A 42,752-nucleotide genomic window follows, 5' to 3' on the forward strand; every position below is an offset into this window, starting at 1 on the left:
ACTGATCTACCATTTTATTCAAGGTAGTCTTTAGTTCGAGAATTTCCCCTTGAGCATCCACAGTAATTTTCTGAGTCAAGTCTCCCTGAGCAACAGCAGTCGCCACCTCAGCAATATTTCTCACCTGCAAAGTTAGGTTCGCTGCCATTTGGTTAACATTATCAGTTAACTCTTTCCAAGTTCCAGCGACTCCCTCAACTTTCGCTTGACCTCCCAATGTTCCTTCCGTTCCGACTTCCTTAGCAACTCGCGTTACTTCTCCACTAAAAGCATTTAACTGATCTACCATTTTATTCAAGGTAGTTTTCAGTTCCAGAATTTCACCTTGAGCATCCACAGTAATTTTCTGAGTTAAATCTCCCTGAGCAACAGCAGTCGCCACCTCGGCAATATTTCTTACCTGCAAAGTTAGGTTTGCTGCCATACCATTCACATTATCAGTTAAATCTTTCCAAGTTCCGGCGACTCCCTCTACTTTTGCCTGACCTCCCAATGTTCCTTCCGTTCCGACTTCCTTAGCAACTCGTGTTACTTCTCCACTAAAAGCATTTAGCTGATCTACCATTTTATTCAAGGTAGTCTTGAGTTCCAAAATTTCCCCTTGAGCATCCACAGTAATTTTCTGAGTTAAATCTCCTTGCGCAACAGCAGTCGCAACTTCGGCAATATTTCTCACCTGTAAAGTTAGGTTTGCTGCCATACCATTGACATTATCAGTTAACTCTTTCCAAGTTCCGGCGACTCCCTCTACTTTTGCCTGACCTCCCAATGTTCCTTCCGTTCCGACTTCCTTAGCAACTCGCGTTACTTCTCCACTAAAAGCATTAAGTTGGTCTACCATTTTATTCAAGGTAGTTTTCAGTTCCAATATCTCCCCTTGAGCATCCACAGTAATTTTTTGAGTCAAGTCTCCCTGAGCAACCGCTGTTGCAACTTCAGCAATATTTCTCACCTGTAAAGTTAGGTTCGCTGCCATACCATTCACATTATCAGTTAACTCTTTCCAAGTTCCCGCGACTCCTTTTACTTTCGCCTGACCTCCCAATGTTCCTTCAGTTCCGACTTCTTTGGCAACCCGCGTTACCTCCGAAGCAAAAGTATTGAGACTATCCACCATCAAATTAATAGTATCTTTCAGTCGTTGCAGTTCCCCTTTGGTTTCTACCGTAATTTTCTGAGTCAAGTCTCCCACACTAATAGCAGTAGCAACTTTGGCAATATTCCTCACTTGGTTTGTCAAATTACTTGCCATCTCGTTAACATGATTAGTTAACTCTTTCCAAACACCAGATACTCCCTCAACCTTCGCCTGGACTCCCAATTTACCTTCTGTCCCCACTTCCTGAGCAACCCGCGTTACTTCTGAGGAAAAACTGTTAAGTTTGTCTACCATTTGATTCACAATGGTGCCTATGTGGTAAAATTCGCCTTTTAAGGATTTTCCTTGCAATTGTAAATTAATTTTTTTGGACAAATCTCCATTTGCTACTGCTTCTAAAACCCGCGAAACTTCCGTAGTGGGTCGTGCTAAATTATTAATTAGTCCATTTACCGCATCAATACTTGATTTCCATGACCCTTTAACTTCTGTTAAACTTGCTCTAGCGGTTAATTCTCCTTCTTCTCCAACTTCACGACTAATACGCCCCATTTCTTCGGCAAAATTTTGATTAATAACTATCATTTGATTAAAGACAATAGCAACTTCTCCTAAGCCATTATTTTCAGGAAGACGCACGGTAAAATCTCCATCTCTAGCAGCTTTAAGAGCAAGTAATAAAGAGTCAAGATTAGGATTATTATTCATATCAATATTAGTTGTTGTTTGAGAAATTGGAGTTGATAAAATTGCTTCAGATTCAGTTATATTTTCTTGGGGATTTTCTGTAGTTAGTTCGGTATCTTCAAAGAATACCTGACGACCAGGATTTCGTTTTTTAGGTATTGTCATTTTAGTTATAGCGCTAGGGAATAGGGAATAGGGAATAGTTGGAAAAAAATTTCCTAGTCTAAGATTCATCATTAGTCTATATCTTAACCAATGCTTTCTTAGCTATATTAGTTATCAGCAAGTCCAGGGATTAAATTCAGTTATCAGTTATCAGTTATCAGTTATCAGCAAGTCCAACGATTATACCAAATTCGTTTATGAAAAGCTAGTTTTTCAAATACTTCTAATTATTCTGCCTCCCCCCTTTCAAAGCTATGCTTTATCAACATTTTTCTTGACATAAAACTTGATAAAGGAAGATGTTTGTGTTTTTTCGCTGGAGAATAACGAGGCTTTTATATTTAATTTAATATTTTTTTTAATTAAGGATAAAAACCTAATTTTTTGAACTTTGAATTTTGAATTTTGAATTCAAAAAATAGTCAATTTACCTCTGATAAATAATTAGCTATTTCCATATAATTTTTCACAATTTGATTGGTGGATGAAATATGAGAAATTGGCATTCCCTCCTGTTGTGAACGATAAACTAAGAGGGATTCTGGAATTTTAAAGAGAGGATAAGACATTCTTTTAACTCCCTCCTCAATTTCTTCAGATATACTATTTTTTGACGACTTTTTTGATTGAGATGCACCAGTTCTAGATTTTATATAACGATTCAAAACAACCGTAAACCGATTAATTTTATGTCCGGTCATTTCCTGAATATCCTGACAATAAATTTGGAATTTTTCTAATGCTTCGATAGAAAAAACACTACTATCAATAGGAATAACAGCCTCATCTGTTGCTCGTAAACTATTGAGCATAAATAAGCCCGTATCTGATGGTACATCAATTAAAATATAATCATAATAGGATTTAATCGGGGTTAAAATTCGATTTAAAATTCCAACTTTATCTTTACATTGCTGCATTAAAATAGAAGCTGCTGCTAAATTTAATTCTGAGGGAACTAAATGAATATTTTCTATTTGTGTTTCTACAATTGCCTGAGTAATAGGAACTCCTTGATATTCCTGAAATTGATTTAAAACTACATCATAAATAGAATTTTCTAAACTATTCTCATCAATTCCTAACCCAGAAGTTGCATTAGCTTGAGGATCAAAATCTACTACTAATACCCGACTTGTTCGATTAATTAAAGTTAAACATCCAGCTATATTTATGCAAATAGTAGTTTTTCCCGTGCCACCTTTTAGGTTAGCAAAGGCAATGGTTTTAGCCATGATTTTTGACTTACGATATTTCTCAATATATTTTCTCTCAAAACAATAATTACTCAACTTATTCAACAATAAATGTCAGCATTTTTAAGTAATAAAACTTTGGATTGTTTGTTAATCTCAAATACTCCTATTTTTTTGTTTACATTATTATATAGCCGATCTTGTATAGATTTTCTATATAAATTTATCTATTTTAAAAAATATCAATAAATCTTGATTAATCTTTATTGTCCCTTTGCTTTTTCAGGATAGGTAATTATCCATATAACCGTATTTTCTATTAAACTTAGAAAAAAATTAACCGGATATAAACCGTACTATTCATCACAATGGGAAAACTTTTAAATTTTAACGAAGTTCTCCCCCAGGAGGCTAACTGATAACTGAAATTATTTTTTTGCCTTCCTCAAAGGGATTAACTTAAGCGGTAGTCTTGCATAGTAATGGCGAAGATACATAAGTTTTGTAATTTCTTCCCACGCTTCCCACACTTCCCACACCTCCCACCCTTCCCACACCTCTCACACCTCCCACCCTTCCCACACCTCCCACACCTCCCACACCTCCCACACTCTCTCTACCATTACTATGCACCACCACCACCACTTAAGCAAGATAATCCTGGTAATATCTAACACAATTTCGTCCCTCTTTTTTTGCTAAATAAAGAGCTTTATCCGCCTGACTAATTAATTCATCTGGATGTGAATTTACAGTCGGAATAATTGTGGCTAAACCCAAACTAATAGTAATGTACTTATCAACTTTTGAAGCCTCATGGATAATTTTCAAACTATTAACTTCAGTACGAAGACTTTCAGCAACAAACATTGCCCCAGATTTGTCTGTACTGGGTAATACTACCACAAATTCTTCTCCTCCATAACGAGCAACTAAGTCTGTCGATCTTTTCAAAGTTCTTTGAATTACCTGAGCTACTTTTTTTAAACAAATATCCCCTTGAGGATGACCATAATTATCATTAAATAATTTAAAAAAATCAATATCTATCATTATTAAAGACATAGACTGAGATTCGCGGATAGCTCTTTTCCAATCTCTTTCTAAGACTGTTTCCCAGTGATAGCGATTAGGAATACCTGTTAAAGCATCTGTATTTGATATTTTTAGTAGATATTGTAGCTTCTCATTTTGTTCCTTAAGCTCATAAGTTCTTTGTAGGACTTCATCAGTTAATTTTTGATTGAAATTACTTAATTGTTGTTCTCTATGCTGTAGTTTTTGCACTAACTGAATTCTTTCCAAGGAATAGCGAATCGAACGGATTAAAACTTCTGCTGAAATTTCACTTTTAACTAAATAATCCTGCGCTCCTTTTTGAACTACTTCAAGAGAAAAATCTTCATCATGTTTTCCAGTTAAAACAATAATCGGAATATTAGGAGCCATTTCTATCATCTGGGAAATCGTCTGAGAGCCTTGACTATCAGGTAGCCCTAAATCTAGTAATATTACATCAAAATTTTCTTCATTAAGTTGTTTAATTGCTAAGGATAATCTATGACAATGAGTTACATTAAAATTCAAGGACGATCTGAATTTCAATAATTGTTTGATAATAAAAGCATCTCCTCGGTTATCTTCTACTAATAAGGTTTTTAAAGAATATGTTTGATTAACATGATTTTTCCTAAACATGGTTTTAGTATCATTGGAGATATAACAAACATTATAGGTTGCCATTTGAGGATTTTTCTAATTTATAGGATAATAATTTCAGAATTTATTACGATTAAACCAAATAAAAACTAGGGTTAAATTAGGATTAAGTAATATAACTAATTTTATATAAAAACAGTTGAAGAAATTATCTAGTCTTTGGCTACCACACAGTTTATTAAGAGAAAATACTTGTGCCAGCTATAATTTCCAGTTTTCCTGTGGAGGATGTTTATACATATTATACTGCTTCAGATTTTTTTTTCTAAAGATTTATTCACAGAATTAGATATTTAGATACAATTTGTAATATTCAAACGTCAAATACTTATGTTATTCAAAACTCTCAATATTTTATAATTATTATGAAGTTTACTTAATTTTATTAGATGAAAAAGTTAAACGGGTACACAAAATTAATTAGGGTTTGCTGAAAAAGTATTTTTGCTGTTTCTAGTAGTCGTAGGGGTGATTCGCGAATCGCCCGTACGGGAGAAATGGGAATTTTATGAGGATATAGTTGGAAAAATTGTCCCTCAATTTTTCTGCCATAATCATCCCAAAATAGTAGCTTTTATAGCTCTTACCGCCAAAAAGTTGGTACTTTTTAAGGACTCAAAAATGCTATAATATTTACCGAAAAATTGTGGTCTAAAGCCTCCCCTTTTAAGGGGAAAAAAAAGAACATATTCCTTATTTCAAGCCTCCTTATTGCAGAGGTACTGATAACTGATAACTGATAACTGATAACTGATAACTGAAATGACCTGTCAATACTTTTATATTTAATCAGCAAGCCCTAATTAAACATCTATACTAGCTGAATTCTTTACCTGAGAAAATAAATAAGCATTTTAGCTGACGACTAAATGCTTACTTCTCAGCAACATTCATATCAACTACTTTTTCCACATCAAGAATTAGTAAAAGTTGTTTTTCTAACTTATAAGCACCTCGAATCAATTCCCGTACTTTTCCTCTTAATGTTTCCGGTGGCAGTTCAAAATTATCTTGAGATACATCAATAACATCTCCTACTTCATCAACTAATAAACTGATTGTTTCATCTTCAAAACGTACCACCACATTAAGAGGTGATTTTTCTATTTTATTATCGGTTAAATTCAATCTCCTTCGCAAATCAATAGCAGTCACAATTTGACTCCGAAGATTAATTAATCCGGCAATTTCTGGTGAGGATAAAGGAACATGAGTTATCTTTTGATAACGAATAATTTCTTGCACTTTTTCTACTTCTATTCCGAAAAATAGTTTTTCCAGATAAAAAGTACAAAATTGATTTTCTTGGGTTGTTTTTGTAGTTGGATTTTCCATTTTTTATCTATAAAATTATGTTTGGATAATTATAAATCTCCATAAAAGATAGAATTGGGAATTGGGGGAGGTTTATTAGTTATAAAAAAGTCTTTGTTTGTAGTTGCGCTTTAGCGCTCCAAACTTAACACTTAATGAGGACTTACGCAAAGAAACCGGGTTTTTAGGATAAATCGTTGTTTTGGCAATTTCCTTTGTTGTTGGGTTTCGTTCCTCAACCCAACCTACATTTATGCAACTACAAATGTTGATAATTTAAACAAAAATTGCCACTTGCTTTTTTGACAATTTCCTTTGTTGTTGGGTTTCGTTCCTCAACCCAACCTACACTTATGCAACTACAAATGTTGATAATTTAAACAGAAATTGCAACTTGCTTTTTTGACAATTCAATTTCCTTTGTTGTTGGGTTTCGTTCCTCAACCCAACCTACATTTATGCAACTACAAATGTTGATAATTTAAACAGAAATGGCAACCTGCTTTTCTGACAATTGAGCTTTAAAATTCGATAAAAACTTTAAATTAGCCATCTTAATCACTTCCTCCACATCCAAAATTTCTGTCACCCTTTCTTGAATAACCGCCGCATAATCAATTCCTTTTTCAGTAGCAGCACCTTTAATCTTAATTTCTTGCTCCACAATATCTAAAATTTGTTCCACTACAAATCCTACTAAATTATCTTCATCCATCGCTACAACCACCACTTGAATAGTTGATAATTCAGAAAAATTTTCCCTTTGAGAAGATAATTGATTTCTACCAAGAAGTTCTGATAAATAAATTAAAGGTAAGATTTGTTCCCGATATTGAATCACCTTTTGATTACCAATACGTTCCACAGAACTAATAGGAAATTCCTCTAAACGAGCAACTCTAGAACGAGTAATGGCCATCCGTCGATGATCTGGTCCAGCAAATAATAATAACATCTCTAATTCATCAGAAGTTTCTTCAGATTCAGCTTGTGTAGCTGTTATCTGGGAATCTGTTTCTTCGGAAATTACATGAACAGTTTCAGCTAATCCCTGAACATCTAAAATTAATGCTACTCTTCCATCTCCCATAATAGTTGCTCCAGCAAAACAAGAAATCCCTTTAAGCTGTTTTCCTAGAGGTTTAACCACAATTTCTTGAGTATCATTAATAGCATCAACCACTAAACCAAAAGACTGATTTGCAGCTTGTAGAACAACAATATTGAGAATATCCAGATTGTGATTTTGCCCCTTGAGATTTGAACTCTCTAACCAGGGAGTTGCCAGAGGATAACGTTGGGACTGGTTTGCTTCTAATTCTAATGCGTCCTTTAAATATATCAGAGGTAGAAGATTACCCCGCAAACGATAAACAGGGGCACCATGAACCATTTCTACCCCTTTTTTTGCCTCCTCCCCTTCCAGACGGACTAATTCTAATAAACTAACTTGGGGTAAGGCATAGCGATCGCCATTAGTGGTAATAATTAAAGTAGGGATAATAGCTAGAGTCAGGGGAATTTTTAATTTAAAAGTAGTTCCCTGATTAACTTGACTGGAAATATCAATAGTACCACTAATTTTTTCGATGTTGGTTCGGACTACATCCATCCCCACTCCACGTCCTGAGACATTAGTGACTTGTTGAGCAGTAGAAAATCCTGGAATAAAAATCAGGTTTAATGCTTCAGTGGGAGTTAAACGGGATGCTTGTTCATTAGTAATAAGATGACGTTGCAGAGCTTTAGCTTTAATTTTCTCCACATTAATTCCTGCTCCATCATCCCCAACCTCTATATTGACATAACCACTTTCATGGAAAGCTCTTAACCAAAGTGTACCGATAGGGGGTTTACCTTTAGCAGTTCTAATATCTGGGGGTTCAATACCATGATCGACACAGTTACGGACTAAATGAGTTAGGGGAGCAGAAATTGCTTCAATTAAAGTTTTATCTAGTTCTGTTTCTTCCCCTTCCATTTCTAAATTTACTTCTTTTCCTAATGACATAGATAAATCCCGCACCACTCTCGGAAATTTACTCCAAATTGTCCGAATTGGTTGCATTCGAGTTTTCATCACCCCTTCTTGCAATTCTGTAGTTACTAAATCTAAACGTTGGGAAGTATCAGCAAAAACAGTATCAGTCTGTTGATTAGTAAATTCCAAAATTTGGTTGCGACATAAGACTAATTCCCCCACCAAATTCATCAATTTATTCAGCAGTTGTACATCTACTCGAATATAACTATCTGAGATATTTGAAGTTGCAGAAATAGTATATATATCTTCCCATGAATCTGCTGATGAGGGAGAAATTGAAGAAGTCTCTGGAGTATTGGACAATTGTTTCGTTTCCCCAGGGAGTAGTTGTTCCGAAACAGTTTGTTGAGTATGGCCGATCGTTGACTTTTGAGGCGAATTGTCTACTTGTTCCAACTCAGGGGAAGGGTTTTCAGGAGGAGAAGAAACCTCTGTTTGAGTTTTTTCAGTCTGTTGTGATGAGGTGGTACTTGCTAAATTCTCTAAAAGGGAGTTATAATTATTATCCCCCTCTTCTCCCGTTGCTTCCAGACTGGAGAGAATTTGTTTAATAGCATCAATAACCTGAAGTAAAATACCCGTAATCTGAGGATTCAAAATAATCCTGCCATCTTCCAAACAGGTTAATAAATTTTCCCCTGCATGAGCTACAGATTGAAGGATATCCAAACCGAGAAATCCACTGTTTCCTTTGAGAGTATGAAGCGATCGATAAATACGTTGCATCAATTCAGGATTTGTCGGGTGTTGTTCTAGTTCGACTAGATCGCTCTCTAACTGATTGAGAGTTTCATAACTGTCAACTAGGAACGCTTTAACATCTTCATCTATTTCCATGTCGTTTCAGTGAATAGCAGCATCAACTTTTTTGTATTATAAGTTAATTACAGCACTTCTGAGGATGGTGAGGTACACTTAATCTCTTTGCAGTTCAGCCTTCTAGGCTGTAACAACCTGGAAGGTTGAACTGCCAAAATTACTAAATAAAACTTTGTACCTCACGCGCCTCCGAAATTGCTGTAAGATTAAGTGTGATACTATTAATCATTCTCAAAAAATATACTCAAATTTTGGCATTCGCAAGATTTGTCAATCGAATAGCCGTTTGGAGAGCAAACCCCTACAATCATTTCCTTAAGTGCAATAATAATAAGTTATCTTTCGTCCCTCAATCTAACAAAGACTTGCTGGTGTTGGGTTTCACTATCGTTCTACCCCACCTACATCTAGTAGGGGTTTGGTCTCCAAACCCCTAAATTAACTCTGAGGAACACGATGAGATATAATCCAAAGTTGGTAAGTAGGTAGTAAATCAAATTTATGGCCTTAATTTTAATTACAGATGATGCGGCATTTGCCCGTAGGATGATCAAAAAAGCTCTCAAAGAGGACAACCATGAAATTCTAGAAGCTGGTAATGGTAAAGAATGCCTGGAAATCGTGGCCACTAATTCTCCTGATTGTATTCTCCTAGATTTGTTAATGCCGGAACTTGATGGTTTTGGGGTGCTCAAAACACTTCAAGAGGAAGGCTCTAAAATTCCTGTTATTGTATTATCAGCAGATATTCAAGATGCTGCCCGCACTCAATGTCAAGAGTTAGGAGCTTTTACGATGTTACAAAAACCTCCAAAACCTCCTGAAATTAAAGAAGCGATTTCTCAAGCACTCCAAGCATAAAGGTGGAAATTTAAAGTGGAAAATCTGACAGACGAGCAACTCGATATCCTGACTGAGTTAATTAATGTCGGTATTGGCCAAGCGGCCAAAATGCTGAACGAAATGATAGAATTTCGTATCCGCTTACAAGTGCCTTTGTTAGAGATACTATCAGGAGTTGAACTACAGGAAGTATTGAGCGAACGTTTAGGTCTCGATCCATTATCTTCAGTACAATTGAATTTTAGTGGATCTTTTGCTGGTACGGCACAGTTAGTTTTTCCGACGGAAAGTGCAGCTAGTCTAGTTTCTGTCTTGACTGGAGAAGAAGTTGAAAGTCCCGACTTAGATGCCCTCAAAATTGGGACATTGACGGAAGTGGGTAATATTGTGATTAATGGGGTGATGGGATCTATGAGCAATATTTTAGACCAACCAATGCAATATGCTGTTCCTACTTATACTGAGGAAGATATTGAACACCTTGTACCGATGCAAGAACCTAATAATTCTGTCCTGTTGGCCCAGGCAAGATTTGATGTTGAGGAGTTACAGCTCAAAGGCGATATTATTCTGTTTTTTAAAGTGGGTTCTTTTCAAGATTTACTCACTGTCATTGAAAATTACTAATGTGGCGTAAATCTCACAAATAGTTGGCAATTGATAATCTGAAATAATCAGCCGAAATTACTGTCAAACCTAACTTTTTCAGCAATTCAAATCTCACTTATGACTTCTATATAGCGCTACGCGCAATTCAAAATTCAAAATTCAAAATTCAAAATTCAAAAGTAATCCCTGACTGAGTTTGAGAATTTATAAACGTCCTAACCTATTTGCTTAGTGCTATAAAGAGAAAGTAGGGGTCATTTTTTTATTTCTATTCTATTTCCTATTTCCTATTTCCTATTTCCTATTCCCTATTCCCTATTCCCTGTTCGGTTGTTTGAGAAGAACTAGGAATAGTAAAATAGAAAGTTGCACCTTTTCCAACTTCTGAATTTGCCCAAATTTTCCCCCCATGACGTTTAATAATTCGCTGCACAGTTGCTAACCCAATTCCTGTACCTTCAAATTGATATTTACTATGTAAGCGCTCAAAAGGAATAAACAGTTTATCTGCATTTTTCATATCAAAACCAACTCCATGATCAGCAACAAAATAAACCAACTGTTTTTGAGATATTTCCTCACCTTGATTATTTTCTAATTCTTGTGACTCAGAGCTGAAGAAACTTCCCACTTCAACTCTTACTTTTTCTTGTCTTTGGCTATACTTCACAGCATTATTTAATAGATTTTCTAGAGCAATATACACAAGATTTTCATCTGCCATTGCTATGATATTAGAACCAACAATAGCTTCTACCTTTTTGTTAGGATATTTCATCTCTAATTGCTGAAGAATTCGATTAGCTAATACACTTAAATTAACTTGACTCAAGTAAGCATTTTGTTTTTCAACATGAGAAAATAACATTAAATCCTGAATCAGTTGATTCATTTGATTACAACCTTTATTCATCATATCGAGCCATTGTTTATCTTGAGTATCAAACTTATCTTTATATTTTTCTTTCCAAAGAAATAGAACTCCTTTTAAACTGGTGATAGGATTGCGTAAATCATGGGAAACTGTATAACTAAAAGCTTTTAATTCTTGATTAACCGCCTCTAATTCCTCCGTTCTTTTTTTCAGTTCTTGGTTAGTTTTCTCTAATTGTTCTGTGCGTTTTTTCAGTTCTTTTTGGATAATTTTTCGCTCAATTGCATAGCGAATTGATTGAGTTAAAAGCTCAGTTGTGACTTGTCCTTTAATGAGATAATCCTGCGCTCCTTTTCTCACAGCTTCCATAGCTAGTTTTTGATCGTTCATTCCTGTTAAGATAACAATAGGAATATTGGGAGCTTTCTGTTGAATATTTAAAAGAGTTTTTAATCCTTGACTATCTGGTAAAAGCAAATCTAATAAAATCACATCACAAGTTGCATTTTCTAGATGAGATATTGCTTTTGCTAAATAATCAAAATGACTTACCTGAAAGTTACTAACTTGAGATTCTTTCAAAAGTTGTTGCAGGAAAAAAGCATCTCCTGGGTTATCTTCTACAAGAAGTATAGAAATTAACTGCTGATTCATCATTTGTTATCTCTAGCTTTTCTCTATTAGACATCTCCAGAAAAGAGGGAACAGGGAACACTTAACTGGGAACAGGGAACAGGGGAACCCACCCCTAATATAAAATCCGATTATACAGTAATCGCATTCAATAATCCTCAACTAAAATATGTTAAAAAAAGAATACGAATTGAAAAATTTATGCATTTTCATTTCCTTTCTTACTTCTAACTCCGAACTCCCTACTCCGAACTCCCTACTCCTAACTCCTAACTCCTTACTCATTACTCATTACTCCTTACTCCTCAGTAATACGATAACTAATTAACCGGATTCTATATAACCCCTCCTGGGAGGGGAGTAATTGATAATTTATCAATAAGAATTGATTTGATTTTTGATGATCGGAGATGTCTATTGTCGATCATATATCTTTGGTCATTTATAGGCAAGAGAAGATCAAGAAGATATACCTAAATATTTACATATTGAAATATATTTCTTGCATAAATAGGCAAAAGATTAGCTAATCTGCTTTGAGAGTAATATTAAATCTGCTGGCAATGGAAGTATTATCAGAAACCTGGTTTGTGGAAGTAAGATATTAGTATGGTGGGGAATTTGAAACAAACTCGATTTCTCTTTCTACGCTTTTTTATACCGACACTACTAGATTTGATATAACTTGGAATTTTTGCTCAATCTTTCAATTTTACTTCCTCTTTCAAAAATAATAAATAGACATCTCCGAAAAATATATAGACTTTTTGTCAAAGTAGGGAACAGGGAACAGGAAACAGGGAAGATATTTTCAGTAAAAATGTACAGAAAATGATCTGATTAGGAAATTTTACAACTCTATTTTATTTATAGTAAATAAAGGGCAAGTTCATTTTCTGGAGATGTCTAATTAATAGCTAATATCTAAGAACTGATGGCTAACTCTTGACAAAATATTTACAAATTCAAGGAAGTTGCACAAATTTAAACCAAAAGTTTTTTAAAGATTGTATTGTTGCCGTAAATTCTGACAAATCAACTGGTTTAGTCAGATAACAACTAGCATTAAGATAGTAACTTTCAAGAATATCTCTTTCCGATTGGGAAGAGGTTAAAATAACGATAGGAATAGTTTTTAATTCCTCATTTTCTTTAATTTCTCTCAAGACATCAAATCCATGTTTTTTAGGAAGATTCAAATCTAGTATAATTACATTAGGCCGAATAGAATTTCTATAATTTCCTTCTTGATAAAGAAACTTCATCGTTTCTTCACCATCTGATACCTCAGCTAATTGACAAGGCAAACCATTTTCATTGAGAGCTGCTTTGATAATAAACACATCTCCTGGATTATCTTCTGCTAATAGGACATTAATTTCTTTAATTTTTTCAATCATTATTTTTAATTACAAAATTGGGCATTAAGTCTCTAATATATAGCAATCCTATTTTATTTGTGTATAAAAATCTTACTGCTTTTAGAGAACAGGGAACACTTAACTGGGAACAGGCGGGAGTTTCAGTTTTTTTATCTACTTTTTAATTACCGAAAAATTTTGGTTTAAAGCCTCCCCTTAAAAGGGGATAATAAATAAAAATTTTCATGATTAGTCAATCCTCTTCTTTTCAAGGAGAGGTAATTATTCATTATTCATTATTCATTATTCATTATTCATTGTTGAACCGCAACCTATTTAGGATTGCTATAAAGTTTTAAAATACATTTATTCTTCTATAGATTTAGGAATAGTAAAATAAAATATTGAACCTTTTCCTAATTCTGATTCTAACCAAATTTTCCCTTGATGACGTTGACTTATTTTCTGACATATTGCCAATCCAATACCTGTTCCTGGATATTCTTGTCTGGTATGTAACCGTTGAAAAATCAGAAAAATTCGCTCAAAATACTGTTGAGAAATACCAATACCATTATCCTTAACCAAAAATAGCCAATAGTCATCCTCTGAACGAACATCTATTTCAATATTTGGTGGTTTTTCGCTACGATATTTAATAGCATTATTAAGAAGATTTTGAAATAGTTGAATTAATTGGGACTTATCCGCCATGACAGTAGGTAAGGGCGATCGGCAAATATAGGTATTAGTTTCTTCCATCAACAACTTAAGATTACTTAAGGCCATATCCAGAACCTCTTCACAATCAGTTTGCTCAAAGGATTGGCCTTGTCTACCAACCCTTGAGTATACCAGTAAATCCCGGATTAGAGACTGCATTCGCATAGCTCCATCTACGGCAAAATCAATAATTTGATTGGCATCTGCATCTAATTTATCTTTGTAACGTTGGCCTAACATTTGAGTAAAAGTTGTCACCATCCGTAAGGGTTCTTGTAAATCATGGGAAGCAAGATAAGCAAAATTTTCTAATTCAGCATTAGAACGTTCTAATTCTCTTTGTATTGATTTGCGTTTTTTCAGTTCTTCTTGATAAATTTGGATACGATCTGTTAGCTCGGTAATATCCTGAATAGACATCAAAGCATAGTAACTATTACCATCCTCAGTAGGAATAGCATTAACAGTAGTTTGTTGAATCCTTTTTTGTTGATTGGGAAGAAAACAAGGAATTAGAGGAGCGTGTAACTGAGGGGAAAAAATAGCAGGAAATCCCCCTGAAAAAACTTGATGGAAACGACTTTGATATTTGGGTTGTTTGAGGTGAGGAAAAAAGTCTAAAAGATTTTTATCAATAATGTCATCCCTAGAAATTTTTGTCCAATTTTCCAGACAAAGATTCCAAAATAGAACAACAAAATCTTGTCGCACTAAACATAAACCAACGGGAACACGATCGACTAAGTTAAATTGAGTAGTTGCTTTGAGAATTTGGGTCATTTTAGTTATCAATTATATCATGTTCGGATAAACACTAACTATAAAGTAATTGCGACTTAAACGAGTGGAAAGAAACAATCTCAAACCCCTGAGATATCTCTTCCATCTATATCTTAATCATAACTATTAAACCGAACATGATATTAAAAGTTTTTAGTCTCTCAGGCCGCATCTTTTGACTTCTAAATTATGACTTCTGACTTATGTAAAACAGTATAGTTTTGCCGATAGTCTGATAGATGTAGTGATTTATTATGGAAAAAAGAAACATTTAATTGGGAATAGGCAACAGTAAAGTACCTTTAGTCCTGTAAATGTAGTGATTTATTATGGAAAAAAGGAACACTTTGCTGGAAATAGGCAACACTTTGCTGAAAATAGGCAACACTTTGCTGGAAATAGAGAACACTTTGCTGGAAATAGAGAACACTTTACAAATAAGAGGTAATTATTAACTGTTAATTATTGCTCTGCTGATTAAATCTAAAAGCATTGACATTAATCATGGTTTGAGCTTTTTCAAGTCTTGAAAAAGTACAAGGTTTTCCTTATAAAGAGCTGCATAAAGTGAGGATGAAAGGGTTGACTTAGGCAGAAAAAATCAAGGGATAATCTTCCGACTGCCTTCTCGCTCATTTCCGATTCTTCCTGTCTCCTGTCTCCTGTCTCCTGACTCCTCCCCTCACTCAATTGTTAATTATTGAAGATTCTTAGTTAATCAACTGTTCAAATATTTATGACCAAAAATATCAATCAAAAACTAATAATTTTTCTTGGGTTTTTCCTATTATCATTCTTTCTGAGATTCTGGACTTTATTTGTATCTGTATTAGACAAGGATGAAAGTATTTATATATTAGGAGCGGATAGTTTATTAAATGGCAATCTCCCCTATACAGAAATTTGGGATAACAAACCTCCAGGAATTTTTATCTTGTTTTCTCTGACGATGCTAATGTTTGGAAATTCCATAGTATCCATTAGAATTTTATCTATTCTGGCTACAACTTTTACCAGTTATTTTTTATATAAAATTGGTAAAACTACTGACGCCAAGCAAGGAGAAAAAATCGGATTATTAGCAGGTGGTTTATATGCTATTTTTTCTCTACATAATGATGGTGCTGCTGCCAATGGAGAAATTTTATTTGCTCCTTTTGTTACTGGAGGATTCTTGTTGTTATTTCAGAATCGGAAATTATCAAATATAAAGGTATTTCTGATAGGTCTAATTTTGGGGATAGGGATGCAAATTAAATATTTGGTAATTATGGATGTGTTGGGATTGGTTTTATTAGGTAGTTGGTTTAGGAAGGAAGAAGTCAGGAGGAAGGAGTCAGAAGTAAAGAGGAAAAAAAATGGAAAACTTGTAAATAATTTTCAGGAATTTACAAATAAAAAATTTTCATTTGTTTTCAATAATCTCACTTTTTCCTGGTGCAAGTTTTACATAATTTTAGGTGTAGGCTTAATTTTACCCGCAGTTATTATCGCAGTTATTTATCTATTTTCTGGCTATTTTGATGAATATATTTATGCGACTATCATTGCTAATAGTAAGTATGTGGCGATGTTAAATTTTTCCTGGTCAGACCTTTTAAGTAGGTTAAGAAAACAGGTGTTAGGAAATATTTTATTGTGGTTATGTTTGTTTTGGAGTCCGATTTATTTGTTTGTCTTTGCTAGGGGAAAGTTTAGACAAGAACGAAATTTAATCTATTTATTTTTGTGGTTTGGCTGTGCTTTTTTGGCGGTTTTGTTATCTAAGCGATTTTATAATCATTACTTTTTACAATTATTACCTCCTTTATGTTTGATTAGCGGATATGTGATTATTAAATCTGTTGATTTAGCTCCAACAAATTCGGTAGAAAAATATCACTATAGAGAAGCAAACGAAATGAAAAAAATAACTGCTAAAACTGAAAAACCTGCTTTTATAAATTACCAAAAATTAGACGCGATCGCTCGCCCATTCTTGTCAAAAATTCCTGTCATGCCTTCCTTAGCAAACATAATTCTGTGCTTAATTTTGATATATCCTTTTGCTCAAGCTGGTTATAATAAATTAAGTAAAAATTGGGAATTTATCTATTATCGATATATCCAAAAAATAGATACTTGGGATGATAGAGAAGCAGCGATCGCTAAATATTTGAGACAGAGAATTAGCTCCAATGATTATATCTATGTTGTTAATTATGAACCAATAATTTATTACTTAGTGCCGACAAAAATTCCGACAAAATATGCTTTTTCCAGTCATTTAACAGCCATGTCTCAGATTTTGCCTATTGATGCTTTGACAGAATTAGATAAGATTATGACGAAAAATCCTAGTTATATTTTACTGGCGGAAAAAGATAATATTAGCCCTGAATATAGAAATGCTCTCAATCAATATTTAGAAACAAGTTATTTTCTGGAAACCACAATTCAAAATGTCAGATTATATAAACGCCAGGATAATAATTTTAGTGCGATACATTATGAGTGAGGGTAGGAGTCAGGAGTCAGGAGTCAGGAGTCAGGAGGGAAAAGGAGAAAGTTTTTTTATTACTAATTATTCGGACGCTATATTAAACTCGAGAGTACAAAGTTCTTCTAAAAAAAGATTTACTTTCAAGAATAAAAGTATTACTGATAAAAGCTTACAGCAAATACAGCTCTTTCTAGAGAGGTTCTAATATCATGTCCGGATAATTATAAAAAAACTTTCTCTTCATTTATAGCTTAAAATTCCCTCCTCTTCCCTCATAACTCATAACTCATAACTCATAACTCCTCCATTTTTATTTATAACTATTCAACCGGACATGATATAACTTTGGGATTGCTGATAGCCATTGCTAGCAATGGCTATTCCAAGAAATTTGTACTGTCTAGTGGCTTTGTTGTTTGAAAACATATAGCTACTGCACAAGATCCAAGCATATGTACTTCATACTTCTACAACTATTGTCCAATAAACATCTCAAAAAATCAAAAATGAAATCAATTCAAGAGCTGAAATCAACAATTTTATTCCCTCCATACCTCCATACCTCCATACCTATTCCCTGACTTCTACAACTGTTGTCCAATAAATAAATCAAACATCAATTTTTGATAAAAAAAGACTGAAACTATTGCCAGTAAAGGTTTTTAGCAGTTTATCTATTGGCCAATAAATGAATAAAGCATCAATCTAGAGAAAGAGGGTGATATAGCTGCCACTAGATTCACTTTTCATATCGGGGAAACCGAAAAGCGGAACCGATGTTCTATAATCTTCCCTACTCCCTTACTCCCTTTAGTCAATCCTCTCCGTTTTAAAGAGAGGTAATTATTTATTATCCATTATCCATTATCCATTATCCATTAATGAATCCCCTACTCCTATAGGGAAAATTTCTGGTGAGTCTTGAATGTACGAGTTAACATCTGATTTCGATGAGTATCTTCTAGTAACAATAAACGGAAGGGGTGCAGACAAACCTGCCAAGGAAAATAATTATTTTTAATTTGATGCCATTTTTCCTTAAATACTTCCGCTTGCAAATCGTAGTCAAAAGCATTTCGTGCAGGTTGATATAATTTCAAATATAAAGTCATCCGATGTTGAGTTTCGCTGGTTGCTGCTATCCAACAGGGAAAAGTATTAGGTTCGTTACCATTCTCAGTAAAAGTAATCTGGTGAGCGCGAATACCAACGTGAGAAAAATATTCTGGAATAGGCTCAAGAATATCAAGACTGCATCCCCACTCAACAGCTTCTATTTTATGATCGTCTATAATTACTGCTTGAGAAAAGTTTTTACAACCAGTTAACTGGGCGACTCTCACGCTAGTCGAATATTCAAAAATGTCATGTTTGACACCGTGACTAAGAATAATTCCGTCATCGACAACCAAGAGATTTTGGCAAATGCGGTAAGCTTCCTCTAGGTTGTGAGTCACCAATAATGTCACCCCCTGATAATTTTCTAGGGTGGCAATAACTAATGTTTCGATCTGATGTCGTAGGTGAGTATCTAATGCAGAAAAAGCTTCATCTAATAATAAAGCATCTGGTTGACTTGCTAATGCTCGCGCTAAAGCTACCCGTTGTTGCTGGCCTCCTGAAAGTTCCCCTGGATATCGCTTGCCATATCCTGATAACTGCACTGCCAATAGATGAGCTGCTACTTGTTGTTGAATCTCATTTGACGACAAACCTTTCGGCAAACCAAAAGCAATATTTTCAGCTACAGTCATGTGGGGAAACAGAGCATAGTTTTGAAATAGATAACCAACGTGGCGATCGCGACTGGGCAAATTAATTTTCTGTTCTGCATCAAATAATACTCGTCCATTTAAAACTATCCGTCCTTGAGTAGGAGTTTCTAAACCAGCAATGCAACGCAAAATTAGACTTTTGCCAGCACCAGAACCTCCTAATAACCCCAATGGTTTGTTATTAGCGTTGAAAGCAACATCTAACATAAATCCAGGAAGTTGCTTCTGGATATCTACAAATAGACTTTGTGACTTATTGCGAGAGTTGAGTGTAAAAGGTGTTGTTTCAACTTTAGGTACAAAGCGCACGTCAACAATTTGCTTTTCTGTTTTTTGTGCCCTGCGCTTTTTAATTTGAGATTCTGACCAAAAATTGACACCAGTTATCACCCCAAGAGATATGGCTAAAATTACTAACACCCAAGCAAATGCTTCCTTCATATTCCCACCTTCGGAGGCGAAGAAAATGGCAATAGGAATAGTCTCAGTTTTGCCAGGAATGCTACCTGCCAACATTAAAGTTGCACCAAACTCGCCAAGCGATCGGGCAAAAGCTAATAATGTTCCGGCAATAATTCCCGGTTTTGCCAAGGGTAACAAAATTCGCCAAAATACTTTCCATTCTGAAGCACCTAAAGTTCTGGCACAAGCAAGCAGACTGGTATCAATTTGATTAAAAGCTGCTAGGGATGTTCTATACATTAGGGGGAATGAAACAACTGTAGCTGCAATTACAGTAGCAGGCCAAGTAAAAATTAATGTTATCCCCATTGATGAAAGTAGATTACCAAGGGGACTATTTCTACCTAATAATAATAGTAATAGAAAACCCGTGACGGTTGGAGGCAATACCAGAGGAGATGTTAAAATGGCATCAATTAGTCCTTTGTTTTTACCGCGATATCCTAGCATCCAACGTGCTGTCGCGATGCCGAGAAAAAAGGTAATAACTGTAGTGACTGTTGCAGTTTTGAGGGAAATCCAAGCTGGAGATATGTCTAAATTCATTATTTTTGTTAATAAAGGGATAGTTTGTAACTGGGATAGCTAAATCTTGGTTGACGTTTATTATGTATTAAATTTATAGCAGTAGGAAGAAGTTTCAGAGAAGTAAATTTTGTCAAGGTAGTTATTTTGATACTGGTGCATTGCAATTATTTCCCTAATAGTTTTAGTCTTCATCTGAAATTACTATCCAGAACTAACTTTATTTTGTATCTTTTTTTCTTGAATAAACTGTTTTTTTGACTACAGGATAAAGAAGTATTTTATTCCTTGTATAACAATTTTAAATTAGACATCTCCAGAAAAGAGGGAACACTTAACTGGGAACACTTAACTGGGAACCCACCCCTAACCCCTCCCAGGAGGGGAAGTAATTGATAATTTTTGGATCAGAATTGATTTGATTTTTCATTTTTGGATAAGTCTATTAGTTAGGATAATTTCTATAAGAGTAAATATTAAGTCCAAACCTTTTAGATTCTGACTTCTGAAATATTACAACTGAAATAGAATTGCTATAGTTAAGGGAATAGGACAAAAAATAGGGACGTTGCGTGGAACGTCCCGAAAGGAGAATTTTATTTATAATTAATTACCAAAATATGATATAATATCAAGCCCGGTAGCAATCGGTATAAATAAAGCAGAAAAACCGGGTTTATTTGAATGCCCTACTATATTGACATTTATCTCCCATAAACCCGGTTTCTTATAACACTTCCATTGCCAGCAGATTTGATCTAATACCTGCTTAAACAAGCTCACTATCAATTTAGTAGTCAGTAGTAGTAGGGGCGATTAGCGAATCGCCCCTACCGCGAATCGCCCCTACTAAAAATCATACAATCATATCATGTCCGGTAGCATTGTTTGTGTTAAAAATTCAGTTGCAATTGGAAGAAAAGCTTCTGCCTTCTCCCCCCTTTCAAAGGGGGGTAGGGGGGATGCCCTCTGCCTTCCTTCCACCAGAGAATAAGTATTCAAGCAGACATGATATCGTGATATCATTCACCAACGCCAGATTTTTTTAGCGATGAATAATAGTTCCTACGTGTTCGCCATTCACTGCCGCAGTAATATTATCTGGCTCAAGGCCATTAACAATTTGAACTTGGCTTATTTGTCGGGAATAATCAAGTAAATCTAACAAAACCCTTTCAAATGGTAAGGTAGCAAAATCACGTTTTCTCACTTCCTCTGTAGAAATTTCTGAGATAAAGTTTGCATCTTTATCAATCTTAGGATCTCGATCGTAAAGTCCATTGACATCCTTAACCAAAGTTACACTTTGACACCCAAAACATTCTGCTAATAAAAATGCACCAGAGTCGCTACCATGAGGAGGAATACGTCCAATAGCAGGAGGATGTTCCCATAATGAATATGGAGGAACTCCTGTAAAAATCACTCCAGGAACACTACGAATAAATAGGGGTAAAAGATGTCCGAAAACTTCTGGAGGAATAGCAACCACCCCATAAGGAGCTAACAATGCACCGAGAACGTGAGCATTCCCCAAAGCATCTGCTTGAGCAAGTTCTGCTAATACACCAGAGGGCATTCCCAAATCTATACCGATGGAGAATACATGGCGAGTTCTAGCGCCTCCTCCTGTGCCAATAATTAGCTTTTTCGACTCTAACAAAGTTCCTAATGCGTCACGGACTGGATAGGTAGCACTGCGTCCTTTATCAAGAATAGAACGCCCTCCTATTTTGACTACATAAGTGTCAGGAAGCATCCGAATAACTGGCGCTTCCGTAGATTTTTGTACCTCTTTGTCAAGTAAGCTTTCACGCATTAACAGAGAGTCAAGATGATGTCGGCGATCGCCGTTGCTTTCTAATACAGTTGTCATTTCAGTTACCAATTATCAGTTATCAGTTATCAGTTCCTCTGACTAAACTCAGAGACTTGAAATACTGAAAGTTTATCTTTTTCATCCCCTTGAAAGGGGAGAGTTGAGACCATATTTTTTGGTCATAATGATTCCCAATGTTCAGTTATCAGTTATCAGTCATCAGTTATCAGTTATCAGTTATAGCATCTAGCACTTGGTATTTAGATGCCTGAGATTGCTAAATGGTTAAACTTATAGGACTTACGCAAAGAAACCCGGTTTCTACGATAAATTGTTGTTTTTGACAATAAACATCTACGAGAAACCGGGTTTCTGGGTTCGCATGGCGTAAGTCCTGACTTAGCCAAAGATTACTTCTAACTTTTAACTTTTGACTTTTAACTTCAACTTCTATGATTACTTTTGAATTTTGACTTTTGAATTTTGAATTCTATCAGTTATCAGCATAAATTTCTGTGCCGATATCTTCACCATTAAGAGCGCGAGTTAAGTTACCCTTTACCAATCCATTAATGATCCGAATAGAACGGCGATTCTTAGCAATTTCCATGAAGTCTAACACAGGACGTTCTACCACCACATCTTGTAAGTCTAACTCTTTTAATTCCTTCACAGAAATTCTTTTGATAAACTTAGCACTCGGATCTTTTTTCGGATCGGCAGTATATAACCCTTCCTCATCTTTGATGAAAATCATAGATTTTGTACCAAAAACTTCACTAACTAAATAGGCACCAGTATCAGTTCTGTGGGGAGGAATACGACCAATTTTCGGATTTTCATGCCAAAATGTATAGGGAGGCATCCCAAAGAAAATCACAGCTCCTCTTTCCTTTAAATAGTGTGCCATTTGCCCAAACTGCACTGGTTCAATAAAAGGAATACCATGCTTTGCTAGCAGATAATAAATTATCCGAGCGTTCTGCATACTGACAAAAGTTCCTAATACACTTAAAACTCCCGTGGGCAGTCCTAAATCTACTCCCACACTGTAAGCATGACGAGCGCGAGTGCCTCCTCCTGTACCAAGAATCATTTCATGGCTGCCTAAATTTTCGGCTATTTCTTCTATTAAAGGAAATACAGCAGCTTTACCTCTATCTATAAAGCTTTGTCCGCCAATTTTCAAGACATTTGCAGTGGGTAAAATCTTAATCGGTGCTTCTTTTTCTGTTTCGGATAAAACTTGTTGGTTGCTCAGGGAACCTGTTACTAAAGATTTACCTAATTCCGAAAGTAATTGACTGTCTTTTACTGGAGTTTGCAGATTCATAAGTATTCAGTAATTGAGATTGAATTTTTTAGTGTTTGATTGTAAGCATTCAGCTATTAGCGTTCAGCATTCAGCAGTTAGTAGACTTCTTGCAGAAGTCAGGGAATAGGGAATAGGGAATAGGGAATAGGGAATGAAATTGTTGATTTCATATCTCGCAATTGATTTCATTTTTGATTTTTGGAGATGTCTAATAAATCATAGCTGATAGCTGACTGCTGAATGCTTAGATAAAAAAGCCTTCAATGATGTAAGCTTCTTCTGATTCAATGGAAGTTTCTAAGTTATTAAATTTGGTTTTTGCCCAAATTTCTAATTCACTGAGAACAGATTCTTTAACCGCTATTGGCGGATTAATTCCAGCTAATCCTTGTTTTTGCTGCCAGCTATCAATAGATTGTTGTGGGGTATTAGTTACTTGCCAACTGCTAACTTTGATCGGGTCAATTTTTGTTGAATTTCTTTCTATAAATAACTCATTAAGTTGGCTATGTTTTTGTTCTTTTTGACGTTGCGATAACCCATGTTCTTGCAGAAGATTGCGCATTTTTTTTCGCATTGTTTCTCTCACGCTATCGGGCTGTCTTTGAATTTTACCTATGAGAAAAACTGCCCCTTTTCTGTCAGCAATCCGAAAGCTTTCATTGACAATATGTTCTAGCTCAAGTAAGTGAATTGTTCGGGAACTAAAAATAACTTTCGTACTACTATCCGGCACTGGCAAAACCTGATTAGCATCTGCTTGTTTTAAGTTCCAATTTTGTTGTTGATTATGCAACTTTTGCCTGAATATGTCAAGCATTCCATCCGAAACATCAAGCCCCAAATATTGACAGGATGACTGAATTAACCACTCACCAATTATACCTGTTCCTGCCCCAATTTCTACTATTAAATCATTGGGTTGTACTTGGGCGATCGCCAGTATTTTTTGAGCAATGGCACAACAAATATCTGGGGATAATCCTACTCGCGAATCGTAGCTTTCTGCTTGATTATCAAAAGGAGCATGGCTAATTTTCACTGCTTCATTTCAGTAAGTTTGACATTGTTTTACTCTATTATTTTTTTGGATAAATTCCTTGACTCCTTAATATTTTCTTTGGTTTATTTACATAAATAATTGAGCTTTTAGTAATGTCAAAATATAATGGCACTTTTTTATTAGTTTTTGATTTTTTACCCTGAAATAAAAGTTATATAATGATAATAATTCTACAAATAACTGTAATAATTTTACACATAAAAATGTCTCTAAATAGTTTATAAAAGAAATGTAATGCTTTTGGAAATATCTAAATGAATAAGGAAAGTCTATTACAATCTCTCAATGCTGCCATCGCAAAAAATAAAGATGAGCCTGTAGCGAGAGTTATTTTTGGTCTAGCAAAACAGGTTTGGCAAATTGACTGGACTGTTGCTCCCTTTGATATTCTGAGTCACTATCTTGAGTTTGATATCTCTTACTTTTATCGGTTTATGTCAATGGATCAAGGCGATGAAGCTGAAGAACAACAGTTACTTAAAGATTGGATAACTACTAGACATGCTTTAGACAAAGAAGGCAAGAAACGACTACCTCAGTTAGCAGATGAACTAAATCAGTTACGAGTTGCAGCAAGAAACGCTTAATTATATTTGATCTTGATTATTTTGAGGGGATTAATGGTTTTTATTTGTTACCATAATCCCCCTCTTTATCAATTATTCAGTTATTAATACAGCATTGACAGATAAAGGCTTTAGGTTTTTTTGTAGCCTCAGAAAAGTGCCAGATTTTCAGTCTAAAACCGTCAAAAAGTTAGCATTTTGGGCAGGAGTTAGGCAAAAAAACACTCCCCCACTCCCCCACTCACCCACATCCCCTACCCCTTATATCCATGTCAGTCTTAAGAACAGTCCTTTTTTTCTATACAATTTCCAATTCCTTTATGGTAATGGCTTGGTATTCACATCTAAAATACTTGAATAATCATCCTTGGTACATTGCTACAGTAGCAAGTTGGTGTATTGCTTTCTTTGAATACTCACTTCTGATCCCTGCTAACCGGATTGGTTATCCTGAACTTGGCTTATCAAAATTGCAAATTATACAGATAGGAATGTCCTTAATTGCTTTTATTCCTTTTAGTTTCTTTGTGATGAAAGAACCTATAAAAAAAGATTATATTTGGGCTTCTTTTTGTTTATTAGGAGCGGTTTATTTTATCTTTCGCAAAGTTCGTTAAAGGGAAAACTTCATTAATGGATAATGGATAGTGGATAATGGATAATTACCTCTCCCTTTTTTTGCTCTGCTTTATAAACATCTTTCTCTTTTCATAAAACTTGACAACATAGACAAGTTATGTTGAAGTCTTGAATCGGCTTTTTCAGGAGAAAAGAGTATTTTTCAATACACTTTTTTATGAATGTAGACAGAATTCTTCCTCCCCCTCCTCCCCATCCTCCCCATCCTCCCACAAGGGTTTCAAGAGTTCCTTATAAGGGATAGCTTTTAGGGAGAGGATTGACTAAAAGGAAAAGATTGATTTTTTTACCCTTGAAAAGGGAGGCTTTAAACCTAAAATTATCTAATTATTTAGTTGTTTCATTATTACAGCGCTTTTCAGATTGATGAACCACATCGTCAGAACCAAAACCCTGTAGGGACTAACCATGGTTAGTCCCTACTGTAGTTTACTGAAATGAAAACTGCTGTAATTAGGGCTTGCTGATTAAATCTGAAAGTGTTTACAGCTCAAGCTTTTAGCCTTTTTAAGTATTGAAAAAGTGGGAGATTTTGAGTTGAAAAGCCTCAAAATGTTAGTATTTTAGACGCATACATAGTTGGACAGAGAAATTGAGGAACAATTCTAACTTCTAACTCCTCTAAATTCCCATTTCTACTGACTACGTACGGACGTTTAGCTAAAGCACAACTTTCCTGACGGAATGCTCCACAAACGTTAACGCTACACGACATGTTTGCGTAGCATTCCGGAACGGAAAACGCATTTTTGTTATGCAACGTCCCTACTACTACAAAGAGCAAAAATACTTTTTCAGCAAACCCTAATTATTTCGGTAAGATCGAGCTGATTGTTACTTCTTTTCCTGGCCAAAAATGAAGTTTGTCTTAGTTCTTTTTCCAGTCTTTTTCTCCAACTTTCTGTCAAACAGGATTATATTTGAGCCGCTTTTTTTTTATTAGAAGCGGCTTATTTTATTTGTTGCAATAAAAAGGTAAAACCTAAGATTGAGCTGATTATTACTCATTTTACTGGCCTACAACTAAGTTTGTCTGGCTTCTTTTTCCAGCCTTTTTCTCAAAGTTCCTTCACCAACTAAAAACTGATAACTGTATTTGTATAGAAAAATCATACTTATAAAAAAATTGTTAAATTAATTCCTAAATTCCCAGAAATAAAGTTTAATATGACAAAATGTCAAAATAAAGCAAAGCTGTTGAGCTATTACCAATTTAATTAAGAATCAGATTCTCTAGCAGTCATTGCTGTCATGTTTTTGTTAGTCAACATATAGCAGTCGCCTTTACTTTTAGGACTTATGGAATAGTTGCAACCAGAGAAGACCAATAATCAACTTTATTCCTTCTGCTATAGGTATTTATTGTCCACAATATTGAACTAGGAAAAAGAATAAAATGACCCAACAAAGTGATGAAAAAAAAGCTTCGGAAAACCAAGAGCAAGATATTTTAAGTTCACCACTAGGCAGACGAGCATTTTTAAGTGGATTTGGTCTAGGAGCAGGAATAACAGCAGCCTCTTTTATCGTATTCGGTGCTACTCAAAATAAAACCACTTTAACAGGAATTTCACCAGTAAGTTCACTAGGAGAAACTCCTGTTAATGGATTTCCCCAACCTGAAACTATTGCCAATGGCACTCCACAAAGTCCAGCCCAACTCAGAGTCGCTCAAGAAAATATTAACATTTTAGGTACAAATCCACGTACTGAGTTGACTCGTTGTTTCAATGGTGACGTCCCTGGACCTACATTTAGGCTACAAGCGGGTGAGCGAGTAAATATTAAATTAGTTAATGCTTTACCTAAAAATACAACAGGCACTACCGATGGAACTTGTCCAGGAACTATGGACAGACCCCGTTGTTTCAATACCACCAATTTACACTTTCATGGGTTTCATGTCTCCCCTATGAGTATTGCACCTGGTGGAACAATAGTCTCTGGTGGCAAAAATGATGAGGTAGAAAAGTCGTCTGATGATGTTCTCTATGAACTTGAACCATCTACAACAGGGGGGTCTACTGAGCATCCCTATTGCGTTTATCTTCCCACAGATCATGCTCCTGGAACCCATTGGTATCATCCCCATCTGCACGGTTCAACTGCTATTCAAGTCGTTGATGGAATGGCAGGTGCTTTAGTTATCGAAGATCCTCCAGAAGACAAAATTGATGTCGATCAAGATTTATTATGGATTATTCAAGAAATCATTGGTAATAGCGATGAGGATGTTTATACATGTGGAGGGACATCTAGAGAATTTACGGTTAATGGGCAATCACAACCAACCTTAACCATAAAGCCTCAAGAATTGTGTCGTTTCCGTTTTATCAATGCGACTGCTACACCAAGAGGTTTTATGACTTTAAAAATCCAGAAGTGTAACAGTGCTGAGTGTGATATTAATGATGTCAGTGATGATAGCCCATGGGAAGATGTCGTTAGTAATGTAGATTTTACATCAGGAGTGTTTCAAATTGCAGTTGATGGTATTAGTCATTATCAGCAACCTCCAACACCAATGTCATCTATGTTACTGTCTCCAGCGAATCGTGCTGACTTCTTAGTTAAGCTAGAAGAAGGGAAATACAGGGTCTTTAAAGATACGTTTCCTGGTGTTGGCGCTACGACACAACAGACATTAGCTTCTATTAATGTTACAGGTACGCCCGTTTCTTCTCCCAAAGATATTCCGCCGACAATCCCAGGAGATTTCCCAGATTATCTTAAACCCTTTGATACTCCAAATCCAGAGCCCGCAAAAACTATTTCTTTTGATAGGGCTGGTCCCAGTTGTTTTAACAAACCTCCAGAGACAGTCATCCCAAGAAAATTTGAGGTTGATAATAAAGTTTATGATCCTGAACCCCCTAATGAAACAGTACAAAATGTTGATATCAACACGGATGAAGTATGGGAACTCACCAATACCACTGGTGCAGCACACCCATTCCACATTCATGTTAATCCTTTCAAAGTAATTGAATGTAATGGTTGTACGGATGAGGTAGATCCAACAATTTGGTGGGATACCTTCTATATTCCTCCTAAGAATGGTCAAACAAATGGTTCAATTAAAATTCGCCATCGTTTTAATAATTATCCTGGTAAATTCGTCTTCCACTGTCATGTTCTGATTCATGAAGATTTGGGAATGATGCAGAATGTTAACGTTAAGGGAACAGGACTTGCTCCTTGTCAACCTTCCGGCGGAGAAACCTTTACCTGGAATCCCGAATCTCCCTCAGCAAATGCCTAGAAGCAATTGATGTAGGGGAATATCTTTTGTAGTCAGGTTGAATTCTGACTCAATTAATAAAGCTTTTATCCCCATCAAAAACAATAGCTGATGGCTAAGTGTTTATGAATTCTATCATGTCCGGTAGCATTGGAGCGTGTATAAAATTAAGTCACAATTGCAAGAAATCCTTCAGCATAAGTGCCTGTCAGATATGCGTCTTACATTCTGTTCGCAAAGCGTTTCCTGCTGAAATGGAGACCTCACCAATTAGCGATCGCTTCTACCCTCTGCCTTCCTTTCAACAAAGTATAAGTATTGAAGCGGACATGATATTATTTAGGGCTTGATAGAAAAAAATCATAATTGTAAAAAATTGTTAAGTTAATTCCTTAATTCTACAAATAAGGTTTAATATGACAAAATGTAAAACTTAATAAAAATTGTCTTGCCTTACAAAACTTTACAAATAGTCTCTAAAGCAAATGACTGAGCAACATATTGAAGAAAAAGCCTGGGAAAACCCAGAACCAGATACCCCAAAATTAGGGATAAGTAGACGAGTATTTCTAGGAACTGGAATGACTGCTGCTGCTGCTGCCTTCATTCTGCCTCGTCAAGCGATCGCCGAATCAACCTGTCCAGATGTATGTCCTTATATTCTTCCTACACCTGAACCCTTTGTTTCCCCTTCTTTTTGCGATCCCACAGAAGTCCCAGTAGGTCCAAGTCAATTGTTGTTGGATACATGTGATTTAACTCTTCCAGATGCCGAGGGAAGCGACTATACGATCTCTGTGCGCCTTTATAACGATTTAATACCTGGACCGACTTTTAGGCGTGATCCGGGGGAAAAGATTGAATTCACATTGTACAATGAACTACCTCCTAACGACTTGCCAGGGGGACAAACCTGCTCAGATTTGCAACACAACAATGAACCTGGGTGCTTTAATAGCTCGAATATGCACTTTCATGGATTGCACGTTTCCCCAAGAACTAATACTTCAACTAACATTTCTTCTGATGATGTTTTCGTAGAGGTTAGCCCCGGTGAAGACCACCAATATTGCGTTGCCCTGCCTGAATTCCACGCCCCGGGAACCCACTGGTATCATGCCCACCGCCACGGTTCGACTGCAATTCAAGCTGCTAATGGGATGGCCGGGGCAATTATTATTCCAGAACCGCCAGGAGAGAGACGATTAGGGGTAACAAACGACAATGATAAAATCTGGTTAATTCAGGAAATTCTGGATGTTTCTGATGGAGAAGCTTTCTATACCGCGAGAGGGAACAGTACAATAGGACAATTCCTAGTTAATGGACAGTACCAACCCACCTTAACTATAGACAATCCTCATACCCTACAACGGTGGCGATTTATCAATGGCACGGGAACTCCTCGCGGACTAATGACTCTGAAGTTATGCAAATGTGATGACGAAACGGACACCGGTACTGACTGTGGTACTTTAGAAGATATGTATCTAATTGCGGTTGATGGCATTTCTTTCTATGGTAAACCTCCTCAAAGAGTTGGTACTGATGGTGTTGGTGCTTATCAAGATGGTTGGGAACTTGCCCCAGGAAATAGGGCCGATTTTCTCGTTAATCTGCCAGCAGGTCTTTATAAAGTCGTTAAAGCTGGGTATGAAACTCAGAACGTAACCCCATCGAATAACAACGCACAAGTCTTAGCCTATATTCAAGTTAACGAAGGAACTGATGCTGAAGGAGAAATCCCAGAGTGCATTGAGGGGGAATTACCTTGTTATCTCAGACCTGTTACTGATCAGGAGATTGACAATACTATGGACAGTGGGGAACCTGGTTCTTTGGGTAACCCACAAGAAGTTAGTTTTTCCACTGCAGGTGCCCAAGGTGCAGGAAATTATTTTATTAATGGAGCACCATACGGCGAAGGAGAAGACTTTGTTATGAACCTTAATACTGCTGAACAATGGGTCTTATCAAATACACAGGGTTCTCCTCATCCCTTCCACATTCATGTCAATCCTTTCCAAATAGAGGGTGATAAGATCGATCCGTCTGGACCGGATGAGCCTTCAAATTGGCGTTGGTGGGATACAATTGCTGTTAATCGAGGTTCCAGTGTTACCATTCGTCACCGCTTCTTAGATTTCGATGGAGAATTTGTCCTACACTGCCATATTCTGATTCATGAAGACCAAGGGATGATGGCAAATGTCATAATTGATGGAGATGGTGCCGATCCTTGTGTTATTCTCCCTCCCCCCAATTCCTGCCCTTACCCTGCACCCGATTCCTGCCTTGAAAGCATTAGACCTCGCCGGAAAAGAGGGAACAGGGAACAGGGAAAAGCAAGAAAAAATAGATAATTTATGGATGAAAATTGATTTGATTTTTAATTTTCGGAGACGTCTATTGACTGAAACTTACAGTATGGTAGCTAAATTTTTCGTGATTTAGCCATTCAAAAGACAGTGAGCTATGATGTTTCACTGTCTCTTCAACTATTATAGGACTTACGCAATACAATGTATTTTCGTCATTGCGACCGACTCTTAAGCAATCTCAAGTCCTAGTTTTTCGTACCTTATATCAAATACGGTAGTATCGGTAGAATTCTTGCCCCGTAGGGGTTTGGTCTCCAAACCCTCGACAAACTGGGAGTTTTCACTCTTTTCTGATGGTAGAATTTATCACTTCCGTTGCGAGCGCGGATTTGATATTATGCGTAAGTCCTGTATTATAAAAATTCGGTTGAACAGTCGTCCGCAGCGACGATAGGAAGCAATTGACCTGCGCCCCCTGAGATTGCGTCCTTCCACTGACTGAAGCCAAAGGAACTGATAACTAAAATGACCAGACTTATTTTGAAACAAGTCCTTTTAATTGCGATCGCTACTTTAGTTTCTTTAACGGTTATTCTGAAAGGATCGATCGCTCAAGAAATTCAAACGATTATTCCGAACCAAGATAATACCATCATTGAAAGTGCCACGGGCGCTCTCAGTAATGGTCAAGGGCCAATATTATTTGTCGGACGAACCAACCAACCTCAAGATAGTATCAGACGAGGGGTAATTTCTTTTGATATTGCTAACGAGATTCCCAGAGATTCTAAAATTACTTCTGTCACCCTAGAATTAACCCTCGAAAAAACTCCAGGTGGCGAGCAATCTATTGAATTACATCGACTGCTGAAAAACTGGGGAGAAGGAAATTCTTTTCATCCAGGGGGTAGGGGCGATCGCTCAACTGAAGGGGATGCTACTTGGATTCATAGTTTCTATGGTACTCAATTCTGGTCAAATCCAGGAGGTGATTTTTCCGAGAAAGTTAGTGCAGTAACAACGGTGGGAGATGAAGGAATTTATACTTGGGAATCTACTTCAGAAATGGTTGCCGATCTACAAGAATGGTTAGATAATCCTGATGATAATTTTGGTTGGTTACTGTTAGGAAATGAAACTGTTTCCAGAACAGTAAAAGGGTTTGCAAGTTCGGAAAATCCTGAACTATCAGCGCAACCACAGTTGAGGGTTACTTACGTTGAAAAGTAGGAGAAGCGATTGAAGCGGTGATTAATGATTTTTATTTGTTACCAAAAAATCAGGTCTAAAGCCTCCCCTTTTAAGGGGATGAAAAAAATATTTAATTCAGTATTTCAAGCCTCCGACTTCAGTCGGAAGTTCACTGATAACTGATAACTGATAACTGAAATGACCATAATCCTCCTTTTTAGTTGCAATCTGACCAATATTGATATAAGGAATCAATCAGAATATTCATGGCAATACGGTGACCGAAAAATTTGGGTCTCAAGCCTCCCCTTTTAAGGGGATAAAAAAAAAGAATATTCCCTATTTCAAGCCTCCCTATTCCATTGAGGTACTGATAACTGATAACTGATAACTGATAACTGAAATGACGGTTGCTTTTCAAGGGTTCTCCATCATCAAAGATTAAGTCTGTAGGTGGCATGGGTGCTTCCCTGTCGGGAGCGACTTCGGTTAGTAACTCAGTTTTGGGAGATGTTTCTGTAGTCATTTTTAGCCGCCTTCGATCATATTTTCATTATTAGAATAGCATGGATTGAATAATTAGGACTAAAGTCATGCGAACCCAGAAACCGGGTTTCTTGTAGATGTTTATTGTCAAAAACAATGATTTACCCTAGAAACCGGGTTTCTTTGCGTAAGTCCTGATAATATTATGCCTGTTTAGTAGAAAAAAATCATAATTAGAAAAAAGTGGTTAAATTAATTCTCTAATTTTTAGAAATTAAAGTATAACATGACAAAGTGTTAAACTTTTGTCAAATCCTTCTGCTTTACAAATAATATTTAAAACAAATGACTAAGCAAAACCATGAGCAAAAACCCAGGGAAAACTTAGAACAAAATACCCGAAAGTTAAGGATAAGTAGACGCACATTTTTAGGAACTGGAATCGCTGCTGCTACTACTACTTTGATTATCCTTTATCGATCGCTCGCCAGATTAACCACCTCTAAATTTCCTCCACCTCCACCCTATAGATACACTAATTTTCGCGAACCCATAGAATTCACAGGAAAAGAATTGCGTGTGGCAGAACATCAGTTAACTCTTCCAGGGAACGATGGAAGCGAGGGCGTTCCGATCTCTGTGCGTCTTTATAACAATTCAATACCCGGACCAACTTTGAGACGCTATCCAGGGGAAAAAATTGAATTCAAATTTATCAATAACCTACCTCCTAACAACCAGTCGGGAGGGAACACCTGCCAAGAGTTGCAACACGACAATAAACCTGCGTGCTTCAATACCACCAACGTACACTTTCATGGATTCCACGTTTCCCCAAAAACTGATAGTGGGGTTTCTGCTGATGATGTCTTCGTAAAGGTTGAACCCGATGGTGGAGAGCATCAATATAGGGTTGATATTCCTGAGTTTCACGCTCCAGGAACCCACTGGTATCACGGACACCACCACGGTTCGACTGCGATTCAAACTGCTAGGGGTATGGCGGGAGCAATTATTATTCCAGAAGACGACAAAAATAAATTAGGGGTAACGGACGATAACGATAAAATCTGGTTGATGCAAGAAATTCAAGATGTTTCTGATGGAGTTGGATTCTATAGAGCGGATCGGAACAACATCAAAACACAATTCCTAATTAACGGAGAGTACCAACCTACTTTAACTATAGATAATGCTCATACCTTACAACGGTGGCGGTTTATCAATGCCACCGGAACCGATCGCGGACTAATGACTCTGAAGTTATATAAATGTATGGATGAAGGGGATATCGGTTTTGAATGTGAAAATTCAGAGTTACAGGATATGTATCTAATTGCAGTTGATGGCGTTTCTTTTTATGGTCATCGTCCTCAAAAAGTTGGTAATAGTAATTATCAACCTTATCAAGATGGTTGGGAACTTTCCCCTGGAAATCGCGCTGATTTTCTGGTTAGTCTGCCAAAAGGTGATTATAAACTGGTAAAAGATCGGTATGAGACAATGAATGTCAGGGCATCAAATATCAACAGACAAGTGTTAGCTTACATCAAGGTTAAGGGAGAAAGTGATGCCAGAGGAAAAATTCCAGATATGATTGAGGGAGAGTTGCCTGATTATCTGCAACCTATTAGCGATCGCGAGATTAAGAATTCTGGGGAAGGTTCTTTGAATGTACCACGAAAAGTTAGTTTTTCCAGAGCATCGGGAGGAGGTTTAAGGCATTATTATATTAATGGAGAACCTTATGATCCAGAATCCCAGGACTATATTCTGGAGCTGAATACTGCGGAACAATGGGTGTTATCAAATCCATCGGAATCACCTCATCCGTTCCACATTCATGTCAATCATTTCCAAATCAAGGGGGATTTAATCGATCCAGATAAAGAGGATATGCCGTCAAATTGGCGTTGGTGGGATACGCTTGCTGTTAATAAAAAAAATGTCACCATTCGTCATCGCTTCTCAGATTATGATGGGAAGTTTGTTCTACATTGCCATATTCTTATCCATGAAGACCAAGGTATGATGAGGAATGTCAGAATTATAAGAAAATGATGAGAATAAAATTTAAGCACTTGGCTAACACATTGGTAACATTTGTGTTTTTTGTTGCAATAACCATGATTTCGGCAATTCCCGCCGAAGTAAGTTCTTTGGTTTGGACTGTAAACTCAAAAGGTGAAGTTTGGACTCTAGATGAACAAGGTGGTGGAAAACTTTATAGTACAACAGGTTTTGCTGGAGATATTGGTGTTGGAGCAGATGGTACAGTGTGGACTATCACTACTCAACCCCAAGTTGGCGAGGGTGGCAACATCCCTGCTTGGCTCTCAGATCCAGAAACTTCCAAATGGACGAAGTTAGGCTCGCCTGCTGCTGCAATCAGAATAGCTGTTGGGCCTGATGGAATAGCTTGGACTGTAAATTCAAAAGGTGAAGTTTGGACTTTAAATAAACCATCAGGTGGAGGGCTACTTTATAGTTCGCCAGGCTTTGCCAAAGATATTGGTGTTGGAGCAGATGGTACAGTGTGGGTTGTCACTACCGAACCTCAAGTTGGCGGGGGTGGCAACATTCTTGCTTGGCTCTCAGAACCAAACAAGGGAGCTTGGGGATGGACGAAGTTGGGATCGCCTGCTGCTGCAATCAGAATAGCTGTTGGGCCTGATGGAACAGCTTGGACTGTAAATTCAAAAGGTGAAGTTTGGACTTTAAATAAACCAGCAGGTGGAGGGCTACGTTATAGTTCGCCAGGCTTTGCCAAAGATATTGGTGTTGGAGTAGATGGCACAGTGTGGGTTGTCACTACCGAACCTCAAGTAGGTCAAGCTGGTAACGTTCTTGCTTGGCTCTCAGAGCCAAACAAGGGAGCTTGGGGATGGACTAAGTTAAGTTCGCCTGCTGCTGCAATCAGAATAGCTGTTGGATCAGACTGAACACAAAGAGTGTTTATCTTAACCTATTTCTAAATCCTATGAATGTACCTTTTTATCCACTTAGGGTGGGCAAAATAGCCCACTCTGGGGTTGGGGGGTTAGGTTTTACCCACAATTTTAGTCTAGGTGTGCTAGTAGGGTGAATATTCTGCTCGTCCGAAAATATCAGGAATTAGCGATCGCTTTTCCTTTGCTATTATAGAGTAAGTAGAGATTGCTTCGGCTGGCTTGACTCAGATAGATTGAGGTTAAGTCTAACATCACCGCCTCGCAATGACAATCACGAACCTTTTTATGCACCAATAATAAGTAGGGTGAGTATTCTGCCTGCCCGAAAATATCAGGGATTAGCGATCGCTTTTCTATTTAGGATACATCGAAACAACAACACTGCCCCAACAACTCCTAAATATTTTCTCCAGTAACATCTCGGTAGCGATAGAATATCGATTCCGCAGCTATATCGCTCTTTTTCTGTAGATTGATGTTCTATTTATCTATTGTCCAATAGTTAGAGCTTGGTTATTGAGTCTCAAAGTATTTACAGGCAAAAGTTTCAGCCTTTTTATTCTTTTTATTTCAAAGATTGATGTTTTATCTAACTATTGGACAATAGTTACAGCAGTTTCCGCCCGTTGATGAAATACATACGCAGAGCAGGTGAGGCAGCTATATACTTTCATGCAACAAAGCCACTGATAACTGATAACTGACTATAGGGTAGGGCGATCGCTACAGACAAAATTATATTTGAGTCCGGTACAATTTTCATGGTTTCTCTGTAATTATTTTCTCCATCTGCTCTTCTTGTTCGGTTCTAACTTCTGCAACCAAATCCCCCGAATAGATGCCATGAGTTTGTTGAATTTCTGCTCGGAGGGAATTTAAACATTCTAAAGCTTTTTGAGGTTGGCGATCGCGCACATCAGAAGTTCCATCGCTTCTTTGTTTGAGGGTTTCTAATCCCAGACGCACTACTTCTACAGCAACTTCAGAGAGTGTCTGATGTTTTTGAGTCCCTAACTGGAGTAGGGTGTTGTACTGTTCTGGTTCTAAAACCAGTGTAGGATATGGATATTCTGTCATCTTATTCTCTGAACATAAATATTTTGGGAATTTTTCTGATCGTATCATTATTTTCAGGAAATACCAACAATATTTCCATTGCTTCTTTAATTTCAGGACTTACACCAAATACTAAATTACACACCACTCTTAGGGGCGAATGGCATTCGCCCATACTAGATACAGCGGTGTTGCGTAAGTCCTGAATTTATCAAAAAATTTCAACTCTATGCTCATTTATCAAAATAGTGTGTTAATCTGTAACTATAGGAAAAAGTACGCGCAGATAGAGTCACTTTTAAAACTATAAAAACCATGTTGAGAGTAAATAAACCAATATGACAAATATATCCGTTAAAAAATCTGAACCACCATTGCCAGCAAAGGAAACTTTGCCTACCATGTACGACTTACCAAGCGAAGATCCGGAGGAACCTGGTTTGCCAGACGTATTTCACGACTTTCAACCTGAACTTTTACGCCAAACTTTTCAACCGCCTAACTGGTATCCCGATAAATTGTTTTGTGCTACCGATTTGAATCTCTACTACGATGTTAAACATCTTAAATGGTACAAACGCCCAGACTGGTTTGCAGTTGTGGGAGTCCCGAACTTGTATGAAGAATGGGATATGCGCAGGAGCTATGTAGTTTGGGACGAAAAAATTAACCCGTTCGTAGTAGTCGAGTTATTATCTCCGGGTACAGAAGATGAAGACTTAGGAGAGACAATAGGAGAAGAGGGAAAACCTCCGACTAAGTGGGAAGTTTACGAGAGCATTCTGCAAGTGCCTTATTATGTTACCTTCAGTCGCGATACAAATGAAATGCAGGCGTTTCATTTAGTGGGTAATCGCTACCAAAGAGCAAAGTTAAGTGAGGGACGTTTGTTGCTTCCGGAGGTAGAACTCAGTCTGGGTTCGTGGCAGGGTAGTTTTAATAGTGTAAATAGACTCTGGTTGCGGTGGATGACTCCGGAAGGAGATTTGATACCGACTTTAGAAGAGAAGGAAGCAGCAGCTAAAGAGGAGGCAGCAGTAGCTAAACAGGAGGCCACAGTAGCTAAACAAGAGGCCACAGTAGCTAAACAAGAGGCCACAGCAGCTAAACAGGAGGCAGTAGTAGCTAAACAACGAGCTACTAATGCTGAACAACGAGCTACCAATGCTGAACAGGAGGCAGCAGCAGTTAAAGAAGAGTTAGCAGCAGCTAAAAAACAAAGCGATCGCTTACTAGCGAAACTGCAAGAGTTGGGTATTATTCCTGAGGATTTCAGTTAAATAGTCAGGACTTACGCTCCAAGCGCCATAGTCTAGTAGGGGCGAGCAAGCGAATCGCTTCTACAGACTCAAATTAGGAATAGTAAAACCCATTTATGAAACAGGGAATAAACCAATATGACAAATACATCCTTTCAAGATGAACCACCACTTCCTCCAAAGGAAACTTTGCCTACCATGTACGACTTACCAAGCGAAGAACCGAATGAACCTGGTTTACCAGACGAATTTCACAAGTTTCAAGCTCGACTTTTGCGCGACACTTTTCAACCGCGCAAGTGGTATCCCGATAAATTGTTTTGTGCCAACAATCTGAATCTCTACTACGATCTTAAGCATCTCAATTGGTACAAAAAGCCAGACTGGTTTGCAGTTGTGGGAGTGCCGAGGTTGTATGATGGATGGGATATGCGCTTGAGCTATGTAGTTTGGGACGAAAAAATTAACCCGTTGGTGGTAGTCGAGTTATTATCTCCGGGTACGGAAGAAGAAGATTTAGGACAGACACCAAGAGAAGAGGGAGAACCTCCTAATAAGTGGGAAGTTTACGAAAGCATTTTGCGAGTGCCTTATTATGTGGTGTTCAATCGCTTTACTAATAAAATGCAGGCGTTTCATTTGGTGGGCGATCGCTACCAAAGGGCAGAGTTAGTTCAGGGACGTTTGTTGGTTCCGGAGGTAGAACTCAGTCTGGGTTTGTGGCAAGGGAGTTACAATAGGATAGATAGACTCTGGTTGCGGTGGATGACTCTGAAAGTAGATTTGATACCGACTTTAGAAGAGGAGGTAGCGGTAGCTAAACAGGAGGCAGCAGTAGCTAAACAACAACAGGAGCGCTTGGCAGCGAAACTGCGAGAGTTGGGTGTCGATCCTGACGAGTTGAGTTAAATAGTTTTTTTGAGATAGGGGAATAAACCAATTATGACAAAGATGAAACGATCCACTACTAGACTACTCCCAATTGGTTCCATTACCCTTCTTCCTAACCCAAAAACATTAACGGAAGCTTACAATTATTATAAAGAAAACATAGAATTTATCTGTAATGCCCAAAGTGCTTATTATTCCACACTATCATTATGAAAATGAGTTTACCAACTTTTTGGAGCAGGTAAATTCAACTCAGCCAGATTTCAAGTTTTATCTTCTGCCACCAGAAAATAAACATACCTCCCCATTAAAAAAAGCTCATGCTGATTATCTTGAGATTCTTGAATTTTTGGATAGACAAAAAAGGTACTTATCGCTATGGGAAGAAGACCTTCTCATATCTTTCTATGACGGTGTGATTACTGCTTTAGATCATGGACTTGTAAACCTGTTCATCGCTGGAGCTAATATAGAAGATTTATATCCATGTACCGCTGTTGTTTCTTTGCAATTTATCTCTTGGGGAATTCTTGAGCAAAAATATGATTATGCACTTCAACGCCATGCACTATTTCATCTCGTAATATGTTGCTTAATTGGTGGCTATACTAAACTTGTCGCTCATCATCAGACTTATGGATGCCTTCTTGACTTTAATAATGAGCTTGTAAGTTTCAATCGTAAGCTTCAAATGGGCTACTACCTATGCTCTAATAGTCAGAGTGGTTGTTATGATGCCATGCAATCTGAACTTTATGGACATTCAATTATTAGTTTGTGCAGAGTTCTAAAAAATGGTATTGACCAAAAAAGATTACAGGTTATTATTCAGGAGTTAATCATGGAACATTCAATTCATCAATATGGTTTTGGGGATAACATTGCAGGTGATAAAGTTATGGGTGACAAAATTGACACTCAAATTAATAATTCTCAAGATTTAGTCCAAGCTTCAAAAGATATTAAAAATTTACGCTAACCAGCTATCGACAGATTATCCAAATGATAGTCTCAGAGTTTTAGGAGCAAAGGCTGTGGATCAAGTTGGAAAGAATCCAGAGCTAAAATCTCGAATTTTGAGAGGAGTAAAAGCTGGTAGTTTTGCAGCTTTAGAAAAAATGGTTGATCATCCTGTTGCACAATTTTTTATTGAAGGTGTCAAAGAAGCCTTGAACTCCTAAACATTTTTTCCAGTAACATCTAGGTAGCAATAGTATCCGCATTGCTAGGGTGTGATTTCTGTTGTCGTCAAATGTTAGCTAAAGAAGGTCGTTTTTCTTATGTCCATCACATCACGAAGTTTGCAAAAGCTCCTCCGGGAGAATATCTCGGGGGAGAAACCCCTTAGCGTTGACCCCGAACAGGCCCAAGAACTGGCGGAAGAATTGTTGGCGCGAGTTGAGCCTCTCGCTGGCGTTAAGCGGAATGATAACTGTCATCATTATAGTCGTTTCCAAAGGGGGGCAAATGCAGATAAGCCCCCCAGCAACACCCTCTGTTGTTCTATTCTGCTCGAAGAATCAAGCGATCGCTGGTATCAAGATCATACCCATTTACATTTGCTCAGGAGTCCGGAGCAACAGATCTGGGTAGAGTTGGGCAGAGAGCGATCGCCTGCTCCTGTTTCAGATATTGGTGAGGTGGTTGCCCTGGTTAAAGCATTTTTGCAGCGGGTTGAGCGGCAAAAAGCACAAGCTGCCAAGCGCAAAAAGCAGAAAGACTTGAAAGTGCAAGCTATCTTGGCTCAGGTGCGTAAAATAGCCAAGGAAGATGAATTTGACTTTGCCACTGACATGGATACTATTAAGCTTAAGCTGATTATTCGTCTGTCTGACCAAGACTACTTTGCTATTTTGATTCCCTTTAACCAGTTCAAGGAGGTGCTACCCAAGTTGCGCACTGCTATTCGGGATATCCGCGAGACTTACAATACCGGCGTTCGCTTTACAACCCATCTCAAGCGGGGCGGCCGTTCTAACTGGATTCGTCATCAGGATTTGTAGTGCCGTGTCACGGAATTCAAAATTCAAAATTCAAAATTCATGCAGCGAGTGCGTAATTCTGAGGTCTCCGTTTCCTGCGGAAAGGCTTCGCCAACAGAATGTAAGACGCACTCAAGACAGTCCAAAGTAATATTTTATAGCTCAAAATGGCTTTGTTGTAATAGCCTTATGACATCCGTTCCGCTTTTCGGTTATCAGAGCCGATATGAAAGGTGAACCTAGTGGCAGCTATATCACCCTCTTTCTATTATTCTATTGGCCAATAGTTAAATCGCTCAAAGTTTTTACAGGTATAAGTTTCAGCCTTTTTTTTAAGAAAGAAAACATAGATTTATTTATTGGACAATAGTTGTAGAAGTATGAAGTACATAATATGCTTGGATCTTGTGCGGTAGCTATATGTTTTCATACAACAAAGCCACTCAAAACTTTGATACTTCAGTAATTTCAGCAAATTATTCGATATCTAAAGTTTGAAACTATTTGTAACATTTTTTTTTCAAATTGGTATAAGTAGGTAGACAAAATTATTCGTATATTTTAAATTAAATGTTAATGTTGTCGATCATTTTTTATCTCTATGACGACAGAGCAACCAAAAATGCACAATTAATTTTGTCCAGGTAGTTAGTTAAATGCAGAAGAATAAAGGTAAAAGAAAATGATTCGTATTGATGCCCGCGAACTTTATCAAGTTCTAGAACTAACCCCACGGTCGCAAAATATCCTCCTGGTGGGCAAGCATGGTATTGGCAAATCAGAAATTATTAGCCATTTCTACCGTCAGCGTCAGAACCTGTCCGTAATCCCTTTCTTTTTGGGTCAGATGAGCGATCCTGGGGATTTGATTGGCTTGCTCCATAAAGATGAGAAAACAGGCCGTTCGGTTTTTTTACCCCCCTACTGGTGGCCTGAAGCCGATCGCCCGGTGGTACTCTTCCTAGACGAGCTTAACCGTGCCCGCCCCGAAATTTTGCAGGCGGTTCAAGACCTGACTCTCAACAAAACTTTGGCTGGTAAACCCCTACCCCCTGGCAGTATTGTGATTGCTGCGGTGAATGCGGGGGAAGAATATCAACTGACGGAACTCGATCCAGCTCTGGTGTCGCGGTTCAATCTCTATGAGTTTGTGCCGACGGTGGAGGATTGGCTACTCTGGGCTGCCAAGCAGGATATCGATTCACGGGTGCTGACATTTATCCAACAGCATCCGGAGCATCTTGATGGTGACAATCCGGATGCGGATGCAGCGATCGCTACTGCTGGCTTAATTAAAACTCCCGATCGCCGTGCTTGGGTAAAAGTCGCGGATTTTGTTAGCAACCATAAAAAGCTGGAGGAGATTCACTTCAAACTGATTGCCGGTATGGTGGGCACTCGGGCTAGTATAGCCTTTCGCCAAAGCATTGCTACCCAAAGGAGTCTGGGGCCTGAGCAACTCCTGTTGCAGTATTCTAAGTATTCCAAACAGCTCAAAGAGATGGAGATTCATGACTTTGCAAGTTTGAACGAACAGGTATTACTCTGGCTGAATACCGGCCATTGCCCCGAAGCAAAAGCGGATAATGCCCGCAAAAATCTGTTGAAATATCTCCAGTATCTCCGTAAGGCTAAACAACAGGAAGCGAGCGCTCATTTTTCCTCCCTGATTCAAAGCCCCAAATTTAGCGATGCTATGGGGTTTGTCGCTGAATCAATAGAGCTGATTGACTTTTTATCGGAGTATTTGGAGGCGATCGATGTATGATAATCTCCACTCGTCAGCGCATTGCTCGCGTTGATGTTGACGACCCGCTCCGGTACATGCTATAATTGTTGATTGACAAGTACGATAAGGATAA

33 protein-coding genes are annotated in these 42,752 nt (G+C 37.3%); 17 read left to right on the forward strand and 16 right to left on the reverse strand.

Features of this window, described 5'->3' with window-relative positions; translation table 11 throughout:
• The 6 genes from F6K40_RS09545 to F6K40_RS09570 all read right to left on the reverse strand — a co-directional run.
• Positions 1-1,951 (reverse strand): HAMP domain-containing protein (locus F6K40_RS09545; protein ID WP_293134665.1); only part of this gene is annotated, 1,951 nt, incomplete at its 3' end.
• A 422-nt stretch (positions 1,952-2,373) separates the two neighbouring features.
• The gene (locus tag F6K40_RS09550) at positions 2,374-3,186 is read right to left on the reverse strand and encodes a ParA family protein (RefSeq protein ID WP_293134668.1); all 813 of its coding nucleotides are present in this window, start codon (positions 3,184-3,186) and stop codon (positions 2,374-2,376) included.
• A 420-nt stretch (positions 3,187-3,606) separates the two neighbouring features.
• Positions 3,607-3,756 carry a hypothetical protein gene (locus F6K40_RS09555; protein ID WP_293134671.1) on the reverse strand — a complete coding sequence of 50 codons (150 nt, stop codon included), beginning with the start codon at positions 3,754-3,756 and terminating at the stop codon, positions 3,607-3,609.
• 36 nt (positions 3,757-3,792) lie between these two features.
• Entirely contained in the window at positions 3,793-4,890 is a 1,098-nt protein-coding gene (locus tag F6K40_RS09560; RefSeq protein WP_293134674.1) for a diguanylate cyclase domain-containing protein, read from the reverse strand.
• Positions 4,891-5,739: 849 nt separating this feature from the next.
• Entirely contained in the window at positions 5,740-6,201 is a 462-nt protein-coding gene (locus F6K40_RS09565; protein ID WP_293134677.1) for a chemotaxis protein CheW, read from the reverse strand.
• A gap of 460 nt (positions 6,202-6,661) precedes the next feature.
• Positions 6,662-9,061, reverse strand: a complete 2,400-nt coding sequence (locus F6K40_RS09570) for a chemotaxis protein CheW (RefSeq protein WP_293134680.1) — start codon at positions 9,059-9,061, stop codon at positions 6,662-6,664.
• A 483-nt stretch (positions 9,062-9,544) separates the two neighbouring features.
• On the opposite strand from F6K40_RS09570, the gene F6K40_RS09575 reads away from it, so the two are divergent.
• Together F6K40_RS09575 and F6K40_RS09580 are read left to right on the forward strand one after the other, a co-directional pair.
• Positions 9,545-9,904 carry a response regulator gene (locus tag F6K40_RS09575; RefSeq protein ID WP_293134683.1) on the forward strand — a complete coding sequence of 120 codons (360 nt, stop codon included), beginning with the start codon at positions 9,545-9,547 and terminating at the stop codon, positions 9,902-9,904.
• A 15-nt stretch (positions 9,905-9,919) separates the two neighbouring features.
• Positions 9,920-10,513 (forward strand): chemotaxis protein CheC, encoded by a 594-nt coding sequence (locus F6K40_RS09580; RefSeq protein ID WP_293134686.1) that lies wholly within the window; start codon positions 9,920-9,922, stop codon positions 10,511-10,513.
• Between the two features lie 283 nt (positions 10,514-10,796).
• Here the strand turns inward: F6K40_RS09580 and F6K40_RS09585 are convergent, their stop codons facing one another.
• From F6K40_RS09585 to F6K40_RS09595, 3 genes are all read right to left on the reverse strand, one after another.
• Positions 10,797-12,026: an ATP-binding protein gene (locus tag F6K40_RS09585; RefSeq protein WP_293134689.1), complete on the reverse strand. Its 1,230-nt coding sequence runs from the start codon at positions 12,024-12,026 to the stop codon at positions 10,797-10,799.
• 941 nt (positions 12,027-12,967) lie between these two features.
• Positions 12,968-13,402 (reverse strand): response regulator, encoded by a 435-nt coding sequence (locus tag F6K40_RS09590; protein WP_293134692.1) that lies wholly within the window; start codon positions 13,400-13,402, stop codon positions 12,968-12,970.
• Positions 13,403-13,729: 327 nt separating this feature from the next.
• Positions 13,730-14,866, reverse strand: coding sequence for a PAS domain-containing sensor histidine kinase (locus F6K40_RS09595; protein ID WP_293134695.1), 1,137 nt, complete (start codon positions 14,864-14,866; stop codon positions 13,730-13,732).
• A 736-nt stretch (positions 14,867-15,602) separates the two neighbouring features.
• On the opposite strand from F6K40_RS09595, the gene F6K40_RS09600 reads away from it, so the two are divergent.
• Positions 15,603-17,363 carry an ArnT family glycosyltransferase gene (locus F6K40_RS09600; RefSeq protein ID WP_293134697.1) on the forward strand — a complete coding sequence of 587 codons (1,761 nt, stop codon included), beginning with the start codon at positions 15,603-15,605 and terminating at the stop codon, positions 17,361-17,363.
• Between the two features lie 881 nt (positions 17,364-18,244).
• Here F6K40_RS09600 and modB read toward each other — a convergent pair.
• The 4 genes from modB to F6K40_RS09620 form a co-directional block, all read right to left on the reverse strand.
• Positions 18,245-20,131: a molybdate ABC transporter permease subunit gene (gene modB / locus F6K40_RS09605; RefSeq protein WP_293134699.1), complete on the reverse strand. Its 1,887-nt coding sequence runs from the start codon at positions 20,129-20,131 to the stop codon at positions 18,245-18,247.
• A 1,024-nt stretch (positions 20,132-21,155) separates the two neighbouring features.
• A complete protein-coding gene (locus tag F6K40_RS09610; RefSeq protein ID WP_293134701.1) occupies positions 21,156-21,986 on the reverse strand; it encodes an amino acid kinase family protein in 831 nt (276 codons plus the stop codon).
• Between the two features lie 436 nt (positions 21,987-22,422).
• A complete protein-coding gene (locus tag F6K40_RS09615) occupies positions 22,423-23,262 on the reverse strand; it encodes an amino acid kinase family protein (RefSeq protein WP_293134704.1) in 840 nt (279 codons plus the stop codon).
• A 226-nt stretch (positions 23,263-23,488) separates the two neighbouring features.
• The gene (locus F6K40_RS09620; RefSeq protein ID WP_293134706.1) at positions 23,489-24,286 is read right to left on the reverse strand and encodes a class I SAM-dependent methyltransferase; all 798 of its coding nucleotides are present in this window, start codon (positions 24,284-24,286) and stop codon (positions 23,489-23,491) included.
• A gap of 275 nt (positions 24,287-24,561) precedes the next feature.
• Here F6K40_RS09620 and F6K40_RS09625 point away from each other — a divergent pair, with 275 nt between their 5' ends.
• The 5 genes from F6K40_RS09625 to F6K40_RS09645 all read left to right on the forward strand — a co-directional run bounded on the left by F6K40_RS09625 (position 24,562) and on the right by F6K40_RS09645 (position 32,304).
• On the forward strand, positions 24,562-24,894 hold the full coding sequence (locus F6K40_RS09625) for a hypothetical protein (RefSeq protein WP_293134709.1): 333 nt from the start codon (positions 24,562-24,564) through the stop codon (positions 24,892-24,894).
• Between the two features lie 248 nt (positions 24,895-25,142).
• A complete protein-coding gene (locus F6K40_RS09630) occupies positions 25,143-25,490 on the forward strand; it encodes a DMT family protein (protein WP_293134712.1) in 348 nt (115 codons plus the stop codon).
• 1,418 nt (positions 25,491-26,908) lie between these two features.
• Entirely contained in the window at positions 26,909-28,774 is a 1,866-nt protein-coding gene (locus F6K40_RS09635; RefSeq protein ID WP_293134715.1) for a multicopper oxidase family protein, read from the forward strand.
• A 464-nt stretch (positions 28,775-29,238) separates the two neighbouring features.
• On the forward strand, positions 29,239-31,116 hold the full coding sequence (locus F6K40_RS09640) for a multicopper oxidase family protein (RefSeq protein ID WP_293134718.1): 1,878 nt from the start codon (positions 29,239-29,241) through the stop codon (positions 31,114-31,116).
• A gap of 483 nt (positions 31,117-31,599) precedes the next feature.
• A complete protein-coding gene (locus F6K40_RS09645; protein WP_293134721.1) occupies positions 31,600-32,304 on the forward strand; it encodes a DNRLRE domain-containing protein in 705 nt (234 codons plus the stop codon).
• A gap of 178 nt (positions 32,305-32,482) precedes the next feature.
• Here the strand turns inward: F6K40_RS09645 and F6K40_RS09650 are convergent, their stop codons facing one another.
• The gene (locus F6K40_RS09650) at positions 32,483-32,791 is read right to left on the reverse strand and encodes a hypothetical protein (protein ID WP_293134724.1); all 309 of its coding nucleotides are present in this window, start codon (positions 32,789-32,791) and stop codon (positions 32,483-32,485) included.
• A 305-nt stretch (positions 32,792-33,096) separates the two neighbouring features.
• Here F6K40_RS09650 and F6K40_RS09655 point away from each other — a divergent pair, with 305 nt between their 5' ends.
• From F6K40_RS09655 to F6K40_RS09665, 3 genes are all read left to right on the forward strand, one after another.
• On the forward strand, positions 33,097-34,812 hold the full coding sequence (locus F6K40_RS09655) for a multicopper oxidase family protein (protein WP_293134727.1): 1,716 nt from the start codon (positions 33,097-33,099) through the stop codon (positions 34,810-34,812).
• Entirely contained in the window at positions 34,809-35,693 is an 885-nt protein-coding gene (locus F6K40_RS09660; RefSeq protein WP_293134730.1) for a tectonin domain-containing protein, read from the forward strand. Before F6K40_RS09655 ends, F6K40_RS09660 begins: the two co-directional genes overlap by 4 nt.
• A gap of 242 nt (positions 35,694-35,935) precedes the next feature.
• Positions 35,936-36,118, forward strand: a complete 183-nt coding sequence (locus tag F6K40_RS09665; protein WP_293134733.1) for a hypothetical protein — start codon at positions 35,936-35,938, stop codon at positions 36,116-36,118.
• 343 nt (positions 36,119-36,461) lie between these two features.
• Here F6K40_RS09665 and F6K40_RS09670 read toward each other — a convergent pair whose 3' ends face one another.
• Entirely contained in the window at positions 36,462-36,779 is a 318-nt protein-coding gene (locus F6K40_RS09670) for a hypothetical protein (protein WP_293134736.1), read from the reverse strand.
• A gap of 1 nt (position 36,780) precedes the next feature.
• Positions 36,781-36,933 carry a hypothetical protein gene (locus F6K40_RS09675; RefSeq protein ID WP_293134739.1) on the reverse strand — a complete coding sequence of 51 codons (153 nt, stop codon included), beginning with the start codon at positions 36,931-36,933 and terminating at the stop codon, positions 36,781-36,783.
• A gap of 163 nt (positions 36,934-37,096) precedes the next feature.
• Here F6K40_RS09675 and F6K40_RS09680 point away from each other — a divergent pair, with 163 nt between their 5' ends.
• The 6 genes from F6K40_RS09680 (at position 37,097) to F6K40_RS09705 (ending at position 42,658) form a co-directional block, all read left to right on the forward strand.
• The gene (locus F6K40_RS09680; protein WP_293134742.1) at positions 37,097-38,038 is read left to right on the forward strand and encodes a Uma2 family endonuclease; all 942 of its coding nucleotides are present in this window, start codon (positions 37,097-37,099) and stop codon (positions 38,036-38,038) included.
• Positions 38,039-38,155: 117 nt separating this feature from the next.
• On the forward strand, positions 38,156-38,926 hold the full coding sequence (locus tag F6K40_RS09685; RefSeq protein ID WP_293134745.1) for a Uma2 family endonuclease: 771 nt from the start codon (positions 38,156-38,158) through the stop codon (positions 38,924-38,926).
• A gap of 157 nt (positions 38,927-39,083) precedes the next feature.
• Positions 39,084-39,887, forward strand: a complete 804-nt coding sequence (locus tag F6K40_RS09690; RefSeq protein WP_293134748.1) for a hypothetical protein — start codon at positions 39,084-39,086, stop codon at positions 39,885-39,887.
• A 55-nt stretch (positions 39,888-39,942) separates the two neighbouring features.
• Positions 39,943-40,089 carry a hypothetical protein gene (locus tag F6K40_RS09695; RefSeq protein ID WP_293134751.1) on the forward strand — a complete coding sequence of 49 codons (147 nt, stop codon included), beginning with the start codon at positions 39,943-39,945 and terminating at the stop codon, positions 40,087-40,089.
• Positions 40,090-40,188: 99 nt separating this feature from the next.
• Entirely contained in the window at positions 40,189-40,911 is a 723-nt protein-coding gene (locus F6K40_RS09700) for a hypothetical protein (RefSeq protein ID WP_293134754.1), read from the forward strand.
• 661 nt (positions 40,912-41,572) lie between these two features.
• The gene (locus tag F6K40_RS09705) at positions 41,573-42,658 is read left to right on the forward strand and encodes an AAA family ATPase (RefSeq protein ID WP_293134757.1); all 1,086 of its coding nucleotides are present in this window, start codon (positions 41,573-41,575) and stop codon (positions 42,656-42,658) included.
• Positions 42,659-42,752: the final 94 nt, after the last annotated feature.

The organism is Okeania sp. SIO3I5, from assembly GCF_010672085.1.
Classification (GTDB): domain Bacteria; phylum Cyanobacteriota; class Cyanobacteriia; order Cyanobacteriales; family Microcoleaceae; genus Trichodesmium.

Coding starts and splice junctions, on each gene's coding strand:
- F6K40_RS09685 (WP_293134745.1), top strand. CDS start 38,156: ATGACAAATACATCCTTTCAAGATGAACCACCACTTCCTCCAAAGGAA.
- F6K40_RS09690 (WP_293134748.1), top strand. CDS start 39,084: ATGCCCAAAGTGCTTATTATTCCACACTATCATTATGAAAATGAGTTT.
- modB (WP_293134699.1), bottom strand. CDS start 20,131: ATGAATTTAGACATATCTCCAGCTTGGATTTCCCTCAAAACTGCAACA.
- F6K40_RS09570 (WP_293134680.1), bottom strand. CDS start 9,061: ATGGAAATAGATGAAGATGTTAAAGCGTTCCTAGTTGACAGTTATGAA.
- F6K40_RS09670 (WP_293134736.1), bottom strand. CDS start 36,779: ATGACAGAATATCCATATCCTACACTGGTTTTAGAACCAGAACAGTAC.
- F6K40_RS09550 (WP_293134668.1), bottom strand. CDS start 3,186: ATGGCTAAAACCATTGCCTTTGCTAACCTAAAAGGTGGCACGGGAAAA.
- F6K40_RS09640 (WP_293134718.1), top strand. CDS start 29,239: ATGACTGAGCAACATATTGAAGAAAAAGCCTGGGAAAACCCAGAACCA.
- F6K40_RS09645 (WP_293134721.1), top strand. CDS start 31,600: ATGACCAGACTTATTTTGAAACAAGTCCTTTTAATTGCGATCGCTACT.
- F6K40_RS09565 (WP_293134677.1), bottom strand. CDS start 6,201: ATGGAAAATCCAACTACAAAAACAACCCAAGAAAATCAATTTTGTACT.
- F6K40_RS09700 (WP_293134754.1), top strand. CDS start 40,189: ATGTCCATCACATCACGAAGTTTGCAAAAGCTCCTCCGGGAGAATATC.
- F6K40_RS09600 (WP_293134697.1), top strand. CDS start 15,603: ATGACCAAAAATATCAATCAAAAACTAATAATTTTTCTTGGGTTTTTC.
- F6K40_RS09655 (WP_293134727.1), top strand. CDS start 33,097: ATGACTAAGCAAAACCATGAGCAAAAACCCAGGGAAAACTTAGAACAA.
- F6K40_RS09630 (WP_293134712.1), top strand. CDS start 25,143: ATGTCAGTCTTAAGAACAGTCCTTTTTTTCTATACAATTTCCAATTCC.
- F6K40_RS09650 (WP_293134724.1), bottom strand. CDS start 32,791: ATGACTACAGAAACATCTCCCAAAACTGAGTTACTAACCGAAGTCGCT.
- F6K40_RS09585 (WP_293134689.1), bottom strand. CDS start 12,026: ATGATGAATCAGCAGTTAATTTCTATACTTCTTGTAGAAGATAACCCA.
- F6K40_RS09560 (WP_293134674.1), bottom strand. CDS start 4,890: ATGGCAACCTATAATGTTTGTTATATCTCCAATGATACTAAAACCATG.
- F6K40_RS09610 (WP_293134701.1), bottom strand. CDS start 21,986: ATGACAACTGTATTAGAAAGCAACGGCGATCGCCGACATCATCTTGAC.
- F6K40_RS09615 (WP_293134704.1), bottom strand. CDS start 23,262: ATGAATCTGCAAACTCCAGTAAAAGACAGTCAATTACTTTCGGAATTA.
- F6K40_RS09635 (WP_293134715.1), top strand. CDS start 26,909: ATGACCCAACAAAGTGATGAAAAAAAAGCTTCGGAAAACCAAGAGCAA.
- F6K40_RS09675 (WP_293134739.1), bottom strand. CDS start 36,933: ATGGGCGAATGCCATTCGCCCCTAAGAGTGGTGTGTAATTTAGTATTT.
- F6K40_RS09625 (WP_293134709.1), top strand. CDS start 24,562: ATGAATAAGGAAAGTCTATTACAATCTCTCAATGCTGCCATCGCAAAA.
- F6K40_RS09660 (WP_293134730.1), top strand. CDS start 34,809: ATGATGAGAATAAAATTTAAGCACTTGGCTAACACATTGGTAACATTT.
- F6K40_RS09595 (WP_293134695.1), bottom strand. CDS start 14,866: ATGACCCAAATTCTCAAAGCAACTACTCAATTTAACTTAGTCGATCGT.
- F6K40_RS09680 (WP_293134742.1), top strand. CDS start 37,097: ATGACAAATATATCCGTTAAAAAATCTGAACCACCATTGCCAGCAAAG.
- F6K40_RS09705 (WP_293134757.1), top strand. CDS start 41,573: ATGATTCGTATTGATGCCCGCGAACTTTATCAAGTTCTAGAACTAACC.
- F6K40_RS09575 (WP_293134683.1), top strand. CDS start 9,545: ATGGCCTTAATTTTAATTACAGATGATGCGGCATTTGCCCGTAGGATG.
- F6K40_RS09590 (WP_293134692.1), bottom strand. CDS start 13,402: ATGATTGAAAAAATTAAAGAAATTAATGTCCTATTAGCAGAAGATAAT.